Here is a 55,354-nt window from a genome sequence, read left to right as displayed (position 1 = left end):
GTGGCGCAGCAGCCGCGTGCGCACGCGCACGGCCGCCAGCATCAGCAGGCCCAGCGCCAGCACCCCCACGGCCCGGAACCACCAGGTCTGGTGCCAGGCCGGCAGCACGCGGATGGGCAGGGCCAGCTCGCGCTCGCCCCATTGGCCGTCGCGGTTGGACGCACGCAGCCGCAGCCGGTAGTCGCCCGGCGGCAGGTTGGCATAGCCCGCGAGCCGGCGCGTCGCGTCCGTCGCCACCCAGTCGGCGTCATAGCCGTCCAGCTTGAAGGCATAGCGGTTGCGCTCCGGCGCCGAGAAGTCCGTCGACGAGAACTCGACGCTCAGGCTGTTGGCGTCCGGCGCCACGCTCAGCGCCCGGCCGTCGGCGCCGACGTGAACCGGCTGCCCGCCCAGCTTCACGTCGGTGACGAGCACCGCCGGCCGGTAGCTCCAGACCTGCAGCCTTTCCGGCTGCACGACCGTCATGCCACCGGCGCCGCCGAACAGCAGTTCGCCGCGGCCGGTGCGGGCGGCCGAGCCGGTCCAGTAGGTCGGGAAGACGACACCCTCGGCGCGCCGCAACGCCAGCACCTGCAGCGTCTGCGCGTCGATGCGGGCCAGGCCGTTGTCGGTGCTGGCCCAGACGCGGCCCTGCAAGTCCTGCAGCAGCGCGTTGACCGTGCTGTCGGGCAGGCCCTGGGGCGTGCCCACACGCCGCGGCGCCCCACGGCCCCGGGCCGGCAGCACGTCGATGCCGCCGCCATAGCTGCCGACCCAGAGCCGGCCGGCTTCATCGGTCAGCAGTGCCGTGATGAACCCGGCCGCCAGGTGCCCTGCCCGCACCGGCCCCGGCAACCATTGCGTGACGGTGCGGCCGGCCAGGTCGACGCGGTTCAACCCATGGCGGGTGCCGACCCACAGCACGCCGCGCTGATGCGCGTCGCGCGCCATCACGGTGACGCGCTCGTCGCTGAGGCCGGGCGCGGCCGGCTTGACCGCCTCGGCCTGGCCGCTGCGCAGGTCCAGCCGCCACAGCCCATCCGTCTGGCCACCCACCCACAAATCATCGCCGTCGGCCAGCAGGGCCCAGACCGATGCCGCCGGGTCCCGGCCGCTCAGCAGCACGCGGCTGACGCGCCGGCCGGCCGCGTCTGCCCGGTACAGGCCGCGCTTGGTGCCGATGAAAAGGCCGCCGTCCGGCGCGGGCGCCATCGCCAGCACGATGTCCGCCGGCAGCGCCGTGTCGGGCCGGTTGGCGTCGGGCCGCAGCGCTGCGATGCGGGCGCCGTTGGCGTCGACGATGTCGATGCCGTTCTTGTGCGTGCCCATCCAGATGCGGCCCTCGGGCATGGGCTGTATCCAGCTGATCTCGGTGCTGACGATGCGGGCGTCCATCGCATCCACGCCGTCGGGCACCACGCCGAAGCGGGTCAGCACGGCCGTCTGGCGCGGGTCGTAGCGGCTCAGGCCGCGGTTGGTTGCAACCCAGACCAGGCCGGCCCGGTCGCGGTACAGCGCGCGCAGCGCGTTGTCCGCCAGGCTCATGGGCCAGGCCGCCACGTGGCGGATGCGGCGCGTGTCGCCCTGGGCGACATCCAGCGCGACGAGGCCCTGGCTCAGCGTCGCGACCCACATCTCGCCGGGCTGCACCTCGGTCAGGCCGGCGATCTGGCTGTCCCTCAGCAGGTCCAGGCCATCGGGCATCGCGCGCTCACGCACCGCCGCAGCCGCCGCGCGGCCGTCGTCGGCCAGCATGAAGACGCCATGCTGCAGGCTGCCCACCCAGATGCGCCCGGCGCTGTCCTGCGTGAGCACCTCGGGTTGCACGGTGGCACCGGCGCGCAGCGGCACAGACTCCAGCGTCTGCGCACCGGGCTCGCGGCGGAACAGGCCGGCCGCGCTGCCCAGCCACAGCGCGCCGCGGCGGTCGCGCAGCAGCACACGCACCTGGGCGCCCGCGGCCGCGGCCCAGCCCCGGCTGGCATGCTCGATGCGGCCGCTGGCCGGGTCGAGCCGGTCCAGGCCACCATCGGTGACGATCCACAGGCCGCCGTCGCCGTCGTCCCGCACCTGGCGCACGCTGACATGGCTGAGGCCGGTCTCGCCGCCCACGGGGTAGCGGATGAAGCGGTCCGTCGCCGGGTCGTGGCGCAGCAGGCCGGCCGAGGTCGTGCCCACCCACAAGCGGCCGCGCGCGTCGCCGTGCAAGGCCTGCACGTAGTTGTCGGGCAGCCCGCCATCGCGCTGCGGGTCGGCCTGGTAGACGCGGAAGCGATAGCCGTCCCAGCGCGACAGGCCACCGGGGCTGCCTATCCACAGGAAGCCCTGGCCGTCCTCGGCCAGGGCCGTCGCGATCGCATTGGGCAGGCCCTGGTCCTGGCCGATGTGCTGGAAGGCGATGTCGGCCAGGCGTTGCTGGCGCGGCTCGGCCGCGGCCTGCGAGGCACCGAAGCACACGGCCAGCAGCAGGCCCAGCGCCAGGCGCCAGGCATAGCAAAGCGGCAATCGGAACTCGCGCAGGAGCACAGCAGGCCGTCGGGAGGAGTGGGCCACCAGGGCCCGTAGCCCGGCATTCTCATCCACGCCGGCCGCCGTTTTGCCGTGACGCCGCGGCGCGGAACGGCATATTTCTACGCTGCGGCCCCGCCGCACCGGCTACTTCACGAGCCGGTTCATCTCCGCGGCATCAAAGGCCTCGTCGCGCTGGGCATCGTCCGGCACGCAGTCGCCCACCGGCCGGCCAGCCTGGGTCGACAGCTTGCACACGGCACTCCACAGCAGCGCGATCTGGTGCTCATGGCCCGAGGCGCTGTCGATGAGCCCGCGCATGGCCATCGCGACCGGGTCGTCGCCCTGCGTCACGCCGTAGGCCGAGAAGCCCATCTTGGCCGCCGCTTCCTCGCGCGCCTGCTCGCTGGCGGCCTCGATGATGCGGGCGGGGTTGCCGACCGCGGTCGCGCCCGCGGGCACCGGCTTGGTGACGACCGCACCCGAACCGATGCGCGCACCGGCGCCGACCGTGAAGCCGCCCAGCACGCTGGCGTTGGCCCCGACGATGACGCCCGGGCCGAGCGTCGGATGCCGCTTGGCGCCCTTGACCAGCGACGTGCCGCCCAGGGTCACGCCTTGATAGATGGTGCAGCCCTCGCCGATCTCGGCCATCTCGCCGATGACGATGCCCATGCCGTGGTCGATGAAGACCTTGCGACCGATCTTGGCGCCCGGGTGGATCTCGATGCCGGTCAGGAAGCGGCTCCAGTGCGACAACCAGCGGGCCGCCCACTTGAAGCCATGGCGCCACAACCAGTTCGCGCGGCGATGGAACATCAGCGCGTGCAGCCCCGGGTAACAGGTCAGCACCTCCCACGTCGACCGGGCGGCCGGGTCGCGCTCGAGGATCAGGGCGATGTCTTCGCGCAGGCGCTGGAACATGGGGACACCAGGGGTGAAGGCGCGCCAGTGTAGGAGGCCTACTTTGGGCCTGCTGGGTCTGCGGTCTTGCTGATCTGGCGCGCGATGCCGCGCAGGATGTGGACTTCCTCGTTGGTCAGCCCGGCGCGGTTGAACAACTGGTTCAGACGCGGCATCAGTTTCCTGGGTGCGGCGGGGTCGAGGTACCCGATGTCGGTCAGCGCCATCTGCAGGTGCTCGAGCAGCCCCTGGACCGCGCGCGCGTCGGCCAGTTCGGCGTCAGCAGTCCGCGCCTGCACGCCGAAGCCGCCGACGGCCTGGCGCAGGTCGTAGGCCAGCAGCTGCACGGCCTGGGCCAGGTTCAGCGAGCCATAGTCCGGGTGCGTCGGGATGCTGAGCACGGCGTGGCAGCGGTAGACGTCCTCGTTGCTCATGCCGTAGCGCTCGGAGCCGAACACCAGCGCCAGGCGCGGCGCGGCCTCGCGGGCGGCCAGTTCGGCGAACAGCGCGCGGGGTTCGCGCGTGGGCGGGCCGAAGTCGCGCGGCGTCATCGCGGTCGCGCAGGCGTAGTCCACGCCGTCCAGCGCCTCGGTCAGCGTGGCGACGACGCGGGCCCGCGCCAGGATGTCGGCCGCGCCACTGGCCATGGCCACGGCCTCCTCGTGGCACAACACGTCGGCAAAGCGCGGCGCCACCAGCACCAAGTCACGGAAACCCATCACCTTCATCGCCCGCGCGGTCGCGCCGACGTTGCCCGCATGGCTGGTGTTGATGAGGATGAAGCGTGTGGATTCCACGGGTTTCTACTGGGGCTGCGGCTAGAATCGCGCGATTATCCGGGCCAGCCCTCAGCCGTCCCGCCGCTCTTTCCTCCTGTCAGCCCCTTCTTCTCAGCGAGTGCCACGCATGCTGCAAACGTCTCACCATCCCATGCTCAATGTCGCCATCAAGGCGGCGCGTACGGCTGGCGCCATCATCAACCGCGCCTCGCTGGATCTCGAAGCTCTGCGCATCAACACCAAGAGCCCGAACGACTTCGTCACCGAGGTCGACCACGCCGCAGAAGGGGTGATCATCGAGACGCTGCTGGGCGCCTACCCGGACCACGGCATCCTTGCCGAAGAGTCGGGCCGCACTCACGGCGCCAAGCATTCCGAGTACGTCTGGATCATCGATCCGCTGGACGGCACCACCAACTTCATCCACGGCCTGCCGGTGTACTGCGTGTCCATCGCGCTGGCCCACCGCGGCGTCGTGCAGCAGGCCGTCGTCTACGACCCGACCCGCAACGACCTCTTCTACGCCACCAAGGGCCGCGGCGCCTTCCTGAACGACCGCCGCCTGCGCGTGTCCAAGCGCACCCGCATGAGCGACTCGCTGATCGGCACCGGCTTCCCGTTCCGCCGCGGCGACAACTTCAAGCGCTATGTGAAGATGTTCGAGGACGTCATGCAGGTCTGCGCCGGCCTGCGCCGCCCGGGCGCCGCCGCGCTGGATCTCTGCTACGTCGCCGCCGGCCATTACGACGCCTTCTTCGAGACCGGGCTGCAGCCCTGGGACGTCGCCGCCGGCTCGCTGATCATCACCGAGGCGGGTGGCCTGATCGGCAACTTCACCGGCGAGAGCGACTTCCTGCACCAGCGCGAAGTGGTCGCCGGCAACCCCAAGATCTACGGCCAGCTCGTGACGATCCTGGCGCCCTACACGCGGGTGATCAAGGAAGAGGACAGCGCACCGGCGACGGCGCCCGCCGCCGCAGAGGCCGCACCGCCCCCCGTGGCCAAGAAGCGCGCGGCCGTGCGCATCAAGAAGAACGACGGCGACGAAGCGCCGGTCTGACCCGACAACGCAGCGTTCGACGAAGCCCTCCTCGCGAGGGCTTCGTCGCTTTTGGCCGTGAAGGAGTTGGCAACGTCTTCACCCACGGGTGAACCCGCCCCTGCAGGCGTGACTTGTGCACGGCCAAACCCCTTAACCGTGGGGGATGGACTGGCCAGAATGCGAAGCAACGCGGCTCGATGCCGCAGCCCTTTCACGCAACCTGCCCAAGGAAAGATCCAGATGTTCGTTCGCTCCGCCCTCGCCCTCGCTCTCGTCGCCGCTGCAACCCTGGCTCATGCTGACGCCAAGGTGCTGAAGAAGGTGGCCCCCGAGTACCCCGGTGAAGCCGCCCGCAAGAACATCAACTCCGGCAGCGTCCGCGCCAAGATGACCATCGCCGGTGACGGCAAGGTCTCGGGCGTCGACATCGTCGAAGCCGAACCCAAGCGCGTGTTCGACCGCGCCGCCATCGACGCGCTGAGCCAGTGGAAGTTCGAAGGCACCGGCGCCGCTCAGACGCACGAAGTCAAGCTGGTGTTCAAGTCGGAAGACTGAGGCGGGACCGAGGACAGCCCCTGCGGACTGTCCGACGCCTGCCGAAAGACAGCCGGCATGCATGCCGGCTGGCATGAGCAAGAAACAAGGCCCGCGTTGCGGGCCTTGTTTGTTTATGGCTTCCCACGCGTCGGTACGCGGGTGTCCAGCGGTTTGGGACGGTAGGTCGGCTCGACGCGACAGGTCGAACCCAACGTGGCTTTGGCCTGCTCGCAGCCGGCGGCAATGCCCTCCGGCGTGGGCTTCCGGCCCTGGGTCGCCCACGCCGACAAAGCCTCCATCAGCGCCGCATAGGTCGGGTCACTGAGATAGCTGTGGTCGCGGTCGCCGGTGTAGGTCTGCACCAGTGCCTCACCACGGCCTGCGGCCGCCATCGTGCGGCCAAAACTGTCCTGCAGCTCGACCATGGCCGTGCCGTCGTGGATGGCGTGCACCGTCAGCACGGGCACCGGGATGCGGCCGCCCAGATCGGCATCGGCCGCCAGCGTGGCCACCGCCTTCGCATCGGCTGTGTAGCGCGCCACGCCGGCATTCAGCGCCGCATCGTCCGCCGAGCCCGCATACGCGACGCCGTTGTTGCCGAAGGGGCTGGCGCCGCCGGTGCGCTTGAAGGCGATGTCCTGGAAGTGCCAGGTGGCCCAGTTCAGATGCGCGCCAATGCTGCGCTCCGGGATGTGGATCACGTCGACGATGGTCTTGACCCTGGTCGCCTGCTCCGGCGTGCGCTGCGCCGCCGGCTTGTCCAGGCCCAGGCAGTCGTCCACCCGCCGCGCCAGCTCGGCTTGCGTCAGCTTCGCGTCCAGCGGCAGGCCGATGTTCAGCGGGTACTGCGGCTCCTCCGGCAGCGGATGGTTGTGGCACAGGTGCTGGTAGACGACGCGCAGGTCGAGCCGGAAGTCGTAGCTGCGCGTGGCGCCGCCCAGCACGCCGGCCGTCAGCAGCACCGCGTCGTAGGGTTTGCCGTCGGCAAAGAGCTCGGCGCCCTTGGCCGCCACGCTCGCGCCCCAGGACTGACCGTGCAGATAGACATGCCGGGGCTGGGCCACCTTGGCGATGAACAGGCGGCGCAGCCGCTCGCTGTCCTGCGCCGCGGCCGTGACGGCCACGCCGCCCTGCCGGTAGCTGGACGCCGCCCAGGCATAGCCCAGCCGCGGCATGACGGACCAGCGCTCCAGGTCCTCCGCCACGCGCTTGGCCGTCGGTGCGCCCAGGAAGGGGCCGCCATGCGCATGAACGACGAGATCGCCGTTCCACGCCTTGGGCATGGCGATCAGGTAGAAGGCGCCGGCGCTGTCCCGCCCGGCCAGGCAGGTCGTGCCCTCGCCGACGCCGGCCGGACATGCGGTCGGCGCCGGCGCGGCCTCGGCCGCCATGTCGAACGTCGCTGCGTCCGGCGTCTTCGCACTGGCGGCCGACAGGCCGGCCAGCCACAACGCCACCGAGGCAGCGCTCCGTTTCATCATCGTCATCCTCATGTGCGGCCCGTTCCTGGTCAGAAAGTGTGGCGGATGCCGAGCTCAGCACCGCCGCTGTCGCCGCCCGGCACCGTGGGCGCCAGGCCCACGTTGAAGCGCACGCCGGGAGGCTTGTTGTCGATGCGCGCCACGTTGCCGTAGAGGGCCGTGCGCTTGGACAGCTCGTGCACATAGCCCAGCGCGATATGGGTCGCGTCGCTGGCCACGTTGGTCGCGCTCAGCCGCGTGTAGGCGAAACGGATCTCGCCCTGCGGCCCCACCTGCCATTGCGTGCCGACCATGCGCGCCACCGTCTTCGTGATGCCGACCTTGTTCTGCCCCCACAGGCCCATCAGCCGCGCCGGGCCCCACTGGTAGGACACGCCGACATTGCTCTGTGTGTAGTTGCCGGTCGCGTAGCGGGTGCGCGAGATCGCCGCCGAGCCGTTGAAGGCCTCGTTGCGCCAGCCCAGGCGGATGCCCTGCAATTGACCGTCCTTGTGCGTCGGCCCATCGCCCTGCTCGCCCAGCGCCAGCATCAGGTGACCGTAGAGGCCGCCAAGGTCCGAGGGCAGGAAATAGCCGACGGAGTTGGACGCCCGCACATTGGTGCGCGCCGTCGTGCCGCCGGCCGGCACCGGATAGAACATCAGGCCCGAGCTGCCGACGCCATTGGTGCCGAAGGGATGCATGGACGTTGTCAGGTTGCCGAACGACGGCACGTAGTCGCGGCCCAGCCGCAGCTCCCCCCAGGGGCCGGCCAGCTGCAGCGTCGCACGCCGCCCCCAGGTCAGGCCGCCGCTGACCGAGTCCTTGTTGTTGGTGCTGGTCGCGCCGCTGGTGCCGTCGTCCACGGCCACGGCCGACTCCAGCCAGAAGCCGGCCTTCAGCCCGCCACCCAGGTCCTCCGTGCCGCGCACGCCGAAACGGCTGGACGTGTTGCCGTCGCTGTTGAGCAGGAAGCGCCGGTCCGTGCCGCTGGACTTCAGCATCTGCACGCCCACGTCCAGCAGGCCGAACAGCTGAACGCTGCCGGTCTGCGCCTGCACACCCGCCGTGGCGGCGGCCAGCGCCAGGAAGGTCACCCTCGAAATTCTGGTCTTCATCGTTTGTCTCCGTCGTTGTTGTGTTGCCTCGCCAGCACCGCTCGTGCTGCTTGGCTGTGAATCCGGGGCGGACCTTAGTGACCGGACTCCATAGCGTCAAATACACTCGATGGCAGATCACAAGACGTTTTAGATATGGAGACAAACAGCCATGGACTTGCGGCAGCTGCGCTATTTCGTGACGGTCGCCGAGACCGGCCACATGACCCGCGCCGCGGCGCTGCTGGGCATGCAGCAGCCGCCGCTGAGCCAGCAGATCAAGGCGCTGGAGCAGGAGCTGGGCCTCGCGCTGCTGCACCGCCATCCCAAGGGCGTGAGCCTCACCGACGGTGGCCGGCAGTTCCTGGATGAGTCCAGGCGGCTGCTGCGCGACTTCACCGACATGCGCGATCGCATGGAGCGCCTGGCCGGCGGCCAGTACGGCCTGCTGACCATCGGCTTCACCAGCAGCGCCGCCGCACATGCCTTCACGCCGGCGGTGCTGCGTGCCTGCCGCAGCGAGCAGCCGGGCATCGCGCTGACGATGACCGAGGACAACGCCGCCGGCCTCATCGAGGCGATTGCCAAGGGCAAGCTGCACTGCGGCTTCCTGCGCGTGCCGGTGGCGCAGCCCGAGGGCTTGAGCTTCGAGACGCTGCTGACCGAGCCCGCGCTGCTGGCCCTGCCGCTGGACCACCGTCTGGCGGCCGTGCCGCGCGCGGCGACCACGCCGGTGCCGCTGGCCGAGCTGCAGGACGAAGACCTCATCCTCGTGCGCCGCCCCGGCGCGCCGGGGCTGTACGCCAACTTCCTGGCGCTGTGCGAGCGCGACGGCGTCAAGCCGCGCAGCTTCATCGAGGTCGACCGCATGATGACCAACCTCAACCTGGTCGCGGCCGGCGCCGGCATCTCCGTCGTGCCCGCCTCCATGCGCGGCATGCATTCGCACTCCATCGTGTTCCGGCCCCTGCAGAAGCACGCGCCACTGGAGGCACCGCTGACGCTGGCCTACCGCACCCATGACCAGGAAGGCCCGACGGCCACCTTCCTGGCGCTGGCCCGCCGCATCGCCAGCACCTACCGAGATGCATAGACGCACGCTGCTGGCGTTCGGCGCGGTCTCCGGCGCGGCGTTCTCGCAACCCGAGCCCTGGCCCACGCGGCCCATCCACCTGATCGTGGCCTACCCGCCGGGTGGCGTCAGCGACGACATGGCGCGCGTGCTCGGGCACTTCCTCAGCGCGCGGCTGAAGGTGCCCGTCCTGGTCGAGAACCGCGCCGGCGCGGGCGGCCTGCTGGCGCTGGAGGCGCTCGCCCACGCTGCGCCCGATGGCCACACGCTGGCCTATTGCGCGATCTCGCCGCTGGTCTTCGCGCCGGCGGCGTCGGCCTCGGCGCCTTCGGGCCGGGTGAACGAGTTCCCGCTGCGCGACGTCGTGCCGGTGGTCAGCCTGATGGACACGCCCGTGCTGGTGCTGGCCCATCCGTCGTTCAAGCCGGCGAACTTCGCCGCCATGCTCGCGGCCGCGCGCGCCGCGCCGGGGCGGCTGCGCTGGGCCACATCCGGCCGGGCGACCGTGGGGCACGTGGTGCTGGCGCAGATCCGCGCCGGGGCGGGTGTGGACATCATCCACATCCCCTACAAGGGCGGCGGCCAGCAGTTGACCGACGCGCTGGGCGGGCAGTTCGAACTGCTGTCGTCCAACGTGGCCGCGCAGCAGCTGCAATTCGTGCGCCAGGGCCAGCTCAAGGCGCTGGCCATCGGCTCACCCGTGCGTCTGCCCGTGCTGCCCGACGTGCCGACGCTGGCGGAGCTGGGGTTCCCGGAGGCCAACCTCGTCTCGACCTTCGGCCTGTTCGCACCGCGCGGCGTGCCGCAGGAGCGGCTGCGGCTGATCAACAGCGTCGTCAACGAGGCGCTGCGCCAACCCGAGATCCGCGCCAGGATCCTGGACGTCAGCAACCTGCCCACCGGCGGCAGCGCGGCCGATTTCGCGGTGCGCATCGCCAGGGAGCGCGAACGGGCGCTGCGGGTGCCGGCGGACTAGCGCCGTTCGTCGGCCGCTACAGCGCTCCGCAACCCCGCGGGCTGCAGCCGGAACTGGTATGACGCCACGCCGTCGCCCGGCCGACCCGGCGGCTTGAACAGCGCGACCAGCACGGCATCGCCCTCGCGCCAGCCCACGCCCGCGCGGCCCACGACAGCCAGCCACCAGCGGCCGTCGACGAACACCGGCAGGCGGCGCGGGTCGCCGTTGGAGAAGACCGTCAGCATCGGATCCAGCCGCTTTTCGTCGGCACCGAACAGCGGGAACGGCGGGTTCATGTCGCCAATCGCCCCCGGCGTGGCCAGCGGCGGGTTCAGCGCGGCCACCACGGCGGCGTCGGGTGCGCGGCCGTCGGTGAAGGCCTTGTCGTCGAGTGGCGTCTTGGCGGCGCGGTCTGCCTCGTAGGCCCGGGCGAGCCTTTCCGCCAGTGGCTCGCCGGCGGCGCAGACCTTGTCCCCGGGCGCGCAGAAGCGCTGCGCCAGCGTCATGGCCGTGCTGCGCCGCAGCTTCACGCTGCAAGCCCGCCCCCAGCCCTGCCCTGTCCAGGCCGCAATGCGGTAGTTCAGGTCCGGGCTGACCATGGACGGCGCGCCACCCGCGATGAAGGCCGGCTGGTCGAGCACCTTGGCGAAGCGGGCCGACTGGGTCATGCACAGGCCCATGCGTTGCAGGTCGAACGGCGGCTTCAGCTGCCGCGCGGGCTTGCCAGGGGTTGCCTCGACCAGCACCAGCGATTGGCAATGGGCCGTACCCGCGAAGTCTTCGACGAGGTAGACCGGCGCGCCGTCCAGATGTTGCACGCCCATGGGCTGCGCTTCGGACGCGGCGAGCAGGTCGCGCCAGCGCGCGTCGTTTGCCAACGCGGTCACGGTGGGCGACGGCGCCGCATCCCCTGCCGGCTTCACCCAGGCCGCCAGCGGATCGGGCGCCGCCCAGGTCGCGGCAGGCGCCCGCCTGGCCTCATCGGCCAGCCGCGTGCACAACGAGGGTTCGGCGGCATGGGCTGCCACGCCATTGAAAGCCGTCAGCGCGAGGCCGATCAGCAAAGCCTTGTTCATCCGCGTCTCCCTGGGTCGGCACCGGCCGCCGCGTAAACTGCCGCCCATTCTGAAGCCCTCCGCCGGGGGGCTTTGCTATTTGCCCCGACGCCGATGACCCAGCCCGCTGACTTCAGCGCCCACACGCCCATGATGGCCCAGTACCTGGGCCTGAAAGCCGACTTCCCGGACACGCTGCTGCTGTACCGGATGGGCGACTTCTACGAGGTCTTCTACGACGACGCGCGCAAGTGCAATGCGCTGCTGGACATCACGCTGACGCAGCGCGGCCAGAGCGCCGGCCAGCCCGTCGTCATGGCCGGCGTGCCGGTGCATGCGCTGGAGAGTTATCTCGCCAAGCTCATCAAGCTGGGCGAGGCGGTCGCGATTGCCGAGCAGGTGGGCGAGGTCGGCGCCAGCAAGGGGCCGGTGGAGCGCAAGGTGGTGCGCGTCGTCACACCGGGCACCATCACCGACACCGAGCTGCTGGCCGACAAGCAGGACGCCGTGCTGCTGGCCGTGTCCGGCCACGGCCGCCGGCATGGCCTCGCGTGGCTGTCGCTGACGCAAGGCGAGATCGGCCTGGCCGAATGCAGCGACGTGGAATTGCCGGCCTGGCTGGCGCGGCTGTCGCCGGCGGAGATCCTGGTCAACCGCGAGCAGCAGCCAGCCGGCGTCATGAAGGCGCGTTTTCCGGTCACCAACCGGCCGAGCTGGCAGTTCGACGGCGCCCTGGGCAACCGCAAGCTGTGCGAGCAGTTGGCCGTGGCCAGCCTGCAAGGCTTCAACGCCCACGAGCTGACGCTGGCCCACGCCGCCGGCAGCGCACTGCTGGCATTCGCCGAGCACACGCAGGGCCGCGCGCTGGCCCACGTGCGGTCCTTGCGCGTGCAGCGCGCCAGCGACCTGCTGGACCTGCCGCCTGCCACGCAGCGCAACCTGGAGCTGGTGCAGACGCTGCGCGGTGAAACCAGCCCCACCCTGTTCTCGCTGCTGGACACCTGCAAGAGCGGCATGGGCAGCCGCACGCTGCGCCAGTGGCTGCTGCATCCCAAGCGCGAGCGCGCCGAAGCTGTCTCGCGCCACAACGCGATTGCCGCGCTGCACGCGGAAGGCTTCGAGCCGCTGCGGGAGGCGCTGAAGTCGGTCAGCGACGTGGAACGCATCTCGGCCCGCATCGCGCTGCGCCAGGTGCGGCCGCGCGAGCTGACCGGCATCCGCGCGACGCTGCAGGCGCTGCCGCAACTGCGTGCGGCCACGCCTGCGGCCCTGCGCGACGCGGCGATGAATCCGCCCGGCGACATCCTCGAACTGCTGGAGCGCGCCATCGCGCTGGAGCCGGCTATCCTGACGCGCGACGGTGGCGTCATCGCCGATGGATTCGACGCCGAGCTGGACGAGTTGCGCGGCATTCAACAGAACTGCGACGGCTTCCTGCTGGACCTGGAAACCCGCGAGCGCGCCCGCACCGGCATCGCCAACCTGCGCGTGCAGTTCAACCGCGTGCATGGCTTCTACATCGAAGTCACGCAAGGCCAGGTCGACAAGGTGCCGATGGACTACCAGCGCCGCCAGACGCTGAAGAACGCCGAGCGCTACATCACGCCGGAGCTGAAGGCCTTCGAGGACAAGGCGCTGTCCGCCAACGAGCGGGCGCTGGCGCGCGAGAAGCTGCTGTACGAGCAGGTCATCGACGCGCTGATCAGCCGCCTGGAGCCGCTGACCGCGCTGGGCCGCACGCTTGCGGGCCTGGATGCGCTGGCCGCGCTCGCCGAACGCGCCATCACGCTGAACTGGTGTCGCCCCGAGTTCGTGTCCCAGCCCTGCCTGGAGATCGAGGCGGGCCGCCACCCGGTCGTGCAGGCCCGCCTGTATGAGACGGGCGGCGCGGAGTTCATGCCCAATGACTGCAGGCTGGATGCGCGCACCCGGCTGCTGGTCATCACCGGCCCGAACATGGGCGGCAAGAGCACCTTCATGCGCCAGGTGGCGCTGATCGCGCTGCTGGCCGCCATCGGCAGCTACGTGCCCGCCACGAGCTGCCGGCTTGGGCCGATGGACGCCATCCACACCCGCATCGGCGCGGCCGACGACCTGGCCAACGCGCAGTCCACCTTCATGCTCGAGATGACCGAGGGCGCGGCCATCCTGCACTCAGCGACCGACCAGTCGCTGGTGCTGATGGACGAGATCGGGCGGGGCACGTCCACCTTCGACGGCCTGGCGCTGGCCTCGGCCATCGCCAGCCATCTGCACGACAAGACGCGCGCCTTCACGCTGTTTGCCACGCACTACTTCGAGCTGACCGAGTTCCCGGCCAAGCATCCGCTGGCGCAGAACTGGCACGTGTCGGCAGTGGAGAGCGGCGAGGACATCGTCTTCCTGCACGAGCTGCAGGCCGGCCCGGCCAGCCGCAGCTATGGCGTGCAGGTCGCGCGCCTGGCAGGCATGCCGGCCAGCCTCGTGCGGCAGGCACGCGCGACGCTGGAAGCGCTGGAGGCGCGGCAGAACGCGGCCGACGACCAGTTCGACCTCTTCGCCGCCCCGCCGGCGCCGCCGCCCCTGCCGGAGCCGAGCGAGCTGCTGCAGGCGCTGGCCAAGGTCGACCCGGACGCCTTGTCGCCGCGTGAGGCGCTGGAAGCGCTGTATCAACTCAAGCGGCTGGCGAACGGCTGACGCCATGACCCGGCGCCGCGCCGCATTGGCCTTGCTGTCCACCGTGGCCTTACCCTCGGCGCGGGCCGCGGAGCCGCTGCGCGTCACCGTGCCGCGCCTGTCGCCCAGTTCGCAGGAGCACGCGAGCTATTTCCCGCAGCTGCTGCGCCTGGCGCTGGAGAAGACGCGCACCAGCGACGGGGCCTTCGAGATCCAGACCTACGAAGAGCCGATGAGCGGCGCGCGCCAGCTGGCCGAGCTGAAGAACAACGGCGCCATCAACGTGATCTGGGATGGCAGCGACGCCAGGCGCGAGGCCGAGCTGCTGCCCGTGCGCTTTTCGCTGCTGCGGGAGCTGAACGACTACCGCGTCTTCCTGATCCGCAAGGGCGACCAGGCGCGCTTTCGCGCCGTGCGCACACTGGCCGACCTGGGCCGCTTCACGGCCGGTGCCGGCTCGGGCTGGCCATCGACCGCCGTGCTGCGTGCCAATGGCCTGCCGGTGGTCATGTCCATCGGCTACGAACAGCTGTTCGCCATGCTGACCGCCAAGCGCTTCGACTACATGCCGCGCGGCGTCTACGAGGCCTGGTACGAACAGCGCCAGCACAGCGGCCTGGCGATCGAGGAGAGCCTGTTCCTGCACTACGGCGTGCCCTTCTACTTCTTCACCAGCCGCGACAACCCGGCTCTGGCGGACCGCATCGAGCGCGGCCTGCGGGCAGCCCTGGCGGATGGCAGCTTCGACCACCTGTTCCGCAGCATTCCCAGCTTCAAGCGCAGCCTCGACGAGATTCACGCCGGCAAGCGTCGCGTGCTGCAACTGCAACTGCCGTCCGATTGACGGCGGCGCCTGGAAGCGCCACGCCAGAACCGGCGCCGAACCCGGCACCGTGCGCAGGCAAACTGCGAGGCCATGACGACAACGCCCACTCTCGTTTTCTCCCACGCCAACAGCTACCCCGCCGGCTGCTATCGCGTCCTCTTCGAACGCTGGCGCGCCGCCGGCTGGCGCGTCGAGGCGCTGGACCGCTTCGGCCACGACCCGCGCTTCCCGGTCACCGGCGACTGGCGCCGCCTGCGCGACCAGCTGATCCACTTCATCGAGGATGACGTCAAGCCCGACGGCCCCGTCGCGCTGGTCGGCCATTCGCTGGGCGGCATGCTGAGCCTGATGGCCACCTGCCGCCGGCCGGACCTGGTGAGCCGGCTGGTGATGCTGGACTCGCCCGTCGTCGCCGGCATGAAGGCAGCCGCGGTGGCGATGGCCAAGACGACGGGGCTGATCCACCGCTACGGCCCGTCCAAGATCGCCCGCGAGCGCCGTCACAGCTGGCCCAGCCGCGAGGCCGTGCACGCGCACTTCTCGGCCAAGAAGCTGTTCTCCCGCTGGGACCCGCGCGTGCTGGCCGACTATGTCGTCGCCGGCTTCGAGGAGGCCGGCGGCCAGGTTCAGCTGCGCTTTCGCCGCGAGGTCGAGGCGCATGTCTACCGCACGCTGCCCCACCACCTGCCGCTGCTGCTGCGCCTGCGCCCGCCGCAATGCCCGGTCGCTTTCGTCGGCGGCACGCGCTCGGCGGAACTGCGCCAGGCGGGTGCTGCGGCATCCATGAAGCTGGCCGGTGAGAACTGGCGCTGGATGGAGGGCTCGCACCTCTTTCCATTCGAGAAACCGGACGAGACGGCCGACCTTGTGCTGGAGTTGCTGAAGCCGTCCTGAGGTGTCTCGTACAATCGCAATTTCCACCTCAGCATGCTGTTCTGCGTGCTGCAAGACATGACCAAATACGTCTTCGTCACCGGCGGTGTGGTGTCCTCCTTGGGCAAGGGCATCGCGTCGGCCTCCCTGGCTGCCATCCTCGAATCGCGCGGCCTCAAAGTCACCCTGATCAAGCTGGACCCGTACATCAACGTCGACCCCGGCACGATGTCGCCGTTCCAGCACGGTGAGGTCTTCGTCACCGACGACGGCGCCGAAACCGACCTGGACCTGGGCCACTACGAACGCTTCATCACGACCCGGATGAAGCGCACCAACAACTTCACCACCGGCCAGATCTACAAGTCCGTGCTGGAGAAGGAACGCCGCGGCGACTACCTCGGCAAGACGGTGCAGGTGATTCCGCACATCACCAACGAGATCCAGGAATACATCAAGCGCGGCGCCGAAGGCGTCGACGTGGCCATCGTCGAGATCGGCGGCACGGTGGGCGACATCGAGTCCCTGCCCTTCCTGGAAGCCGTGCGCCAGATGAGCCTGCGCGCCGGCCCGACCAACACGGCCTTCGTGCACCTGACCTACGTGCCCTTCATCGCCGCCGCCGGTGAGCTCAAGACCAAGCCCACCCAGCACACGGTGCAGAAGCTGCGCGAGATCGGCATTCAGCCCGACGCGCTGCTGTGCCGCGCCGACCGCCGCATCCCCGACGACGAGCGCGAGAAGATCTCGCTGTTCACCAACGTCGCGGAGTACGGCGTCATCTCGATGTGGGACGTGAACACCATCTACAAGGTGCCGCGCGTGCTGCACGAGCAGGGGCTGGACCAGCTGATCTGCACCAAGCTGCAGCTCAACACCAAGAGCGCCGACCTGAAGCGCTGGGACACGCTGGTCTACGAGGTGGAGAACCCCAAGACCGAGGTCAAGATCGCCATGTGCGGCAAGTACACCGACCTGTCGGACTCGTACAAGTCGCTCAACGAAGCGCTTCGCCACGCCGGCATCCACAACCACGCCGGCGTGAAGATCGAATACGTCGACAGCGAGACGCTGACGCCCGAGACGGTCGGCACGCTGAGCGCCTACGACGCCATCCTGGTGCCCGGCGGCTTCGGCAAGCGCGGTGTGGAAGGCAAGATCCTGGCAGCGCAGTACGCCCGCGAGCACAAGCTGCCCTACCTGGGCATCTGCCTGGGCATGCAGGTCGCGACCATCGAGTACGCCCGCCACATGGCCGGCCTGGACAACGCCAACTCCACCGAGTTCGACCCCGAGACGCCCCACCCCGTCATCGCGCTGATCGACGAGTGGCAGGACGCCGACGGCAGCATCCAGAAGCGCGATGAGAAGAGCGACCTCGGCGGCACGATGCGCCTGGGCGCGCAAAGCTCGGACGTGAAGGTCGGCACGCTGGCCGCGGACATCTACGGCAAGGTCGTCACCGAGCGCCACCGCCACCGCTACGAAGCCAACGAGCATTACCTGGACCGTCTGCAGAAGGCCGGCCTCGTCATCTCGGCCATCACGCAACGCGAAAAGCTGACCGAGATGGTCGAGCTGCCGCGCGAGGTGCACCCCTGGTTCGTCGGCGTGCAGTTCCACCCCGAGTTCAAGTCGACGCCCTGGGGCGGCCATCCCCTGTTCACGGCCTTCATCAAGGCCGCGCTGGAACACCATCAGAAGGCCTGATCATGAAGCTCTGCGGATTCGACGTCGGCATCGACAAGCCCTTCTTCCTGATCGCCGGGACCTGCTCCATCGAGGGGCTGCAGATGTCGCTCGACGTGGCCGGCCTGTTGAAGGAAGCCTGCACGACGCTGGGCATTCCGCTGATCTACAAGGGTTCGTTCGACAAGGCCAACCGCTCGTCCGGCACCACCAAGCGCGGTGTCGGCATGGAAGCCGGCCTGAAGATCCTTGACGAAGTGCGCCGCCAGACCGGCCTGCCGGTGCTGACCGACGTGCACGATGCCACCCAGGTGGCCGAGGTCGCCAGCGTCGTGGACGTGCTGCAGACCCCGGCCTTCCTGTGCCGCCAGACGGACTTCATCCGTGCGGTCGCGCAAAGCGGCAAGCCCGTCAACATCAAGAAGGGCCAGTTCCTCGCGCCCTGGGACATGAAGAACGTCATCGACAAGGCCCGCGCCGCCGCGCGCGAAGTGGGCCTGTCCGAAGACCTGTTCCTCGCCTGCGAGCGCGGCGTCAGCTTCGGCTACAACAACCTGGTCGCCGACATGACCAGCCTGGCCGAGATGCGCAACACCGGCGCGCCGGTGGTGTTCGACGTCACCCACTCGGTGCAGAAGCCCGGCGGCCTGGGTGGCTCGAGCGGCGGTGCGCGCGAGATGGTGCCCGTGCTGGCGCGGGCCGGCGTGGGCGTGGGTGTGGCAGGCCTCTTCATGGAGACGCACCCGAACCCGGCCGAGGCCTTCAGCGACGGCCCCAATGCCGTGCCGCTCAAGCACATGAAGACGCTGCTGGCGCAGTTGGTGGCGCTGGATCGCGTCGTCAAGCAGCAGCCTCTGCTTGAGAATGATTTCTCCTGCTGAGAAGCCCATGGCCGCCTACATCCTCGCCAACGTCAAGGTCACCAACCCCGAGCAATACGAGGACTACCGCCGCCTGTCGACGCTAGCGATGAAGGAGCATGGCGCCGAGGTGTTGGTGCGCGGCGGCAAGACGACGGTGCTGGAAGGCGACTGGACGCCCGAGCGCGTCGTGCTGTTGAAGTTCCCGTCGCCGCAGGCCGCGCAGGCCTTCTACGACTCGCCCGAATACGGCGCCGCACGGCAGGCCCGCGAAGGCATCGCCGTCATGCGCATGGTTTTGATCGAAGGCGTCTGACGCCCGCAGATGTTGTGACGCGGTAACGCCCGCTTGGCACACTTGCGCCCGCCCGAATTTTTCACTTCCTGGAGACACACGAATGAGCGCCATTGTTGACATCGTCGGCCGAGAGATCCTCGACAGCCGCGGCAACCCCACCGTCGAATGCGACGTGCTGCTGGAGTCCGGCGTCATGGGCCGTGCGGCCGTGCCGTCGGGCGCGTCCACCGGGTCGCGCGAAGCCATCGAGCTGCGCGACGGCGACAAGAGCCGCTACCTGGGCAAGGGCGTGCTGAAGGCCGTCGAGCACATCAACACCGAGATCTCCGAGGCTGTGCTGGGCCTGGACGCCTCGGAGCAGGCCTTCCTGGACAAGACGCTGATCGACCTGGACGGCACCGACAACAAGAGCCGCCTGGGCGCCAACGCGATGCTGGCCGTGTCCATGGCCGTGGCCCGCGCCGCGGCTGAAGAGTCCGGCCTGCCGCTGTACCGCTACTTCGGCGGCATGAACGGCAACCAGCTGCCCGTGCCGATGATGAACGTCATCAACGGCGGCGCACACGCGAACAACTCGCTGGACCTGCAGGAGCTGATGATCATCCCCGTGGGCGCGCCGAGCTTCCGCGAAGCGCTGCGCTGGGGTGCCGAGGTCTTCCACGCGCTGAAGAAGATCCTGCACGACAAGCACATCTCCACCGCCGTCGGCGACGAAGGTGGCTTCGCTCCAAGCGTCGAGAACCATGAGGCCGCCATCCAGCTGATCCTGGACGCCATCGACAAGGCCGGCTACACGGCCGGCGAGCAGATCGCGCTGGGCCTGGACTGCGCCGCCAGCGAGTTCTACAAGGACGGCAAGTACGTGCTCGAAGGCGAAGGCGGCATCCAGCTGACGTCGCAGGAATGGACCGACATGCTGGCCACCTGGGTCGACAAGTACCCCATCATCAGCATCGAAGACGGCATGGCCGAAGGCGACTGGGACGGCTGGAAGATCCTGACCGACCGCCTGGGCAAGAATGTGCAGATCGTCGGCGACGACCTGTTCGTCACCAACACCAAGATCCTGCAGGAAGGCATCGAGAAGGGCATCGCCAACTCCATCCTGATCAAGATCAACCAGATCGGCACGCTGACCGAGACCTTCGCCGCCATCGAGATGGCCAAGCGCGCCGGCTACACGGCCGTCATCTCGCACCGCTCGGGCGAGACCGAGGACAGCACCATCTCCGACATCGCCGTGGGCCTGAATGCCGGCCAGATCAAGACCGGCTCGCTGTCGCGCTCCGACCGCATGGCCAAGTACAACCAGCTGCTGCGCATCGAAGAAGACCTGGGCGACGTGGCGGTCTACCCCGGCCGTGCTGCCTTCTACAACCTGAAGTGACGACGCCGGCAGTTCACCAACTGCGGGCCGAGCGCCGGGCCGCTCCCAAGCCGGCCCGCGCTGGCGATGTGCTGGCGGCTCAATGCCGCAAGCATCGCCGTCCCCTCGGGGGGCCGGCCAAACTCGCCCGCGTCCAGCGGGGCGAGGATGGGCGAGGGGCGCTTTGAAGGCGCTCGCCTTGGTCCTGGCCATCTTCCTGGTGGCCATCCAAGCCCAGCTCTGGGTGGGCCGGGGCAGCATTCCGCACGTGGCCCAGCTCCGGGAGGAACTGGCCCAGGCCGAGGCCGACAACGACCAGGCCCGCGCCCGCAATGCGCAGCTGCAGGCCGAGCTGCGCGACCTGCGCGAAGGCCTGGAGATGGTCGAGGAGAAGGCCCGCGTCGAGCTGGGCATGATCAAGTCCGACGAGGTCTTCGTGCCCTTGGCGCCTGCCGCGGCTTCCGCCGTCCGGCGCTGATGCTGGCCGCTGCCTGGGCGGCGCTGCTGGCGCCCGCCTTCTCTGCTTTCGGCAGCCCCATCTCCTGGCTGGAGCTGGTCGCCTTCGCGCTGGCCGTGTGGATGGTCATCTGCAACATGCGGGTGAACCTGCTGGCCTGGCCGCTGGCCTTCATCAGCTCGCTGATGTATTTCGCCCTCTTCCTGGACGGCAAGCTGTATGGCGAGGCCGGGCTGCAGCTGGTGTTCGCGGCGCTGGCGCTGTGGGGCTGGTGGCAATGGCGCTTCGGTCGCACGCGCGAGGGCGACGTGCTGAAAGTGCGTCGCCTGGGCCTGCAAGGCCTGGCCAGGCCGGTGCTGCTGACGCTGGCAGCGTGGCCGCTGCTGGGCCTGTTCCTGGCCAGGCAGACCGACAGCCCTCTGCCCTACTGGGACGCCTTCCCGACGGTGGCCAGCCTGCTGGGCCAGTGGCTGCTGGCGCGCAAGTATGAGGAGAACTGGCCCACCTGGATCGTCGTCAACGTCGTCAGCGTCGTGTTGTTCGGCCTCAAGGGCTATTGGCTGACGGTCATCCTGTATGCCGGCTTCATCCCGATGAGCGTGATCGGCTGGCGCGCCTGGAGACGGGTTTGAGCGGCCGCCTCGTTGCGCTGCTGGGTGCCGAATGCACCGGCAAGTCCACGCTGGCCGAGGCGCTGGCGGCGCATTTCAACGCCGGCCTCGTCACCGAATACCTGCGCGAATGGTGCGACACCCACGGTCGCACGCCGCAACAACATGAGCAGGCCCACATCGCCGCCCAGCAGGCCGCGCGCATCGAGGCCGCCGCGCAGCAGCATGCGCTGGTCATATGCGACACGACGCCGCTGATCACCGCGCTGTGCAGCCAGCATTACTTCAACGACGACTCGCTGCTGGCTTCAGGCCTCGCCTTCCAGCGCCGCTGCGACCTGACGCTGCTGTGCGCGCCGGACCTGCCCTGGCAGCCGGACGGCATCCAGCGCGACGGCCCCGAGGTGCGGGCGCGCTTCGACACCCGGCTGCGCGACGCGCTGGCCAGCACCGGCCTGCGCTGGGTCGACATCCAGGGTGACGCGGCACCACGGCTGGCGCAGGCGCTCCAGGCCCTGCAGCCGCTGCGCCGCTAGCGGCCCAACAGCAGATAGTCGAACAGCTGCGTGCCGCCGGCGCCGCCCAGCGGCACCAGCATGGCCTTGAGCAGCGGCTGGTCGAAGAAAGGCGCGAACGCGCCGCGCTGGTTGCTCTCGACCTGCACGATCAGCCGCTTGAAGGGCTCGACCAGATCGGACAGCGGCTTGCCGCTGCCGGCCAGCCAGCGCAGGTCGGCCTGCATGGACTCCAGCGCGCGCCGGCGCGTGTGCTCGGCGGACTGCTTGAGCAGCACGGTCAGCCCGATCAGCGCCACCACGTAGAAACTCACGCCCACGGCGATGGCCGGCGTCAGTGCCCAGTTGTCGAACAGCCGGCTGCGCGCGACAACCAGCAGCGCCAGCACGACGAAGGGGCCGATGACCAGCCGCGCCACCGGCGCACTGCGCCGCGCCACCACCTGCACGTCGATCCAGTCGTCCAGCAGCGTGTGCATCGCGAAGCCGCCGCCGTCCTTGCTGCGTTCCTCAGGCTTGGCATTGAAGCGCTGCGCCCACAGCGCCTGCTGCTCCTCGCCCAGGCCCTTGGCGAACATCTCGATGGTCGCGTCCGGGTAGAAGCAGCGGCCGGCGTTCAGGTGGCGCACGAAGCGCACCAGCAGCACCGTGGCATCGGCCACGGCCACGATCAGCAGCGGCAGCAGCAGCAGGATCACGTAGAGCGTGGCCTTGACGATCTGGCGGTGCTCGTCGCCGCGCACCGGCACCTCGGGAATCTGGCCCTCGGACAAGCCCAGGAACATCAGCCCCACCAAGCCGATGGTGAGCACGAACCACACCAGCGTGCGCGCCGCGCGCGGCCGCGCCTCGCCGCGCTGGCCGTACTCCTGCCAGAGCTGGGCGAAGTCGCAGCTGTAGCCCACGCCGGGCTGCCAGAACAGCACGCTGACCTGCTCGAACCAGGCGCGCACCATCTCACGCAGGTTGCTGCGCACGACCGGCAAGGCCGCCGGCCGCGGCAGCCTCAGCCAGTCGGAGTCTTCGCGCAGCAGCTGCAGCGTGCAGGCCCAGGCCCAGTCCAGCGTCCACAGGATGGCGAACAGCGCCAGCAGGTGGATGAGGTGCGACGGCCAAGCACTGACGCCTTCCAGCCAGGCCACGGGCTCGCAGGTGCTGCAGGCCCCCGTGCCGCGCCAGCCGCTGGCCGGCCAGGCCAGCCACAGCCACACGCCGGCCACCATCAGCAGCACGACCAGATGCAGGCGGTCCACGCCGGCCGTCTGGTCCGGTGGCGACGGCTGCTCGCGCCGGGCCGCCAGCAGCGCCGGCAGCACGGCCAGCAGCGCGCCGAACGCGGCCAGGCTGGCCAGCAGCAGCGCATGGATGAAGTCCAGCCGGCTGGGCAGCACGAACTCGATGAGACTGGCCAGCACGTACGAGAAGAGGCCGGCATGCAAGGCCACCAACACGATGGCCGTCATGTCCATCTGCGGCTGGTTGTTCATCGTCGGCTCGCGCAGGAACACGCGCCGGGCCTGCCGCACGGCCGGCGTCGAAGGCCAGACCAGCAGCGCCGTGCCCATGGCCACCACCATCAGCACGGCCACGAAGACGCGCCCCGCCCCGCTGGTGGCCGGCCGTGCGTCCAACGCGTAGCCGGCCAGCGGCACGCTGTTGCTGCGCCCGACCTCGTACAGCGAGGTGTTCTGCAGCGCCTGGTCCAGCGCACTGCGCTCGCGCTGTTTGCAACCTTCGTCGCGGCAGCCTGCGCGGCGCGCGGCGGCATAGGTGCTGGTCTGATAGATGTCGCGCAGCGGCGGCGTGCCGGCCTGCAGGTTGACGGCGCCGTCGCCCTTGTCCGGCGACGGTGGCGGCGGATAGAAGGCCAGCGGCAGGCTGCTGGCGACGACCAGGTTGCGCGTGAAGGCCTGGGTGCGCGGGTGCAGGTAGCGCGCGTCCATGTCCGTCGTGAAGAACATCTTGTCGGAGAAGTCTTCGTGCAGCGCCTGCAGCACGAGCAGTTTGTCGTGCACGTCGTTGGCGAAGATGCCGATGGCGCCGATGGGCGGCAGGTCGCGGTGCGTCTCGCTGCGCTTGAGGTCGGCGCCCAGGCGGCGCAGGTAGTCGAGCTGGTCGCGGCTCTCGGGCCACTCCAGCGTCGCCGCGGCCTTGTTGGGCGGCGGTGCGGTGGCGCTCTCGCGTGCGGTCACGCCGTCGATGCCGCGAAAGAAATACACCACCTCCAGGCTCAGATGGTTGCCCTCGCCCTGCCCCAGCCGGTGCTTGAGTTCGGCCACCAGCGACTGGGCGTACAGCGAGTCTCGCTCCGCGACGACCACGACGCGGCGTGTGGCGTCCCGGGGCAGGCGCAGGCGGATCTCCGAATCCAGCTTGCGGATCAGGTCGCCATCGTTGCCCACCGTGCGTTGCAGGGTCACCTGCCGGCTATCGCCGGTGATGCGGTTGAACTGGTCGGTGACGAAGGCGTCCAGGTCCTGGCGGTTCAGCTCCGCCAGCATGCGGTTGGGCGCGGTGGACGCCGAGTTGTAGAACTCGGCCTTGGACAGCAGCCGGTAGCCTTCCAGCACATCGGCGTCCAGGCCGCGGTCGATGGCGCCGCCCGGGCTGGCGCAACGCACGGCCGCCGCGCTGGCGGCGCTGCTGGCGCCGCCGAGTGCCGCGTTGCTGCGGTCGGCCGCGCAGCGCAGGTCGGCCAGCGCCATGCGCAGCGCGTCGGTGGACGACGGGCCGATGACGGCGAGCCTGGGCCGGTCGTCGTCGTCCTTGCCGCCGACATTGAAGCTGGCGTCACCGCCGACGACTTGCTGCGTCAGCCTGGCCAGCGCGTCGAGCTTGCGGTTGGGCAGCGAGTTCTCGTCCACCCACAGCACGGCCACCTGTGCATAACGCGCACCGCCGCCGGAGCGGCCGGGCTTGTCGCGGTGACCGGTGCGCAGCGACAGCAGCTCGTAGGGCACGACGAAGGGCGCCTTGGCCTTGGGCTGGCTGGCCGCGCTGGCCGGTGCCGCGGCAGCCTTTGCCGCGCTGGCAGGCACAGCAGCCACGTTGACAGCGCTCGCGGCCAGCGCCGGCGGCTCTTGCAGATTGAACTCCAGCAGGCTCAGCCGTTCGGCGTTGTCGGGCACGTAGTCCATCGCCAGCAGGCCGGCCAGCGCGGCGTAGCGCACTCGCCGGCGCGCCTCCTCGGCGCCGACGAAATCCGCGCCGGGCAGCAGGCCCAGCACGACCAGCGTGTCGTCCAGGCGCTGGTCGTGGTCGCGGTCCAGCTTGGCCAGCATGTTGCGCGGGTCCCGCACGGCTGCCACGCCATCGCGGCAGTCCACGTCCATCTCCTTGGATGCCTGCTTGCGGAAGCGCTCGCAGCGCTCCGCGCGCTCGGTCTCATAACGACGCAGCGCGGAGAATGGGTCTTCCCAGAGCCTGGCGTTGACCTCCAGCTCCGGGTCCAGCGGCGCCTGCGCGCGCGCCTTCTCAGCGGGCCGCAGCGGCTCGAAGGCATGCGGCACCAGCTGCGTGCTGGCCACGAAAGCCACCAGCACCGCGGCGCTTGCCCACGGGAAACTGCCGAAACCGCCCTTGGCGTCCGCCATCGCCCACTCCCGGCCCAGCAATAGCCGGGCCAGGCGCGAAAGTCTCAGCTTGGCGGGATGGCGTCAATCACTAATGACTGGCTCATCCTCAGAAGGCATGAGAGCCGTTGCGCGATGGCTACTGAAGCGTGCCGCCCGCGCCCTCGGGCTGGCTGGCGGCCGGCGTGAACAGCGCGCCGACATCCACGGCATCGAAGCGGTAGTGTTGGCCGCAGAAGTCGCAGCCGATCTCGACGTCGCCGCGCTCGGCCAGCACGCTGTCGACCTCCTCGCGGCCCAGGCCGCGCAGCATCTGCATGACCCGTTCGCGCGAGCAGGTGCAGGCGAAACGCGGCGCCTGCGGCTCGAAGCGCGTCACCGTCTCCTCCCAGAACAGTCGGCGCAGGATGGTGTCGGCATCCAGCGTCAGCAGCTCTTCGGACGTCAGCGTGGCGGCCAGGATGCTGATGCGGTTGAAGGCATCGGACAGGCCGATGTCGTCTTCATTCCGGCGGCCCGCCAGGTTGCCCTCGCCCTCGACGGGCAGGCGCTGGATCAACAGTCCGGCGGCCATGTCGCCGTTGGCGGCCAGCACGAGCTTGGTGTCCAACTGCTCGGACTGCAGCATGTAGTGCTCCAGCACCTCGCTCATCTTCTGCAGCGGCTCGCGGTGGTCGCCGTACAGCGGCACCACGCCCTGGTAGGGCTGTTGGCCGGGCAGTTTGTCCTTGGGGTCCAGCGTGATCGCGCAGCGGCCCTGGCCGTGCACGTTGAGCATGGCCTCCAGCCGCGCGCCGGCCGGCACCTCGCCCACGCACTTCGCCGTGGCACGAAAGCTCAGGTCCGGCTGCGCCTCGGCCACGGCCAGCTTGACGGGCCCGTCGCCAAAGACCTGCAGCACCAGTGCGCCATTGAACTTGATGTTGGCCTGCATCAGCACGGCCGCGGCGCTCATCTCGCCGAGCAGGTCGCGCAGCTCGGGCGGGTATTCCTGCCCGGGCTCGCGGCGGCTCAGCACCTCGCGCCAGGCGTCGGTCAGCCGCACCAGCATGCCGCGCACCGGCAGGCCATCGAACAGGAACTTGTGCAATTCACTCATCGGATTCTTTTCAGGCCGGCCGCATACCGGCGGCCGTTGTTGACGTAATGGGCCGCGCTGGCCTTCAGGCCGGCGATCTGCGCCTCACTGAGCTGGCGCACGACCTTGGCCGGCGCGCCGACGATCAGGCTGCCGTCCGGAAATTCCTTGCCCTCGGTCACCAGCGCGCCGGCGCCGACGATGCAATTGCGGCCGATGCGGGCACCATTCAAGACCACGGCCCCAATGCCGATGAGGCTTTCGTCACCGACCGTGCAGCCGTGCAGCATGACCTGGTGGCCCACCGTCACGTTCTGGCCGAGGACCAGCGGGAAACCGTGGTCGGCGTGCAGCACCGAGCCGTCCTGGATGTTGCTGCCAGCGCCTATCGTCAGCGTGTCGCTGTCGCCGCGCAGCACGGCGTTGAACCAGATGCTGACGCCCTCGCGCAGCGTCACGCGGCCGATGACCTCGGCGCTGTCGGCCACAAAAGCCGAGTCCGCCACGTCGGGGATGTGCTCGTCGAGCTGATAGACGGCCATCGCGGTCTCCGCAAAAGGACGGGATTCTAAAATCCCGTGCAATGTCCGACCTCCGCCTGGCGACGCTAGCCCCCCTCCTGATCGCCGATGCGCCCGTCAAGGCCGCCGCCACGCTCACCCTCGACGCGGGCCTGGCCGTCGACACCCACGCCGTCATCGCCGAGCCCCAGGGCATCCCAGGACGCCCGGCGCGCCCGCGCCTCGTCGAGCACATCAAGCTCAAGCCGCCGTCGATGCGCACGCCCGCCGGCATCGCCGCGCTGGTGCACGCCATCGCCCACATCGAGCTGAACGCCATCGACCTGGCGCTGGACATCTGCTGGCGCTTCCCCGGCATGCCCGAGGGCTTCTACCGCGACTGGGTCCGCATCGCGCAGGAGGAGGCCAAGCACTTCACGCTGCTGCGCGAGCACCTGCTGACGCTGGGCTTCGACTACGGCGACTTCGACGCGCACAACGCGCTGTGGGACATGGCCGAGCGGACGAAACACGATCTGCTCGCCCGCATTGCGCTCGTGCCGCGCACACTGGAGGCGCGCGGGCTGGACGCGTCGCCGGCCGTGCGCGCCAAGCTGGTCGGCGCCGGCGACAGGAAGGCCGGCGAGATCCTGGACATCATCCTGCACGACGAGATCGGCCATGTGCTGGCCGGCAACCGCTGGTACCGCTTCCTGTGCGAGCAGCGCGGCCTGGACCCGATCGCAACCTACGCCGAGTTGGCCCAGCGCCACCAGGCGCCCAAGCTGCGCGCGCCCTTCAACCTGGAAGCCCGCCGCGCGGCCGGCTTCGACGAGGCGGAACTGGCCGCACTGACCCATCCATGACCCGCCTGCAGGCCAATCTCCTCCTCACCGTCGTCGCGCTGATCTGGGGCTCCGCCTTTGTCGCGCAGAACCGCGGCATGGCCGACGTCGGCCCGCTGCTGTTCACCGGCGTGCGCTTCCTGATCGGCTCGCTGGTCGTGCTGCCGCTGGCCGTGCTGGAGTGGCGGCGCCTGGGCCGCGCCGGCCGGCCGCTGACGCGCCTGGATGGCGGCCACATCGCCGGCCTGGGCCTGCTGATGACACTGGGCGCCGTCATGCAGCAGGTCGGCATCCAGTTCACCAGCGTGACCAACGCCGGCTTCCTGACCGCCGTCTACGTGCCGCTGGTGCCCGTGCTGGCCTGGCTGCTGCTGCGCCAGGTGGCGCACTGGTCGGTCTGGCCGGCCGCGGCCGGCTGCCTGGTCGGCGCCTTTTTGCTGTCGGGCGCGCACGAGCTGAACATCGGCGTCGGCGACCTGTGGGTGGCCGGCTCGGCCATCCCCTGGGCCGTGCACGTGCTGATGGTGGGCCGCTGGGCCGACCGCATGGGCGCGCCCTTTCTCGTCGCCAGCGGCCAGTTCGCCGTCTGCGGCGTGCTGTCGCTCATCGCGGCCTTCGTCATGGAGCCGGTGCGCTGGGCCGGCATAGCAGCCGCCGCCTGGCCCATCGTCTACACGGGCGTGCTGTCGGTGGGCGTCGCCTTCACGGCCCAGGTCGTCGCGCAGCGCTACGCACATGCGGCGGACGCGGCCATCATCCTGTCGTCCGAGACGCTGTTCGCCGCGGCCTTCGGCTACGCGCTGCTCGGCGAGCGCCTGAACACCGCCGGGCTGATCGGCTGCGGCCTGATGCTCGCCTGCATCCTGCTCGTGCAGCTGATGCCGCTGTTCGGCAGCTTGCGGCGCCGCCAGATTCTGACCAACCCGTCAAATTAGCTAGACTCTGCCGACCTCCGAGGAGCCCCGCATGAGCGCAGACGTTTCCCCTCTCGACGCCTACTGGATGCCGTTCACGGCCAACCGGCAGTTCAAGCAGGCGCCGCGTCTGCTGACCCAGGCGGACGGCATGTTCTTCCGCGACGACAAGGGCCGCGAGGTGCTGGACGGCATCGCCGGCCTGTGGTGCGTCAACGCCGGCCACAACCGGCCCAAGATCGTCAAGGCCATCCAGGAGCAGGCCGCGGAGCTGGATTTCGCGCCGCCCTTCCAGATGGCCCATCCCAAGGCCTTCGAGCTGGCCGACCGCCTCGCCAGGATCGCGCCCGCGGGCATGAACCGCGTGTTCTTCACCAATTCGGGCTCCGAGTCGGTGGACACGGCGCTGAAGATGGCCATCGCCTACCACCGCGTGCGCGGCGAAGGCGCGCGCACCCGGCTCATCGGCCGCGAGCGCGGCTACCACGGCGTCAACTTCGGCGGCATCTCGGTGGGCGGCATGGTGGCCAACCGCAAGATGTTCGGCAGCCTGCTGGCCGGCGTGGACCACATTCGCCACACGCACGACCCGGCGCGCAACGCCTTCTCGGTGGGCATCCCTGAGCACGGCGCCGACTTCGCCGACGACCTGGAGCGCCTGGTCGCGCTGCACGACGCGTCCACCATCGCCGCCGTCATCGTCGAGCCCGTCGCTGGATCGACGGGCGTGCTGATCCCGCCGCGGGACTACCTGCAGCGCCTGCGCGACATCTGCGACAAGCACGGCATCCTGCTGATCTTCGACGAGGTCATCACCGGCTTCGGCCGCACCGGCAACCCGTTCGGCGCGCAGACCTTCGGCGTCACGCCGGACCTGATGACGGTGGCCAAGGGCATCACCAACGGCTGCGTGCCCATGGGTGCGGTGTTCGCGCAGCAGAAGATCCACGACGCCTTCATGACCGGGCCCGAGCACCTGATCGAGTTCTTCCACGGCTACACCTACTCGGCCCACCCGCTGGCCTGCGCGGCGGGCCTGGCCACGCTGGACACCTACGCCGACGGCGACCTGCTGACGCGCGCGGCGCGCATGCAGGACGAGTTCGCCACCGCGCTGCACTCGCTGCAGGGCGAGCCCAACGTCATCGACGTGCGCAACATCGGCCTGGTCGGCGGCATCGAGTTGAAGCCGCTGCCCGGCGAGCCGGCCAAGCGTGCCTTCAACGTCTTCCTGGACTGCTGGGACAAGGGCCTGCTGATCCGCACGACCGGCGACACCGTCGCGCTGTCGCCGCCGCTGATCATCGAGAGCAGCCACATCGAACGCATCATCGACACGCTCAGGGCCGCCCTGCGCCGCGCCGCATAATCCGCGCCCCGTGGCGGCAGTACCGGCGCCGCGGCCCCGCCCTGGAGTTCCCCGAACATGAAATGGCTACTCGCCCTGCTGCTGGCAGGGTCCGCCCACGCGCAAACGCTCAACTACGTAGGCCAGCAGATCGTGCCCAGCGGCGCGAGCTTTCGCGGTCTGCCGTTGGGAGGGCTGTCGAGCATCGACTACGTGCCCGCGACCGGCCGCTACCTCGCGATCTGCGATGACCGCAGCGACCGCGGGCCCGCGCGCTTCTACGAGCTGACGCTGGACCTGAGCAAGTTCCGCCGCAATGCCGACCCGGGCGACACCGGCGTCGGCTGGGTCAACATGACCACCATCCTGGACACGGACGGCCAGCCCTTCGGGCGCAACCAGGTCGACCCTGAGAGCCTGCGCCTGGATGCCAAGCGCAACCTCATCTACTGGAGCAACGAGGGCCAGCGCGTTTCCAGCTCGACGCAGAACCCGACGATGCGCCGCATGCAGCCCGACGGCAAGCCCGCCGGCGAGTTCGCCGTGCCCAGCTACTACAACCCCAGCGGCAGCGCCGGCGGCCTGGCGGCGGGCGACATGGGAGTCTACAACAACCTGGCCTTCGAGAGCGTGGCCATCACGCCCGACGGCAAGACGCTGTGGACCATGTCCGAGAACGGCCTGGCCCAGGACAGTCTGCCCACGGCGGTTGGCCGTGGCAGCCGCGCGCGCATGCTGTCGTTCGACCTCGACAGCGGCAAGGCCGGCGCCGAATACGTCTACGACGTCGGCCCCGTGCCATTCGCGCCGGCACGCCAGGGCGACTTCGCCACCAATGGCGTGCCCGACATGCTGGCCTTGTCGGCCACCGAGTTCATCGTCATCGAGCGCGCCTTCGCCGTCGGCGCCGCGACGCCCGGCGTGGCCGCGCACACCAAGCAGCCCACCAGCAACACCATCAAGCTCTACCGCATCGACACCCGCGGCGCGACGGATGTGTCCGGCTGGCCCAGCATCAAGGGCCGCGAGGTGGTGCCCGTCAAGCGCACGATGCTGCTGGACCTGTCCTCGCTGAAGAACGACGACGGCAGCGTGCTGGCGCTGGACAACATCGAGGGCATCAGCTTCGGCCCGACGCTGGACGGCAAGCGCACGCTGATCCTGGTGTCCGACAACAACTTCAACCCCGCCCAGTTCACGCAGTTCATCGCGTTCACGCTCGACTGAACGCCCTCATGCATCCCGTCCCCTGGCGTGCGTACGCCTTGCTGGCCGCCAGCACCAGCCTGGTCGGCAGCTACGTCGGCCTATCCAAGCTGTTGGTCGCGGCCTTTCCCATCGTCCTGCTGGCCGGTCTGCGCTTCGGTTTCGCGGCCGTGCTGATGCTGGGCTGGCTCAGGAAGCCCGCGCACGAGGGGCCACTGGACGCGCGTTCAAAGGGCTTGCTGTTCCTTGAGTCCTTCCTCGGCAACTTCCTGTTCTCGATCTGCATGCTGTTCGGGCTCAAGCAGAGCTCGGCGGTCGTCGCCGGCGTCATCCTGGCTGGCATCCCGGCCGCGGTGGCGCTGCTCAGCCGGGTCTTCCTGAAGGAGCGCCTGAGCCGCCGCGTGCTGGCCGGCATCGCCTGCGCGGTGGGCGGCATCGCGCTGGTGGCCAGCGGCAAGCAGGGCGGCGCCGAGACGACGCTGGCCGGTGCGCTGCTGCTGATCGCGGCCGTGTTCTGCGAGGGCTGCTACGTCGTCATCGGCAAGCGGCTGACGGCTGACCTCGGCCCCAAGCGCATCAGCGCGCTGATCAACCTGTGGGGCCTGGTGCTGGTGTCGCCGCTGGCGATCTGGCAGGCGATGAGCTTCGACTTCGGCGCACCGCGCGTGCTGGACTGGGCGTTGCTGGGCTACTACTCGGCCGTGGCCAGCATCGTCACGGTCTGGCTGTGGATGGCCGGGCTGGAGCGGCTGCCGGCCGCCAAGGCGGGGGTCTTCATGGTCTTCCTGCCCATCAGCACCGCGCTGATCGGCCTGCTGCTCGGCGAGCAGCTGTCCGCCGTGCAGGCGCTGGCCTATGGCCTGGCCTTATTGGGTGTGCTGCTGGCGACATGGCCAACCCAGGCAAGCTCTAGCTAGGATGGCGGGATGTCCCTGGATGCCGATCTCGCGCGCTGGCGCGAGCACCTCTCCCGCTTCGCCGCCCTGCTGGGCAACCCGGCAGACCGCCAGGCCGCGCCCGGCCGCGAGGCCAGCCCCGGCCATTGCCTGATCTTCGCGCCCCACCCCGACGATGAATGCATCGTCGGCGCGCTGCCGCTGCGGCTGCAGCAGGAGGCCGGCTGGCGCGTCAGCAACATCGCCGTGACGCTGGGCAGCAATCCCGAACGCCGCGAATCACGCTGGGCCGAACTGCAGGACGCCTGCGGCGTGCTGGGCTTCGACTGCATACGCGTCGGCGCCGAAGGCCTGTCCGACGTGCGCGCCGACACGGCCGAGCGCCAGCCGCGCGTGTGGCAGGCCCATGTGGCCGCCATGGCCGCGCTGCTGGCCAAGCACCGCCCCACGCTCGTGCTGGCGCCACATGCGCTGGACGACAACCCCAGCCACCGCGGCGTCTACCGCCTCGTCACCGAGGCCCTGGCCGAGGCGCGGCTGGACACGGCGCTGGCGCACACGGAGTTCTGGTCCACGCAGGCGACCCCGAATGCCCTCGTGCAGACAAGCATCGCCGACACGGCCCGCCTCATCGCCGCGCTGGAGCGCCATACCGGCGAGATCGAGCGCAACCCATATCACCTGCGCCTGCCGGCCTTCCTGGCCGACGCCGTGCGCCGCGGCGGCGAGCTGGTGCTGGGCGCCGGCGAGGAGCCGCCCGACTTCGCCTTCGCCACGCTGTACCGCTTGGTCGCCTACCGCGCCGGTCAGCCCGTAGCGGAGCTGCCGCGCCGCGTCTTCCCTGCCGACCAGGCCCTGTCCTCTGCCCTGCTCAAGCCATGAATCAACCGACCCACATCCGCGTCCACCAGTTCGCCGGCCTGCAGCCCGGCCCGCGTTTTCTCGTCACGGGTGCGGTGCATGGCAACGAAGTCCACGGCACCAAGGCCATGGCCGAGATCATTCGCCAGCTGGACGCCGGCGAGCTGACGCTCAAGCGCGGCACGCTGACCTTCGTGCCCATCGTCAACCCGCTGGCGCACCAGCTGAACCGCCGCGAGGGCGACCGCAACCTGAACCGCAACCTGCGCCCGCCCGTCATCGCCCACGACTTCGAGGACCGCGTCGCGCGCCAGCTGTGCGCACTGATTGCGCAGCACGACGGCATCCTCGATCTGCACAGCTTCCAGGGCAACGGCCCGGCCTTCGCGATGATCGGGCCGCGCAACAACAGCGATGAGCTGGAGCCGTTCTCGCAGGAGGCCACCGAATCGGCGCTCGCCGCCCGCCTGGGCTTGGGCCGCATCGTCGAGGGCTGGCTGTCCACCTACGCGCTGGGGCTGCAGCGCCGCCAGCAGCGCGAGCACGACGGTTCGCGCCGCGCGTCGCTGATCTCCGACCCGCACTACGGCGTCGGCACGACCGAGTACATGCGCTCCACCGGCGGCTGGGCCATCACGCTGGAATGCGGCCAGCACCTGGACCCGAACGGCCCCGAGGTCGCACGCCTGGCCATCCTGCGCGCGCTGGTGTTCCTGGGCATGCTGGACGACAGCGCCGTCCCGGCGCACCAGCCCGCGCAGCCGCCCGAGCTGCTGCAGCTCTACGACGTCATCGACCGGGAAGACATGGGCGATTCGTTCGAGCGCGAATGGGCCAGCTTCGACGCCATCGAGAACGGCCAGCGCATCGGCACCCGCGCCAGCGGCGAGGCCGTGCTGGCGCCCAGCGAGGGGCGCATCGTGTTCCCGAATGTCAAGTCGCTGCCGGGGACGGAGTGGTTCTATCTGGCGCGGCCGAGCGATCGGAAGCTCGGTTGAGCCTGCTGGACGAGCCTCGCCACCGAAACCGTCTGCTGTACGCCGCGCTGGTGCTGGCGGTGATCGCCACCGGCCTGGCGTCGCGCCGCCATCCCGGCCTGCTGCCCACGCAACTCGGCAAATACCCCGGGGACGCGCTCTGGGCGCTCATGGTGATGCTGCTTTACGGCATGGCGCGGCCAGGCTGGCCCGTCGCACGCACGGCGCTGGCCGCGCTGGTGACCTCCTTCGCTGTCGAGTGCAGCCAGCTCTACCAGGCAGACTGGATCAACGCGGTACGCCACACCGCGCTCGGGCACCTTTTGCTGGGCTCGTACTTTCATGCGCTGGATCTGCTGGCCTACGCGGTGGGCGTGGCCGTGGGAGCGGCCGCCGAACTGCTGATGCTGCGTCGCTGCCCACCGACCACCTAGGGTCGTCCGTCAACCCATCGTTCCACGCGCCTGCATCGCCTCGCGCCAGCGGCACAGATGGGGGTGCTCGTCGCCGGGCTTGACCTTCACGACGCGCGCGAAGTCCACCGCCACGACGGCCGTGATGTCGGCGATGCTGAACTGCCCGGCGGCGATGAAGTCGCGGTCGGCCAGGTGGGCGTTCAACGCGGCGAAGAAGCCCCGCACCCGCACCAGGCCGCGCTTCGCCAGCTCGGGGATCTGCGCGTGGTCCACCGGCCCGGTCAGCGCGCGGTTGGCCATCGCCGGGCTGCTGTTGCGAAAGGCCTCGGCAATCGCCAGCAGCCCCTCGAACTCGATGCGCCACTGCCAGCCGGCCACCTCGGCTTTTTCGATCGGTGTGCGCCCCAGCAGCGGCGGCTCCGGAAAGCGCGCTTCCAGGTAGGCCGCGATGGCCGCGTTGTCCGTCAGCACCGGGCCCTCCTCGGTTCGCAGCGCCGGCACCGTGCATTGCGGGTTGATCAGGCGATAGGCCTCGCCCATCTGCTCGCCGGCACGCAGGTCGATCTGCACCGCTTCGTAGGGCACGCCCTTCTCGGCGAGCAAGATGCGCGCACGGCGCGGGCTGGGGGCGGTGGCGCAGTCGTAGAGCGTGATCATGGCGCGGGGGCCAGCTTGTCCTGCGTCTTCGTGTCGAAGTCGCTGGCCTCGTGGCGCTCATGCAGCTGGCTGCTCGGCTCGCCCCAGGTGCGGTTGACCTTGCGGCCGCGCTGCACGGCCGGGCGCTGGGCGATCTGGTCGGCCCAGCGGATCACATGGCGGTACTCGTGAACGGCCAGGAACTCGCCAGCCGTGCCATAGAGCTGCGCCTTGGCCAGCGCGCCATACCAGGGCCAGGTGGCCATGTCGGCAATCGTGTACTGCTCGCCGGCCAGGTAGGGCCGTTCGGCCAGCAGCCGGTCCAGCACGTCCAGCTGGCGCTTGACCTCCATCGCGTAGCGGTCGATGGGGTACTCCTGCTTGGTCGGCGCGTAGGCGTAGAAATGACCGAAGCCACCACCCAGGAAGGGCGTGCTGCCCATCTGCCAGAACAGCCAGCTCAGGGCTTCGGCGCGCTCGGTGCCGCCGGCCGGCAGGAAGGCGCCACCGAACTTCTCGGCCAGGTAGATGAGGATGGCGCCCGACTCGAACACGCGCACGGGCTCGGGCCCGCTGTGGTCCACCAGCGCCGGGATCTTGGAGTTGGGGTTGGCCGCGACGAAGCCGCTGCCGAACTGCTCGCCCTCGTTGATGCGGATCAGCCAGGCGTCGTACTCCGCGCCCGCATGGCCCAGCGCCAGCAGTTCCTCCAGCATGACGGTGACCTTGACGCCGTTGGGCGTGCCCAGCGAGTACAGCTGCAATGGCTGCCGCCCCACCGGCAGCGCCTTGTCGTGCGTGGCGCCGGCCATGGGCCGGTTGATGCTGGCGAACTGCCCGCCATTGGCCTTGTTCCAGGCCCAGACCTTGGGCGGGATGTAGTCGGTCGGCTCGGTCATGCGCGGGGGCTCCGGCGGGTGGCGAAGCCGCCACGGTAACCACGCCGGCATGCACCTCGCCGCCGTACGGCCTTGGCGCGATGTGCCAGGTCAGCCCGGCACGGCCAGCGCGAAGGCCTGTTTGCCGTTGCGCTTGACGTGGTACAGCGCCTCGTCGGCGGCGCGCGTCAGCCGCTGTGGCTCGCTGCCATGGATGGGCAGGCAGGCCACGCCGATGCTGACGCCCACACTGACTGCCTCGCCCGTGGTCAGCACGATGGGCTGGGACAGGCCTTCGAGCAGGTCCTGCATGGCCTGGGCCAGCACGGCGTCGCCGGCGCCCACATCGCGCAGCGCGATGATGAATTCATCGCCGCCCAGCCGCGCGACCAGGTCGGACGAGCGCCGCACTGCCGCGCGCATGCGCTCGGCGCAGGCCACCAGCACCTCGTCGCCTGCCTGGTGGCCGTGGCTGTCGTTGATGTGCTTGAAGCCGTCCAGGTCGATGCAGGCCACGGCCAGCGACGCGCCGCGCGACTGCGCCTCGCTGGCAAAGCGTTCCAGCGTCGCCTGGCCGGCGGCGCGGTTCTTCAGCTGGGTCAGCGCGTCGTGTTCGGCGCGGTGGCGCACTTCGTTCTCGTCACTCTTGCGCTCGGTGATGTCGTAGATGACGCCCTCGACCGTCTGCCCGTCGACATGCTGGACGGAGATCAGGCAGTGCACCCAGCGCCGCTCATCGCCCTGCTGCACCAGCTCCAGGTCGGCAGACACCGTCTCGCCACGGCGCGTCGCGTCGTCGATCATCTGGCGCACCTGCTCGGGCCGGTGGAAGACGCGGGCGATGAAGTCATCCTCGCTGAGCTCGCGCAGCTCACCCATGGACAGGCCGACGACGCGCGACACCGTCGGGTTGCCGTTGATCAGGCGGCCGCCCTCGTTGAGCACGAAGATGCCGGCGCTGCTGGAGTCGAAGATCTGGCGGTACTGGGCCTCCATCGCCTCGACCTCGGCACGCAGGCTGCGCTCGGTCTGCAATGCACGCGCGTTGGAATCGAGCAGCGCGTTCGCGCCGGCGATCAGCACGCCGATCTCGTCGGCCGCGTGGTTCGCGGGCGTCTCCAGCCGCTCGCCGGAGCCCGGCGTCATGCGCCGCAGCGCGCTGGCCAGCCGCACGATGGGTCGCGACACCATGCGCGCGGCCAGCAGGTACAGGATCAGCGCCAGCAGCGCGGCCTGCCCGGCCATCGCCGCCGCCAACGTGTAGGCCTCGCGGTCGGCGTCGGCCTGCACCTTGGCGTCGTTCAGGCGGATGCGCAGCTGGCCCAGGTGTTCTTTGGCATCGAAGGGCGACACGACCGGGCGCGTCAGCAGCGTCGCATCGAGCCGCTCGGTGGCACCGGACCGCAACACCTTGGCCAGCGCCCGGCCGTCGGCGGCCACCACCTCGACGACGTCGATCAACTCGTTGCGCGCCAGGCCACCCGCCACCTCCTGCAGCAGCACGGTGTCGTTGGCGAACGCGCCGATGGACAGCGTCTTCTCGACGGCCAGCGCCAGCGCCTCGACGCCGCTGCGGCTGCTGGCCAGCGCGCGCGCCTGTCCCAGCTGGTAGGCGATGGTGGCCGCGGCGACGGCCAGCAGCGCCGCGCTGGCGAACACCAGCAACATGAAGCGCAACTGCAGGCTGTTCGCGCCACGTACCCGCGGCGTGGGCGCCCTCATTTGGCCGGCTCTTTGATGACCAGCACCGTGCGCAGGCCGGCCTCGGTCGGCTCCTTGCTGAGCCAGCCCAGCGCGCTCGGGTTGCGGCGCAGGATGCCGGCCATGGCAGTCTCGTCCGGCAAGGCCTGCGGCGGCACGCTCTGGCCCGAGAACATCAGCCGCGACCAGTAGCTGTTGACCTGGGCCACGCCCATGCCGGTCAGCGCCTGGTAGAAGGCCGCGCGGCGCGGGTGGTCGCGCGGCAGGTCGAAGATCAGCGCGAAGTCGCCGTTCGCGAACGCGCGGCTGCGGCCCATGAAGAGGTCCACGGCGTCCTTCTGCGTCAACGCGCGCTGCGGGTTGCTGGCGTGCACGACGATGTAGAAATCGGCCCGCGCCGGCAGCGCGCAGGCCAGCAGTGCGAGGACGAAGGTGATGCGGGCCAGCATGGTCTTCAGAAGATGAAGTCCACGACGGCGGTCGCAACGGTGGCGCGCGCCGCACTACCGTCGGCGCCCGTCCACAGCGACGAGCCGCCGGTCGGCACACGCACGCGGTCCCATTGCAGCTTCAGCGCCGCCTGGGGATGGAAGTCCCAACGCACGCCGATGGACCAGCTGGACTGTTCCAGGCGTGCGCCGTTCAGCACGCCGGTGGCGGCGTTGCCCAGCAGCTGCGCCTGTGCCGCGCCGGCCGGGCCGATCACCGGCGTCAGCGCCTCCTGCCACACGGGCGGGCTCAGCACGGGCACGGCATTGCGCGCCACGCCGTAGCCCACGTAGGGCGTCCAGTCGCCCAGCCGGTGGCCGAGCGTGGCATAGGCCGTGTTTTCGGTCGTGAGCGGCGCGGCCGAGACGCGCACGAACTCGGCGCTCCATTGCCAGTCGGCCAGCTCGTACCGCACGCCCAACTCCGAGAAGATGGCCCGGATGCCGTTGGCGCTCAGGCGCTCGCGCAACGTGCGCGCCTGGGTGGCGATGGCCGGCAGGGGCAGCGCGCCGAGCTGGCCCAGGAATGCCAGCCCGGGCTGCAGATCCGTCTGGTCGAAGTGGATGCGCGCGCGCGCAATGCTGGCGCGCACCAGCAGGCCGCCTTCCTCGCGCGACACCATGCCGGCGACCACCGAGTTCAGCCGGCCGGCCTTGGAAAAGTTGCTGTCGCCGATGTCCGTCGAGCCGGTCATGAGCTTGACCCGCCACTGCGCCTCGCCCTGGAACCAGCTGCGCGCCACGTCGCCGCCATCCAGCGTGGTCGGCAACCGGGCGTACAACTCCACGGGGGGCCGTGCGGTCGTGAAGCCGTAGCCGACATTGCGGTAGTCGGCCATCAGGAAGGCGTCCACATTCACGCGACCCACGCGCAGCGCCCACTCGGCGTTGGGGCGGTAGCTGATATGCGCCCATTCCAGCGCGTCGCTGTCGGCGGCAAAGGCGCCGCGCTTCTTCGCGATGGCCTGAGCGACCAGTTCGAGCTGGCTGCCCAGCGCGTAGTTCAGTTGCACGCCCAGCCGCGTGTCGACGTCGCCGCGCCAGGTGGCGTCCGTGCCGGACTGCGTCAGCTCGCGCCGGAAGCCCCAGCCGGCCGGGGCGTCAACATGGCTGAGCCCCAGGCTGCCGAAGCCGCTCAAGCGCAGGCCGCCAACGCTGGTCGGCTTGTCCGCTTCCTCGGCCTGGGCGGCGCCCACCATGGCCACTGCGGCCAGGGCCGCAAGCAGGCCGTGCTGCCAACAACGTCGTCGGGATGTCTGGTCTGGCATGGGTGAAACGCACACTGTGCAGCGATTATTAGGCCCTGGCCTGCCGCCGCGGCAAGCCCGACGGCGACGAATTGCAACCCCATCACGCTCGCCCCAACCTTGCACGCACCAGGGTCGGCACCGCCCCGTGAAAATGCCACGCATGCGTATCGACTTCATCTCCGACATCGTCTGCCCCTGGTGCGCCATCGGCCTGTATTCGCTGGAAGCCGCCGCGGCGCGCATCCCCGGACTGGAGCTGGACCTGCACTTCCACCCCTTCGAACTCAACCCGAAGATGGGCCCCGCCGGCCAGGACATCGAGGAGCATCTGGCCGAAAAATACGGCGCGAGCCCGGCCGCGCTGGCCGGCACCCGCCAGGCCATCCGCGAGCGCGGCGCGGCGCTGGGCTTCGACTTCCGCATGGAGGCGCGCAGCCGCATCTACAACACGCGCGACGCCCACCGCCTGCTGCACTGGGCCGACGAGGCCTTCGGTGGCAGCGTGCAGCGCACACTCAAGGTGGCGATGTTGAAGGCCTATTTCAGCGAAGGCCGGGATGTGTCCGATCACGTCGTGCTGCTGGACCTGGCCACCGCTGCCGGCCTGCCGGAGGTCGAGGCCCGCGAGCTGCTCGCTGGCACGCGCTACGCCGATGACGTCATCGCCGCCGAGGCCGAGGTGCATGCCCAGGGCATCCATGCGGTACCGGCCATCGTCGTCAACCAGCGCCACCTGATCCAGGGCGGGCAGTCGGTCGAGGTCTTCGAGCAGTTGCTGCGCCAGGTCATGACGACGCCGGCCTAGGACGAACCCGCCTGTCCCCACTTGTGAGGATGGGCGCGGCCGGCCCCCGCGCTACGCTCACCTGGCACTGCCAGGAGACGCTGATGAAGACCTTGCTTGCCGCCGCGATGGCGCTTTCGGCCACCGCCAGCGCCACGGCCGCCACGCCGACCGGCGTGAGCCTGTTTGACCTTCGGGTCAACAACAGTGCCAACAGCGGCAACCGCGCGACCGGGGACATCATCGTCTGGGGCGTCAACGGCGTCGCCCCGCCCGTCGACAACCCCGGCGCCTATGTCTACGGCTTCTCGGGCACCTGCCCGGTGGGCAAGACCTGCGACTCCTTCACGACAGACCCGGACTGGATCAAGCAGCGCCTCTTCGAGCGCGACATGACCGCGCTGCCGCACCAGTACTACGCCTCGCGCCCCTATGACCCGACGCTGACCGGCTCCTGGCGCATCTACCTGTCCACCAACGCGAGCTTCAACCCCAACACCGTCTATCAGACACCTGGGCTTGGCAACGTGGGCGCCATGCCCTTCGTCAGCTCGATGACCGTGAGCGGCTCGGGCCTGACCCCCAGCGTGAGCTGGACGCTGCCAGGCGGCACGCCCACCAGCATTGACCAGATGCGCGTGCGCGTGTTCGACAACAGCCACCCCGCCACCGTGGAATCTCGCTACGGCGACCCGTACAGCTTCCTGCAGTCGGACCAGCTCTTCCAGAGCGCGGCGCTCGGCAGCACCAGCTTCACGGTGCCGGCCGGCCTGCTGAGCTATGGCACGCACTACTCGATCGCCATCGACCTCAACCACCTGCGCGCCGACGGCAGTCCGGTGTCGCGCTCCACGTCGTATTTCGACTTCACGCCCATCAACCCCGCCACACTGCCCGCCGGTGTCAGCAACATCGAGCTGCCAACATTGACACCGGTGCCGACGACATCGGGCCTGCTGGCCGGCCCGGTCTATGGCTTCAACGTCGCCGACGTCGGCGCCGACCACATCACCTTCATCGACCCGGTCGTTGCCACCGGCTTCAGCTACGCGACCGGTGCGGGTGACCCCAACTTCAAGACCGTGCAGGTCGCCAGCAACGTCGGCGATGGGCTTTACGAGGTCTGGACCTGGACGGGCAGCGCCTGGCAGAAGAGCGCCGATGCCATCGCCGCGGGCGCCAGCTTCGACTTCACGGCCCACGGTTTCACGACCGGCGTGGACCGCTTCCAGATCCGCGGCATCGAGCCGTCGGCCGGTGTCAACGCCTTCGACGTGACCGGTTTCGTCACCGGGCTGTCGTTTGTCGCCAATGGCAGTTTCACCGGCACGATGCAGGCGCTGACCGCCGAAGCCATCCCCGAACCGGCGACCTGGGCGCTGTGGCTGGCGGGTGTTGCCGCGCTGCTGACATGGCGCCGCCGCCAAGCCTGAGACAATCCGGCCCAGAAGTTAAGAAAGCCCGCCACTGGCGGGCTTCGCGTTTGTCTGGAGCCCTGTTTTCCCGTGTTCAAGAATCTCATCACCTACCGCATTGGCGAAGGCTGGACGGCCGACGCCAAACAGCTCGCCGAACAGCTCGCCAAGGAAACCTTCCTGCCTTGCGCACCGACGCAGCCCCTGGCCGTCGGCTGGACACCGCCGCGCGGCATCGAGCACGCGCCCCTCGTCGAGGTCGTGGACGGCCACTGGCTCGTCAAGCTCAAGCGCGAACAGCGCCTGCTGCCCTCCTCCGTCGTGCAGGAACGCGTGGACGAGCTGGCCGAGCACATCGAGGCCACGACCGGTCGCAAGCCCGGCAAGAAGGCCAAGAAGGAGCTGAAGGAGCAAGCCGAGCACGAGCTGCTGCCGCGCGCCTTCACCAAGACCTCCGCCACGCAGGTTTGGATTGCGCCCCAGCAGCACCTGCTGTTCGTCGATGCCGGCTCCAGCAGCCGTGCAGACGAGGTCATCACGCTGCTGATCCAGGCCAGCCCCGGCCTCTCGCTGCAGCTGGTGCAGACGGCCGAAAGCCCCGCCGCCGTGATGGCCGCGTGGCTGATGGACGGCGTGACGCCCGAAGGCTTCCAGATCGAGCGCGAGTGCGAGCTCAAGGGCAGCGACGAGCAGAAGCCCGTCGTGCGCTACGCCCGCCACCCGCTGGACATCGACGAGGTCCGCGCCCACCTGACCAGCGGCAAGATGCCCACGCGCCTGGCGCTGAGCTGGAACGAGCGCGTCGCCTTCACGCTGACCGAGGGCTTCGCGGTCAAGAAGATCAGCTTCCTGGACCTGGCCTTCGAAGGTCGGCCCGAGGCCAGCGGCGACGAGGCCTTCGACGCCGACCTGGCGCTGGCCACCGGCGAGCTGGGCCGGCTGATCCCGGCGCTGATCGAGGGCCTGGGCGGCGAGCACGACTTCGCGGCCGCCGGCACCCCGCCGGCGCCGGCCGCCCTGCCCGCTCCCACGGCCGAGGAAGCCGTCAGCGAAGCGCCGCCCTGGTGATCGCCGCGGCGGGCGCCGTCAGACGCTCGCCTTGCCCGTGGGGAAGCGCAGCGCGAAGCGGATCGTGCCGGCCGGCGTGCACGACGCGCGGGCCTCGCCGCCGTGCAGCGCCATGATGGCCTTGACGATGGCCAGGCCCAGCCCGCTGGACTCCGCCGGCCGGCCACGCGACGCATCGGCGCGGTAGAAGCGATCGAACAGCCGCGCCAGCTGCTCCACCGGGATGGGCTCGCCTTCGTTCTCCACCGCGATCGTCGCGCCGGCCTCGTCCTGCTGGCCGATCAGGTGGATCGTCGTGCCGGCCCGGCTGTAGCGCAGCGCGTTGACCACCAGGTTGTGGATGGCGCGCCGGCACAGCGGCGCGTTGACGAGTGCCGAGCCGCTTGCCTGCACCTCGAAACGCAGCCCGGCCTCGTCCGCGGGGCCGTCGAAGTACTCCGCGATGCGTTGCAGCTCGTCGGCCATGTCCAGCGACGCGCGCTCGATCTGCAGCGTGGCGTGGTCGGCCTGCGCGAGGAACAGGATGTTGTCGACGATCAGCCGCAGCCGGTTCAGCTCCTCCAGGTTGGACTCCAGCAGCTGCTGGTACTCGGCGGCTTCGCGCGGCCGGTTCAACGCCACCTGCGTCTGCCCGATCAGCGCGCCGACCGGTGTGCGGATCTCGTGCGCCAGGTCGGCCGAGAACTGCGACAGCCGCTCATAGCCGGTCGCGACGCGGTCCAGCATCGCGTTGAACACGGCCACCATGTCCTGCAGCTCCTGAGGCGCATCCTGTGCCGGCAGCCGGATGGCCAGGTTGATCGGGTTGATCAGCGCCGCCTGCTCGGCCACGCGGCGCAGCGGCCGCAACCCGTGGCGCAGCACCAGCCAGACCAGCAGCGTGCACGCCGCCATCGCCATGAGCGTGCTGGCCAGCGCCTGGTTGCGGGCCTTGACGATCATCTGCATCTCGCTGACCAGCGGGTGGCCCGCGACAACCTCGATCAGCGCGCCATCCTGCCCGGAGCGGGCCTGGGCCGACACCCAGTGCAGGCGCGGCTGGCCAGGCGCCTGGACATCACGCACGTCCTTTGGACCGATGGGCCGGCCAGCGGCGACCGGCGGGATGTCGGCCGGCACCGCCGCGTGGTCGGGGTTGACCTCCACCAGCGGCGCCTCGCCGGCGCGGCGCAGGATCAGCACGTCGCTGGCCGAACCCAGCAAGGCTTCGAACAGCAGGGAGCGGTCGCGCAGGTCGGCGATGGTCTGCGCATCGACGACGAGGCGGCGGAAGTGCTCGGCGCGGCCGATCAGCTGCTCGTCGGCATGCGCGGTGATGCCGGTGCGCGCGGCGAAGAAGAAGTACATGCCCAGCATGCCGGTGGTCCAGACGGCGATCAGCCCGCACAGCAGCGTCACGCGCACGGCCAGCGAGCGCGGCAGCCAGCGGGTGGCCCTCATTCAGCCGCCCCCTCGGCAGGCACGTCGCCAAACGCGTAGCCGATGCTGCGCACGGTGTGGATCAGCGGCGTCGCGAATGGCCGGTCGACCTTGGCGCGCAGCCGCTTGATGGCCACGTCGACGACGTTGGTGTCGCTGTCGAAGTTCATGTTCCACACCTCGGACGCGATCAGCGTGCGCGACAGCGCCTCGCCCTGGCGTTTGACCAGCAGGTGCAGCAGCAGGAACTCCTTGTTCGTCAGCGCGATCTCCAGGCCCTCGCGCGTGACCTTGCGGCGCAGCACGTCCAGCTTCAGGTCGGCCACCTCGTAGACATCGGCCTCGCGCACGGCGCCGCGCTTCAGCAGCGTGCGGATCCGCAGCACCAGCTCGGTGAACGAGAACGGCTTGACGAGGTAGTCGTCGGCGCCCAGCTCCAGGCCGCGGATGCGGTCGCTGAGCTGGTCGCGCGCGGTCAGGAACAGCACGCGCATGTCGCCCCTCCCGTTCCCCTTGCTGCGCAGCGCCGGCATGATCTGCCAGCCGTCGATGCCGGGCAGCGTCACGTCCAGCACCACCAGGTCGTAGACGTTGTTCAAGGCCATCTGCAGGCCGTCAGTGCCGGTGCGCGACAGGTCCACCGCGTAGCCGCTCTCGCGCAGCCCCTTCTTCAAGTAGTCGCCGGTCTTGGGGTCGTCTTCGATGACGAGGATCTTCATGGGGCCGGATTGTGCGCAGCCGCCTCGGCGGACGGGATGACGTTTTTGTCATCCACATGTCACCCCCGGGAGGCGCCCGAATTCCTAGAGTGACGTCCATCGTCAACACACCCGAAAGACAACCGCATGCGTCCCCCCTTGTCGACCCTGGGCATGGTCCACACCGCCATCAGCCTGTTGCCGCTCATCGCCGGCCTGTACGCCTTCGCCCGCCACCGGCGCATTGATCCCGGCACCCGCTCCGGCCGCGTCTACGTCGTCGGGCTGGTGCTGTCCGTGCTGACGGCCTTCGGGCTGTCGAGCACGGGCGGGTTCAACCCCGGCCATGCGCTGGGCATCCTCGCGCTGCTGGCCATGGCCGGCGCCCTGCTCGCGCCGCGGCTGGCCTTCCTGGGCCGTGCCCGGCCCTACCTGGCCACGTTCGGGCTGTCGTTCACCTTCTTCCTGCTGCTGGTGCCGGGCATCAACGAGACGCTGACCCGCCTGCCCGCCGGCCAGCCGCTGGCCAGCGGGCCGGAGTCGCCGCTGGTGAAGACGGCGCTGCTGGCCTGGCTGGTGGTCTTCCTCGCGGGCTCCTTGCTGCAGGCGCTGGCACGGCGGGCCAGCCGCAGGCGCGAGGTCAGAAACCCATCTTGAGGGTCACGCGCACCGTGCGCGGCTCGGCGGGGTGCACGTGCCGGTCAGCCACCGGCGCGGCCTCGCCGGGCAGTTGCGATTCGTAGAAATACTCGATGTCGTTGACCTTGCGGTCCATGACGTTGAAGACGTCGAGCGTCAGCTCGGCCTTTGCCCACAGCTTGCGGCTGACGCGCACGTTGGTCGTCAGCGACGACCGCGAGCGCACGCTGTTGTCCTCGATCAGCGCGCCCGAGCCCAGGTAGCGCCAGTTCACGCTGGCCGACCAGGGGCCGAGGTCGCGTGCCGTGACGGCAATCGAGGCGACCTTGTCGACAGCGTTCGGGATGCGGCTGCCGGCCGGGTCGGCATCGGCGAAGCGCGCGTGCGTCCAGGCCAGGTCGGCGTCGATCAGCAGCCAGGGCACGGGGACGTAGCGGTTGTTCCATTCGATGCCGTGACGCTTGCTGGGGCGGTTGGCTTCGGTGGCGCCAGCGTCTCCGACGTAGACCAGCTCGGAGTCGAAGTCCAGCTTCCACAGTGCGACCGAGCTCTGCAGGCCCGGCAGCCACTCCGTGCGTGCGCCCAGTTCCATGCCGCGCGCCGCGACCAGCCCGAGCACCTTGGCAACGGCGTCACCGGTCTTGGGGTCGACGGTGGCCGTCGTGCCGCGCGCGTCGTTGCTGTGAAAGCCGCGCCCGGCGTTGAAGAAGAACTCGGTCTTGGCCCACGGGCCGGCGATGAGCGCGAACTTCGGGCTCAGCAGGTGGGCCGATGCACTGCCCGAGTTGGCCGCCCCAACTGCTGAGTTCATCCGGCTGTCGACCTTGAAGCGCGCCCCGTCCGCGCGCAGGCCGACGACGCTGCGCAGCCAGGGCGTCAGCTCCACCGACGTCTGGCCGTAGACGCCGGCCAGTGTTTCGCGCACGTCGTCGTCACGCGTCGTCGCGATGGCGCGGCGCTCCACGGTGTCGAACAGGCCGACACGGATGCGGTCATGGCGCACCTGCAGGCCGACCTCGCTCCTGGCCGACAGGCCGCCGATGCGATGGTCAAACGCGTGGCTGGCGTTGGCGCCGTACACGCTGCGCTGGTCCTGCTGCGAGAACTGGTCGCCGTCGTCAGGGCGCTCCAGCGCGTAGGTGAAGTTGGAGAACAGCTTGAGCCGGTAGCTCATCGCATAGGCCGACACGTGCATGGTGCCCGCGTCGCTGCTGCGGTGCCATTCGCCGGACAGGCTGGTGCGGCGCGTCTCACCGCCGTCGCTCTTGTCGATGGCGTCGAAACGCCCGAAGGGCCGGCCGTTGAACGTGCCGGCGGCAATCAGCCGCTCGGGGACCTGGTCGGTCGACGTCCATGTGGCGCCATAGCCCATCACGCTGGCGCTCCAGCCCTCGGCGCGCGTGCCGCCGGACAGCGTCAGCACGCCGTTGCTCTTGCGCAGACGCTCCGGCAGTTTCCACGGGCCGTCGTTGTGCTGCACCTCGACGGCACCCAGCAGGTGCATGTTGCCCAGCGTCGCGGAGCCGGCGCCGACGAAGCGGCGGAACTGGCGCTGGCCCAGCGTCAACGCGGCGAAGTTCTCGTCCAGCGTCGTGCGGTAGTCGATGTCGGCCGCGCCGGCGGCGGCGAAGTCGCCGCTCTTGGCGAAGTACGGCCCCTTGCGGTATTCGATGCGCTCGACCAGCTCGGGGATGAGGAAGTTCATGTCCGAGTAGCCCTGACCGTGGCCATGCGTGGGCATGTTGACGGGCATGCCACTGATGGAGGTCGCGAAGTCGGTGCCGTGGTCCAGGTTGAAGCCGCGCAGGAAGTACTGGTTGGCTTTGCCGTCACCGGAGTGCTGCGTGACGATGACGCCGGGCACGAATTCCAGCACCTCGCCCGGGCGCTGCGCGGGGCGGCTCTTCAGCAGTTCGGCACGGATGCTGCCTTGCGAGGCCGCGTCGGTGCTGCCGATGGCGTTGTCGTAGTGACGACCGGTGATCTCCACGCGTTCCAGATGGCTGGCGGCCGCGACCGTGACCGCAGCGGCGACCGGCGCTTCGGTTTGAGCTTGTGCTGTTGTGACGGCCAGCAGGCAGGCGGTGGCCAGCAGCGTCGGCATGAAGCCGCGCAACGGTCGCGGCGGACGGGCTAGGGGCATTTGAGTTCTCGGCAAGGAGACCTGCGGGCGTGCGCAGGCGCCGCCTGTCGGGGCAACAGGCGGAAGGCAGGCAGGGCGTGGCGGTGGGCGCAAGGCGCGCCCGGGGCGATGTCAGCCGCGAGGCGGCGTCAGCGGTGGCGCGACGATGCGGTCACGCCAGTCGCCGTCAACGGCAGCGGGCCGGTTGCTACCCTCGGCGGCCGGCAACGCCAAGGCCACGGGCAGCCAGGCCAGGAAGGCCGTTGCACCGCCCTGCACCGACTCGTCGGCCGGGTCACCGACGTCCAGTGCGTCGGCGCTGTCGGCGTGCGAGTGCTCGTGAAAGACGCCGCCGTGCGCGTGCAGCCCGGCCGCGGGGCCGCTGCTGGGCACCCAGGCGAGCTTGGGGCCCTTGAGCCTCGGATCCTGCGCGGCGTGCAACTGGTCCAGCAACAGCCGCAGCGGCGACGGCGAGGCTGTGGCTGGCGCCGCGCCCGTGTGCAGGTGGCGATGCCCCTGGACGCCGGCCACCAGCTGCATCACGCTCTGCAACGGCAACACGACCAGCAGCAGCATCAGAAGGCCGGCGCGCGTTCGTTGCAGCAGTGATGACAGGGCGAGGGGCACGGGCGTGACGATCAGGAGGGCAAGCCAAGTGAAGCATCATCCTTGGCAGGCATTGCCTGCGTATGACATGCGCTTCATGGCTCCTACGCGGCCGGCTCGCCGGCGGATTCCGTGCCCCCCAAAGTTCAAGCCTGCAGGTTCAATCCGCCACCCAGCTCAGGAACGGATTCACCGCCAGGTTGGCGTTGACGTAGCGGGCGTCGCCCGTCACCTCGGCGCCCAGCCAGGCCGGGTGCGCAAAGGTCTGGCTCTCGGACTGCAGTTCGATCTCCGCCACGACGAGGCCGGCGTTGGCGCCCAGGAACTCGTCGACCTCCCAGGTCATGCCGTCGAACACGCACAGGTGGCGAATCTTCTCGACGACCGGGCCAGCGCACATGGCCAGCAGCTGCTGCGCATCGGCGAGCGGGATCTCGTACTCGAACTCGGCGCGCGTGGCGCCCTGGGTCGCGCCCTTGATCGTCAGGAAGGCGCGCTCGGCGGCGATGCGCACGCGCACCGTGCGCGCCGGGTCGCGGCTGAGGTAGCCCTGGCTGAAGCGGGTCTGCGCGGTGGCCGGCTGGCGCCAGCCCTCGCCCGTGACGAGGAACTTGCGTTCGATCTCTATGCCCATCGTTCAGCTCCCGTCGTCCGCGGCGCGCGCGGCGGCCTCGCGCAGCTTGTCTTTCTTGCTCTTGCGCGTGCTGCTCTTGATGCCCCCCACGGCCTGCGTTTGCGTCGCCACGGCCTCGGGCTCGAAGCCCGGCAGCTGCTCGCGCGGCACGCGCTGGCCCTGGCGCTTCTCGATGAGGCGGAAATGGCTCTCGGCGTTCTCGGCGCTGTCCGCGCAGATGAAGCTGATGGCCACGCCCTCGGCGCCCGCGCGGCCGGTGCGGCCGATGCGGTGGGTGTAGTCGGCGGCCGAGCGTGGCAGCTCGTAGTTGACGACGGCATCCAGCGCGTCCACGTGCAGGCCGCGCGCGGCCACGTCGGTGGCCACCAGCACGGCGACCTCGCCGGACTTCAACGCCGCCAGCACATCGCGCCGCGCGCCCTGGCTCAGCTCGCCATGCAGCACGCCGGCCTTGAAGCCATGGGCGAACAGCTTGTCCGACACCAGCTCGGCCGTGTAGCGGCTGGCAACGAAGACGAGCACGCGCGGCCAGGCCTGGTCCTTCAGGAGCTGGCGCAGCGCGGGCAGGCGCTGGGCGCGGTCCAGCTGGATGGCACGCTGGCTGATCTGCGGCGGCGCCTCGTCGATCTCGATGCGCACCGGTTCGCGCAGCAGTTGCGCAGCCAGCGCCTGCACGGCCGGCGGAAAGGTGGCAGAGAACAGCAGTGACTGGCGCTGCGCCGGCAGCTGGGCCAGCAGGCGCTGCAACTCGTCGGCAAAGCCCTGGCCCAGCAGGCGGTCGGCCTCGTCCAGCACCAAGCATTGCACGCCGGCCAGCGTCAGGCCGTTGTGGTCCAGCAGGTCCAGCAGCCGGCCGGGCGTGGCCACCATGACGTCACAGCCGCCGCGCAGCGCCATCAGCTGCGGGTTGATGGAGACGCCCCCGAACGCGAGCGCGATCTTGGGGCGGTGCAGCAGCGTGGCCGCCAGCTCGCGCAGCACCTGTGCCGTCTGCGCGGCCAGCTCACGCGTTGGCGCCATCACCAGCACGCGCGGACCGGGGCGCGGTGGCGCTTCGATCAGCCGCTGCAGCAGCGGCAGCGCGAAAGCAGCGGTCTTGCCGGAGCCGGTCTGCGCCAGGGCCAGCACATCGCGACCGGCCAGCACAGGGGGCAGCGCCGCGGCCTGAACGGCGGTGGGGGCGTGATAGCCCTGCTCGCGCACGGCGCGCAGCAGGGCGGGCGCGAGGCCCAGGGATGCAAAAGACATGCGCGATTGTCGCGGCCGCGCGGCCGCGGCGTCAGGACGCCGTCGTGAACGACCAGCTGAGGTGCAGCGGCGTGGCGCCCACGGTGGCATCCAGCTCGACGCGGTAGGTGCTGCCGGCGGCCAGCGGCGCATGGGGCACCAGCGCGGCCTCGCCCAGCGTCAGGAAGCCATGGCGGTCGTTGGCGCCGGTCACCACGGTGGCGGCGATGACGGCGCCATCGGCGGCGTTCGTCATCACGAAGCGGCTGACCTGCACGGGCGACACGGCATGCAGCGAGACCGGATAGCCCTCGGTGAAACTGGCATCCAGCGGCTTGAAATTGGACGCCCGCATCTGCACCGGCAGGTCGGTCGCGCCACTGCGCGGCCACACCACCCAGGCCGCGGCATCAGCCGGCACGCCGTCGGGCATCAGGGCCGTGTCGAACACCATGGCCCGCTGCTGGCTGGCTGGCTTGGCCGAGAAGCCCAGCCCCATCTGCTGGATGCGCGGGTCCAGCAGGAACATGCGGCCGTACAGGTTGTGCAGCGTGTCGTTGACAAGGTCCCAGGGCTGGGCCTCGGTGCCGGCCGGCGTCGCATAGGCGAACACGATTTCACTGCGCGCACGCGCACCGGGCTGGTCGGTGGTCACGAGGCCGGCGCCGGCCAGGCGCTGCGGCAAGTCAGCGCCGGTGAAGCAGGGCAGGCCCTGGGTCTCGTCCACGCCGGCACTGCCGTTGGCCACCATGTACTGGGCGTGGGCTTGTGCCGTGCTGTCGAAGGCCGGCAGGCGCGCGAACTGCGGCAGCCCCGTCGCCGAGCGCACCACATTCACCAGCGAGAACACGGCGGCGCGAACGAGGGGCGCGTCGCCCGGGGCGCAGGCCACGCCAGGCGCCGGGTCCGGCGGGGCCGGCACCGGATTGGTCACGGTGGACGCAGCGGGGGCGGCGGGGGTGGCCGCGGCACCTGACGAGCCACCACCACCACCACCACAGGCCGTCAACACTGACGCCAGCAGCAATGAGGTCACCACGGGCAGGCGGCGGATGTACGACATGGAGACTCCTGAATCGGCTGATGCGCCGTTGCGCTGTCACCGGTCCCAGCGCCGGTGATGCGATTGGAGGCTCGGGCCCTTGGGGCCACCATCGGCCGACGCCAAATCGGCAAGTAGGACGCCGCGAACGTCCTTGTCAGACAATCAAAAGAGCGGCTGCTGGTCGCCCGCCAGCTGCCCGGCCGCGCGGGCCTCGATGAGCAGCATGCGGCGCTTGGTCTCGACGCCGCCGGGCGCCGAGAAGCCCGTCGGCGCACCGCCCGCCCCCAGCACGCGATGGCAGGGCACGATGGGCGCGAAACGGTTGTGACCCTCGGCGCGGCCCACGGCGCGCGCCGCACCGGCGTCGCCCAGCGCGGCCGCGATCTCGCCATAGGTGCGCGTCTGGCCGACGGGGATCTGGCGCGTCAGCCACAGCGCCTGGCGGTCGAACTCGGGCACCGCGCGGTCGTCGAGCTTGACGGCCAGCAGTTCGCGGTGGTCGGCCGTCTCACCGGCCAGCAGGCGCTGGATGCGCGCAATGGCGTCGCGCACGGGTTCGGGCGGCTCGGCTTCGACGGCGCCGTCGAAGCGCTGCTGCATCAGCACGCGCAGCGCGGTCACATCCGCCGCCGGCAGCTGCGAGCCGATCAGGCCTTCGCTCGCATCCCCGCGCCACGCGATGCCGCAATGGCCCAGCGCGGTGGCGAAGACGGCGAACTGCGGCTTCATGCCATGCCCTGCCCCAGGCGTGCCGCTGTCGCACGCGCGGCGACCTCGCGCGGCGCAAGCATCTTCAGCCGGTGGTCGCTCCAGACCTGGCGCCAGCGCCGTGCGCCGGGCGTGCCGTTCCAAAGGCCCAGCGCATGGCGCATGGCATGCGACCAGGAGCGGCCGTTGGCGTGCACGCGGTCGAGGTAGTCCAGCCAGGCCTCCTCCACCTGCTCACGCGAGGCGGCCGGGTCAGGCTGGCCGAAGAAGCGTGAGTCCCACCGCGCCATGCTCCAGGGCTCGTGATAGGCCTCGCGGCCGATCATGACGCCGTCGACCTGCGTCAGCTGCTCGGCGATCTCCTCGGCATTCTTCAAACCGCCATTGATGGCGATGGTCAGCTGCGGGAACTCGCGTTTGAGTTCTGCCACGAGGCCGTAGCGCAGCGGCGGGATCTCGCGGTTTTCCTTGGGCGAGAGCCCTTGCAGCCAGGCATTGCGGGCATGCACGATGAAGACCTCGCAGCCCGCCTGGGCCACGGTGCCGACGAAGTCACGCACGAAGTCGTAGCTTTCGTTTCTGTCGATGCCGATGCGGTGCTTGACGGTGACCGGCAGCGTGGTCGCGTCACGCATGGCCTTCACGCAGTCGGCCACCAATTGCGGCTCGGCCATCAGGCAGGCGCCGAAAGCCCCCTTCTGAACACGCTCGCTGGGGCAGCCGCAGTTCAGGTTGACCTCGTCATAGCCCCAGCGCTCGGCCAGCTTGGCGCTGGCCGCCAGGTCGACGGGCTCACTGCCGCCGAGTTGCAGCGCGACCGGGTGTTCCTCGTCGTTGAAGTAGAGGTGGCGCGGCTGGTCACCGTGCAGCAGCGCGCCGGTCGTCACCATCTCGGTGTACAGCAGCGTGCGGCGGGTGATGAGGCGGTGGAGATAGCGGCAATGCCGGTCGGTCCAGTCCATCATGGGCGCGACGGACAAGCGCCAGGGACTGTGACGCGGGTCGGTCATTCCAGGTCTCTCAGCGGGTGCTGATCAGGCGTCCAGGGGCTGACGAAAAAGGCCTCCACCTCCGCCGCGTCGATGTCGGCCACCGTCGCCGGGTGCCAGCGCGGCGCATGGTCCTTGTCCACCGCCAGCGCGCGTACGCCCTCGACCGTCTCGCTGCGCGCGGCACCACGCAGGTGGAAGGCGTGGTGCACGAGGTCGCGCTCCAGGCGCAGGTCGTCGGCCAGGCTGAGCTTGCGGCCGCGGCGCACCAGCTCCAGCGTGACGGCCATCATCGTCGGGGAGCGCTTGCGCAAGGTCGCAAGCGTTTCGCGCGCCCAGTCGTCGTCGGCCTGAGCCAGCGAGTCAAGGATGGCGGCGACGCTGGGCTGGCCGAAGTGGCGGTCGATGCGGTCCATCGTGGCCTTGGGCGCCGAGATCGGTGCGAGGTCGGCCCGCTCCATGACCGTCGCGACAACGTGCTCGGCGTTGGGCTGGGCGCCGTGGCGCAGGTCTTCGATCAACGCGGGCCACTGCTCGGCGCGCACGAAAACATCGCCCAGGCCCCATTCGATGGCGTCACCGGCGGCAATCGCGTGGCCGGTCAGCGCCAGCCATTCGCCGACATGCCCTGGGCATTGCGCCAGGAAGTAGCCGCCCCCCACGTCCGGGAACAGGCCGATGCCGGTCTCGGGCATGGCGAGCTTGGAACGCTCCGACAGCACGCGCAGCTTGGCGCCCTGGCTGATGCCCATGCCGCCGCCCATGACGATGCCGTCCATCAGCGCGATGTAGGGCTTGGGGTAGCTGTGGATCAGGTGGTTGAGCCGGTATTCCTCGGTGAAGAAGTCCTCCAGCGCGGGATCGCCCGCGTGGGCGGCCTGGTGGAAGAAGCGGATGTCGCCACCCGCACAGAAGGCCGGAGGCTTGCCTTCGCGGCCGGCGCCCAGCACGGCCACGGCCTGGATCTCGGGGCGCGTGGCCCAGTGGTTCAGCAGTGCCGTGATGTCGCGGATCATCGCCAGCGACAGCGCGTTCAGCGCCTGCGGGCGGTTCAGCGTGACGAGGCCCAGGCAGCCATTGACCTCGGCCTGGATGTGGCCGTCTGCACCTAAGGTCGGAATCAGATCGTCGTTCATGCGTTCTTCAGGACGGTTTTGACGGAAGGAGGCGCCAGCGCCTCATTGGCGACCAGCGCGGCAAGCACAAGGCTACCGCCAATCAGCGCGGCGCTGCCCGGGTGTTCGCCCGCAAAAGCCCAGGCCCACAGCACGCCCAGCAGCGTTTCGGCCTGGCCCAGCAGTGCCAGTTCGTGGCTGGGCAGCTCACGCGCCAGGCGCACCGCGAGCAGGCAGGGTACGGCGAGCTGAAAGACCCCGAGGAAGGCCAGCAGACCCAGGTCGTGCGCGCCGGCCTGCATCGGCCAGGCCAGCGGCAGCGTGACAGCCATGGAGATCAGCGCGCCGATGAGCACGGCGGGCAGCATGTCGCCCTTCTGGCCGACCTTTTGCAGCAGACACCAGTTCGACGCGGCGGCGAGCGGCACACCCAAGGCCACGAACACACCCAGCAGCGGCCCGCCGAGCTGGCCACCGAACATCCAGGCGATGCCGGCACCAGCGACCGCGATGGCCCACCAGGTACGCGCCGGAATCGGCTGCCGCAAAAACACGCGCGCAAAGATCGCCGTGAACAGCGGCGACAGCGACATCGTCACCAGCACATTGGCCACCGTCGTCAGCGACAGTGCCACCATGAAGGCCGTGAACATGACGGCCCAGCAGACGCCCGACGCCCAGACCGCGCCGCCCCGCATGGCGGCCCACAGCGCCCTGCCCCGCATGACGCCCAGGATGAGCACCAGCGCCGCCGCATTGAACGCGCTGCGCCAGAACGTGATCTCGAAGCCCCGCGCCGCGTCGAGATGCCTCGTGACGACGCCCGCCGAACTCCACATCAGCGTGACCAGCAACATCAGCAGAACGGCCGAACGGTGCGTCATCAACGAAGAGCGCCCCGTGAAACGGGGCGCGGGCAATCAACTGGCTAGCCCCCTCCCGGAGGGGCTGGGGGGAGCTCAAGGCGCCGCGCCAGCGCAAGCGTGCTCAGCTGCGCTGGGCTCGCTTGCGCTCGTTCTCGGACAGGTGGCGTTTGCGCACACGCACGCTCTTGGGCGTGATCTCGACCAGCTCGTCGTCGTCGATGAAGTCGACGCCGTATTCCAGCGTGAGCTCGATGGGCGGCGTGATCTTGATCGCGTCTTCCTTGCCGGAGACGCGGAAGTTCGTCAGCTGCTTGGTGCGCGTCGCGTTGACGACCAGGTCATTGTCGCGGCTGTGGATGCCGACGATCATGCCTTCGTACACCGGGTCGTTGGGCTTCACGAACATGCGGCCGCGGTCGTCCAGCTTGCCCAGCGCGTAGGTGAAGATCTCGCCGTCGTCCATGGAGATCAGCACGCCGTTCTTGCGGCCGCCGATGTCGCCCTTGTGGGCTTCGTAGCCGTCGAAGATCGACGAGATCAGGCCCGAGCCACGGGTCAGGTTCATGAACTCGTTGCTGAAGCCGATCAGGCCACGGGCGGGGATGCGGTACTCCAGGCGCACGCGGCCATGGCCGTCCGGTTCCATGTTCAGCATCTCACCCTTGCGCAGGCCCAGCGCCTGCATGACGCCGCCCTGGTGGGTTTCTTCCACGTCGGCCGTCACCAGCTCCATCGGCTCCTGCTTCTCGCCGTCGACGTCCTTGAACATCACGCGCGGCTTGGAGACGGCCAGCTCGTAGCCTTCACGGCGCATGTTTTCCAGCAGGATGGTCAGGTGCAGTTCACCGCGGCCGCAGACCTCGAAGATGCCGTCTTCATCGGTTTCCTTCACGCGCAGCGCCACGTTGTGCTG

At 69.8% G+C, this 55,354-nt stretch carries 52 protein-coding genes (2 of these 52 only partly in view); 26 read left to right on the top strand and 26 right to left on the bottom strand.

All coding sequences use genetic code 11. The features are described from left to right. The 3 genes from AC1D29_RS05560 to AC1D29_RS05550 form a co-directional block, all read right to left on the bottom strand. Nucleotides 1-2,484 carry the 5' portion of a two-component regulator propeller domain-containing protein gene (locus AC1D29_RS05560; RefSeq protein WP_477894991.1) on the bottom strand. It extends 771 nt beyond the left edge of the window, so 2,484 of the gene's 3,255 nt are visible here — the first part of the coding sequence; its start codon is at nt 2,482-2,484; its stop codon lies off the left edge, out of view. Nucleotides 2,485-2,634: 150 nt separating this feature from the next. Next, the gene (cysE, locus tag AC1D29_RS05555) at nt 2,635-3,411 is read right to left on the bottom strand and encodes a serine O-acetyltransferase (RefSeq protein WP_477894989.1); all 777 of its coding nucleotides are present in this window, start codon (nt 3,409-3,411) and stop codon (nt 2,635-2,637) included. Between the two features lie 38 nt (nt 3,412-3,449). Further along, on the bottom strand, nt 3,450-4,187 hold the full coding sequence (locus AC1D29_RS05550; RefSeq protein WP_477894987.1) for an RNA methyltransferase: 738 nt from the start codon (nt 4,185-4,187) through the stop codon (nt 3,450-3,452). A gap of 109 nt (nt 4,188-4,296) precedes the next feature. On the opposite strand from AC1D29_RS05550, the gene AC1D29_RS05545 reads away from it, so the two are divergent. Together AC1D29_RS05545 and AC1D29_RS05540 are read left to right on the top strand one after the other, a co-directional pair. After that, nucleotides 4,297-5,229, top strand: coding sequence for an inositol monophosphatase family protein (locus AC1D29_RS05545; protein WP_477894985.1), 933 nt, complete (start codon nt 4,297-4,299; stop codon nt 5,227-5,229). A 222-nt stretch (nt 5,230-5,451) separates the two neighbouring features. Then, a complete protein-coding gene (locus tag AC1D29_RS05540) occupies nt 5,452-5,766 on the top strand; it encodes an energy transducer TonB (RefSeq protein ID WP_477894983.1) in 315 nt (104 codons plus the stop codon). Nucleotides 5,767-5,879: 113 nt separating this feature from the next. Here the strand turns inward: AC1D29_RS05540 and AC1D29_RS05535 are convergent, their stop codons facing one another. Together AC1D29_RS05535 and AC1D29_RS05530 are read right to left on the bottom strand one after the other, a co-directional pair. Then, nucleotides 5,880-7,235, bottom strand: a complete 1,356-nt coding sequence (locus AC1D29_RS05535; protein WP_477895167.1) for a hypothetical protein — start codon at nt 7,233-7,235, stop codon at nt 5,880-5,882. A gap of 23 nt (nt 7,236-7,258) precedes the next feature. Further along, on the bottom strand, nt 7,259-8,326 hold the full coding sequence (locus AC1D29_RS05530; protein ID WP_477894981.1) for a porin: 1,068 nt from the start codon (nt 8,324-8,326) through the stop codon (nt 7,259-7,261). A 151-nt stretch (nt 8,327-8,477) separates the two neighbouring features. On the opposite strand from AC1D29_RS05530, the gene AC1D29_RS05525 reads away from it, so the two are divergent. Both AC1D29_RS05525 and AC1D29_RS05520 read left to right on the top strand, forming a co-directional pair. After that, complete coding sequence (locus tag AC1D29_RS05525) at nt 8,478-9,398, top strand: LysR family transcriptional regulator (protein WP_477894979.1); 921 nt, start codon at nt 8,478-8,480, stop codon at nt 9,396-9,398. Then, on the top strand, nt 9,391-10,353 hold the full coding sequence (locus AC1D29_RS05520) for a Bug family tripartite tricarboxylate transporter substrate binding protein (RefSeq protein WP_477894977.1): 963 nt from the start codon (nt 9,391-9,393) through the stop codon (nt 10,351-10,353). Before AC1D29_RS05525 ends, AC1D29_RS05520 begins: the two co-directional genes overlap by 8 nt. Here AC1D29_RS05520 and AC1D29_RS05515 read toward each other — a convergent pair. After that, nucleotides 10,350-11,411, bottom strand: a complete 1,062-nt coding sequence (locus tag AC1D29_RS05515) for a hypothetical protein (protein ID WP_477894975.1) — start codon at nt 11,409-11,411, stop codon at nt 10,350-10,352. The two genes, AC1D29_RS05520 and AC1D29_RS05515, sit on opposite strands and share 4 nt — an antisense overlap. A 93-nt stretch (nt 11,412-11,504) precedes the next feature. Here AC1D29_RS05515 and mutS point away from each other — a divergent pair, with 93 nt between their 5' ends. From mutS to AC1D29_RS05465, 10 genes are all read left to right on the top strand, one after another. Beyond that, nucleotides 11,505-14,066 carry a DNA mismatch repair protein MutS gene (gene mutS / locus AC1D29_RS05510; protein ID WP_477894973.1) on the top strand — a complete coding sequence of 854 codons (2,562 nt, stop codon included), beginning with the start codon at nt 11,505-11,507 and terminating at the stop codon, nt 14,064-14,066. 4 nt (nt 14,067-14,070) lie between these two features. Continuing rightward, nucleotides 14,071-14,889 carry a substrate-binding periplasmic protein gene (locus AC1D29_RS05505; RefSeq protein ID WP_477894971.1) on the top strand — a complete coding sequence of 273 codons (819 nt, stop codon included), beginning with the start codon at nt 14,071-14,073 and terminating at the stop codon, nt 14,887-14,889. A 72-nt stretch (nt 14,890-14,961) separates the two neighbouring features. Next, a complete protein-coding gene (locus AC1D29_RS05500; protein ID WP_477894969.1) occupies nt 14,962-15,765 on the top strand; it encodes an alpha/beta fold hydrolase in 804 nt (267 codons plus the stop codon). Nucleotides 15,766-15,822: 57 nt separating this feature from the next. Then, complete coding sequence (locus AC1D29_RS05495) at nt 15,823-17,454, top strand: CTP synthase (protein WP_477894967.1); 1,632 nt, start codon at nt 15,823-15,825, stop codon at nt 17,452-17,454. Nucleotides 17,455-17,456: 2 nt separating this feature from the next. Beyond that, the gene (kdsA, locus tag AC1D29_RS05490; protein WP_477894965.1) at nt 17,457-18,314 is read left to right on the top strand and encodes a 3-deoxy-8-phosphooctulonate synthase; all 858 of its coding nucleotides are present in this window, start codon (nt 17,457-17,459) and stop codon (nt 18,312-18,314) included. 7 nt (nt 18,315-18,321) lie between these two features. Beyond that, nucleotides 18,322-18,609, top strand: coding sequence for a DUF1330 domain-containing protein (locus tag AC1D29_RS05485; protein WP_477894963.1), 288 nt, complete (start codon nt 18,322-18,324; stop codon nt 18,607-18,609). 82 nt (nt 18,610-18,691) lie between these two features. After that, the gene (gene eno / locus AC1D29_RS05480) at nt 18,692-19,978 is read left to right on the top strand and encodes a phosphopyruvate hydratase (RefSeq protein WP_477894961.1); all 1,287 of its coding nucleotides are present in this window, start codon (nt 18,692-18,694) and stop codon (nt 19,976-19,978) included. 178 nt (nt 19,979-20,156) lie between these two features. Next, complete coding sequence (locus tag AC1D29_RS05475; RefSeq protein WP_477894959.1) at nt 20,157-20,435, top strand: septum formation initiator family protein; 279 nt, start codon at nt 20,157-20,159, stop codon at nt 20,433-20,435. Further along, nucleotides 20,435-21,046, top strand: a complete 612-nt coding sequence (gene pnuC / locus AC1D29_RS05470; protein WP_477894957.1) for a nicotinamide riboside transporter PnuC — start codon at nt 20,435-20,437, stop codon at nt 21,044-21,046. The genes AC1D29_RS05475 and pnuC overlap by 1 nt, the downstream gene beginning before the upstream one ends. After that, nucleotides 21,043-21,561, top strand: coding sequence for an AAA family ATPase (locus AC1D29_RS05465; RefSeq protein ID WP_477894955.1), 519 nt, complete (start codon nt 21,043-21,045; stop codon nt 21,559-21,561). The genes pnuC and AC1D29_RS05465 overlap by 4 nt, the downstream gene beginning before the upstream one ends. On the opposite strand, the gene AC1D29_RS05460 is transcribed toward AC1D29_RS05465, so the two are convergent. The 3 genes from AC1D29_RS05460 to AC1D29_RS05450 form a co-directional block, all read right to left on the bottom strand. Further along, nucleotides 21,558-25,133, bottom strand: coding sequence for a hypothetical protein (locus tag AC1D29_RS05460; RefSeq protein WP_477894953.1), 3,576 nt, complete (start codon nt 25,131-25,133; stop codon nt 21,558-21,560). The two genes, AC1D29_RS05465 and AC1D29_RS05460, sit on opposite strands and share 4 nt — an antisense overlap. A gap of 118 nt (nt 25,134-25,251) precedes the next feature. Further along, a complete protein-coding gene (gene hslO / locus AC1D29_RS05455) occupies nt 25,252-26,211 on the bottom strand; it encodes an Hsp33 family molecular chaperone HslO (RefSeq protein WP_477894951.1) in 960 nt (319 codons plus the stop codon). After that, nucleotides 26,208-26,732, bottom strand: a complete 525-nt coding sequence (locus AC1D29_RS05450) for a gamma carbonic anhydrase family protein (RefSeq protein WP_477894949.1) — start codon at nt 26,730-26,732, stop codon at nt 26,208-26,210. Before AC1D29_RS05450 ends, hslO begins: the two co-directional genes overlap by 4 nt. A gap of 41 nt (nt 26,733-26,773) precedes the next feature. Here AC1D29_RS05450 and AC1D29_RS05445 point away from each other — a divergent pair, with 41 nt between their 5' ends. From AC1D29_RS05445 to AC1D29_RS05410, 8 genes are read left to right on the top strand one after another with little or no spacing between them, the layout of a single operon-like run. Beyond that, nucleotides 26,774-27,556, top strand: a complete 783-nt coding sequence (locus AC1D29_RS05445) for a ferritin-like domain-containing protein (RefSeq protein ID WP_477894947.1) — start codon at nt 26,774-26,776, stop codon at nt 27,554-27,556. Next, on the top strand, nt 27,553-28,470 hold the full coding sequence (locus AC1D29_RS05440) for a DMT family transporter (RefSeq protein ID WP_477894945.1): 918 nt from the start codon (nt 27,553-27,555) through the stop codon (nt 28,468-28,470). Before AC1D29_RS05445 ends, AC1D29_RS05440 begins: the two co-directional genes overlap by 4 nt. 31 nt (nt 28,471-28,501) lie before the next feature. Continuing rightward, on the top strand, nt 28,502-29,818 hold the full coding sequence (gene aptA, locus AC1D29_RS05435; RefSeq protein WP_477894943.1) for an omega-aminotransferase AptA: 1,317 nt from the start codon (nt 28,502-28,504) through the stop codon (nt 29,816-29,818). A gap of 57 nt (nt 29,819-29,875) precedes the next feature. Further along, on the top strand, nt 29,876-31,024 hold the full coding sequence (locus tag AC1D29_RS05430; protein ID WP_477894941.1) for an esterase-like activity of phytase family protein: 1,149 nt from the start codon (nt 29,876-29,878) through the stop codon (nt 31,022-31,024). 8 nt (nt 31,025-31,032) lie between these two features. Beyond that, nucleotides 31,033-31,920 (top strand): DMT family transporter, encoded by an 888-nt coding sequence (locus AC1D29_RS05425; RefSeq protein ID WP_477894939.1) that lies wholly within the window; start codon nt 31,033-31,035, stop codon nt 31,918-31,920. Between the two features lie 9 nt (nt 31,921-31,929). Next, entirely contained in the window at nt 31,930-32,781 is an 852-nt protein-coding gene (locus tag AC1D29_RS05420; protein ID WP_477894937.1) for a PIG-L deacetylase family protein, read from the top strand. Next, nucleotides 32,778-33,758: a succinylglutamate desuccinylase/aspartoacylase family protein gene (locus AC1D29_RS05415; RefSeq protein ID WP_477894935.1), complete on the top strand. Its 981-nt coding sequence runs from the start codon at nt 32,778-32,780 to the stop codon at nt 33,756-33,758. The genes AC1D29_RS05420 and AC1D29_RS05415 overlap by 4 nt, the downstream gene beginning before the upstream one ends. Continuing rightward, a complete protein-coding gene (locus AC1D29_RS05410; RefSeq protein ID WP_477894932.1) occupies nt 33,755-34,171 on the top strand; it encodes a ribosomal maturation YjgA family protein in 417 nt (138 codons plus the stop codon). The genes AC1D29_RS05415 and AC1D29_RS05410 overlap by 4 nt, the downstream gene beginning before the upstream one ends. 9 nt (nt 34,172-34,180) lie before the next feature. Here the strand turns inward: AC1D29_RS05410 and AC1D29_RS05405 are convergent, their stop codons facing one another. The 5 genes from AC1D29_RS05405 to AC1D29_RS05385 form a co-directional block, all read right to left on the bottom strand. Further along, nucleotides 34,181-34,810, bottom strand: a complete 630-nt coding sequence (locus AC1D29_RS05405; protein ID WP_477894930.1) for a glutathione S-transferase family protein — start codon at nt 34,808-34,810, stop codon at nt 34,181-34,183. Beyond that, entirely contained in the window at nt 34,807-35,688 is an 882-nt protein-coding gene (yghU, locus tag AC1D29_RS05400; RefSeq protein WP_477894928.1) for a glutathione-dependent disulfide-bond oxidoreductase, read from the bottom strand. Before yghU ends, AC1D29_RS05405 begins: the two co-directional genes overlap by 4 nt. A 90-nt stretch (nt 35,689-35,778) precedes the next feature. Then, a complete protein-coding gene (locus AC1D29_RS05395; protein WP_477894926.1) occupies nt 35,779-37,389 on the bottom strand; it encodes a diguanylate cyclase domain-containing protein in 1,611 nt (536 codons plus the stop codon). Further along, nucleotides 37,386-37,817: a hypothetical protein gene (locus tag AC1D29_RS05390; RefSeq protein WP_477894924.1), complete on the bottom strand. Its 432-nt coding sequence runs from the start codon at nt 37,815-37,817 to the stop codon at nt 37,386-37,388. The genes AC1D29_RS05395 and AC1D29_RS05390 overlap by 4 nt, the downstream gene beginning before the upstream one ends. 5 nt (nt 37,818-37,822) lie before the next feature. Continuing rightward, entirely contained in the window at nt 37,823-39,055 is a 1,233-nt protein-coding gene (locus tag AC1D29_RS05385) for a hypothetical protein (RefSeq protein ID WP_477894922.1), read from the bottom strand. Between the two features lie 202 nt (nt 39,056-39,257). Between AC1D29_RS05385 and AC1D29_RS05380 the strand changes: the two genes are divergently transcribed. The 3 genes from AC1D29_RS05380 to AC1D29_RS05370 all read left to right on the top strand — a co-directional run bounded on the left by AC1D29_RS05380 (nt 39,258) and on the right by AC1D29_RS05370 (nt 42,373). Further along, a complete protein-coding gene (locus AC1D29_RS05380) occupies nt 39,258-39,911 on the top strand; it encodes a DsbA family oxidoreductase (protein WP_477894920.1) in 654 nt (217 codons plus the stop codon). 83 nt (nt 39,912-39,994) lie between these two features. Next, complete coding sequence (locus AC1D29_RS05375; RefSeq protein WP_477894918.1) at nt 39,995-41,323, top strand: PEP-CTERM sorting domain-containing protein; 1,329 nt, start codon at nt 39,995-39,997, stop codon at nt 41,321-41,323. Between the two features lie 72 nt (nt 41,324-41,395). Next, nucleotides 41,396-42,373 carry a recombination-associated protein RdgC gene (locus AC1D29_RS05370; protein WP_477894917.1) on the top strand — a complete coding sequence of 326 codons (978 nt, stop codon included), beginning with the start codon at nt 41,396-41,398 and terminating at the stop codon, nt 42,371-42,373. 18 nt (nt 42,374-42,391) lie between these two features. On the opposite strand, the gene AC1D29_RS05365 is transcribed toward AC1D29_RS05370, so the two are convergent. Both AC1D29_RS05365 and AC1D29_RS05360 read right to left on the bottom strand, forming a co-directional pair. Then, nucleotides 42,392-43,813 (bottom strand): heavy metal sensor histidine kinase, encoded by a 1,422-nt coding sequence (locus tag AC1D29_RS05365; protein WP_477894915.1) that lies wholly within the window; start codon nt 43,811-43,813, stop codon nt 42,392-42,394. Beyond that, a complete protein-coding gene (locus AC1D29_RS05360; protein WP_477894913.1) occupies nt 43,810-44,511 on the bottom strand; it encodes a heavy metal response regulator transcription factor in 702 nt (233 codons plus the stop codon). Before AC1D29_RS05360 ends, AC1D29_RS05365 begins: the two co-directional genes overlap by 4 nt. 126 nt (nt 44,512-44,637) lie before the next feature. Here AC1D29_RS05360 and AC1D29_RS05355 point away from each other — a divergent pair, with 126 nt between their 5' ends. Next, entirely contained in the window at nt 44,638-45,147 is a 510-nt protein-coding gene (locus AC1D29_RS05355; RefSeq protein ID WP_477894911.1) for a hypothetical protein, read from the top strand. On the opposite strand, the gene AC1D29_RS05350 is transcribed toward AC1D29_RS05355, so the two are convergent. The 10 genes from AC1D29_RS05350 to typA form a co-directional block, all read right to left on the bottom strand. After that, the gene (locus AC1D29_RS05350; RefSeq protein ID WP_477894909.1) at nt 45,131-47,272 is read right to left on the bottom strand and encodes a TonB-dependent receptor; all 2,142 of its coding nucleotides are present in this window, start codon (nt 47,270-47,272) and stop codon (nt 45,131-45,133) included. The genes AC1D29_RS05355 and AC1D29_RS05350 overlap by 17 nt on opposite strands. A gap of 111 nt (nt 47,273-47,383) precedes the next feature. Then, nucleotides 47,384-47,878 (bottom strand): hypothetical protein, encoded by a 495-nt coding sequence (locus AC1D29_RS05345; protein WP_477894907.1) that lies wholly within the window; start codon nt 47,876-47,878, stop codon nt 47,384-47,386. Between the two features lie 139 nt (nt 47,879-48,017). Beyond that, on the bottom strand, nt 48,018-48,491 hold the full coding sequence (locus AC1D29_RS05340; protein WP_477894905.1) for a CYTH domain-containing protein: 474 nt from the start codon (nt 48,489-48,491) through the stop codon (nt 48,018-48,020). 3 nt (nt 48,492-48,494) lie between these two features. Continuing rightward, nucleotides 48,495-49,739: a DEAD/DEAH box helicase gene (locus AC1D29_RS05335; protein ID WP_477894903.1), complete on the bottom strand. Its 1,245-nt coding sequence runs from the start codon at nt 49,737-49,739 to the stop codon at nt 48,495-48,497. Between the two features lie 31 nt (nt 49,740-49,770). Continuing rightward, nucleotides 49,771-50,781: a hypothetical protein gene (locus tag AC1D29_RS05330; RefSeq protein ID WP_477894901.1), complete on the bottom strand. Its 1,011-nt coding sequence runs from the start codon at nt 50,779-50,781 to the stop codon at nt 49,771-49,773. Nucleotides 50,782-50,925: 144 nt separating this feature from the next. Next, nucleotides 50,926-51,492, bottom strand: a complete 567-nt coding sequence (locus AC1D29_RS05325) for a methylated-DNA--[protein]-cysteine S-methyltransferase (RefSeq protein ID WP_477894899.1) — start codon at nt 51,490-51,492, stop codon at nt 50,926-50,928. Next, nucleotides 51,489-52,481, bottom strand: coding sequence for a tRNA dihydrouridine(20/20a) synthase DusA (gene dusA, locus AC1D29_RS05320; RefSeq protein ID WP_477894897.1), 993 nt, complete (start codon nt 52,479-52,481; stop codon nt 51,489-51,491). Before dusA ends, AC1D29_RS05325 begins: the two co-directional genes overlap by 4 nt. Further along, a complete protein-coding gene (locus tag AC1D29_RS05315; RefSeq protein ID WP_477894895.1) occupies nt 52,478-53,596 on the bottom strand; it encodes an enoyl-CoA hydratase/isomerase family protein in 1,119 nt (372 codons plus the stop codon). The genes dusA and AC1D29_RS05315 overlap by 4 nt, the downstream gene beginning before the upstream one ends. After that, entirely contained in the window at nt 53,593-54,459 is an 867-nt protein-coding gene (locus AC1D29_RS05310) for a DMT family transporter (RefSeq protein ID WP_477894893.1), read from the bottom strand. The genes AC1D29_RS05315 and AC1D29_RS05310 overlap by 4 nt, the downstream gene beginning before the upstream one ends. Nucleotides 54,460-54,562: 103 nt before the next feature. After that, nucleotides 54,563-55,354: the 3' portion of a translational GTPase TypA gene (gene typA, locus AC1D29_RS05305; RefSeq protein ID WP_477894890.1), read on the bottom strand. It continues 1,032 nt past the right edge of the window; 792 of the gene's 1,824 nt are visible here — the last part of the coding sequence; the start codon falls outside the window, past its right edge; the stop codon is at nt 54,563-54,565.

This window comes from Roseateles sp. P1_C6, assembly GCF_056406315.1.
Note: the sequence above shows the minus strand (reverse complement) of the source record. Positions and strands in the feature narration are given on the sequence as shown.

What these genes read in the sequence shown, in the direction of transcription:
- AC1D29_RS05405 (WP_477894930.1), bottom strand. Translation starts at nt 34,810, where the DNA reads ATGATCACGCTCTACGACTGCGCCACCGCCCCCAGCCCGCGCCGTGCG.
- AC1D29_RS05315 (WP_477894895.1), bottom strand. Translation starts at nt 53,596, where the DNA reads ATGAACGACGATCTGATTCCGACCTTAGGTGCAGACGGCCACATCCAG.
- AC1D29_RS05330 (WP_477894901.1), bottom strand. Translation starts at nt 50,781, where the DNA reads ATGTCGTACATCCGCCGCCTGCCCGTGGTGACCTCATTGCTGCTGGCG.
- mutS (WP_477894973.1), top strand. Translation starts at nt 11,505, where the DNA reads ATGACCCAGCCCGCTGACTTCAGCGCCCACACGCCCATGATGGCCCAG.
- AC1D29_RS05360 (WP_477894913.1), bottom strand. Translation starts at nt 44,511, where the DNA reads ATGAAGATCCTCGTCATCGAAGACGACCCCAAGACCGGCGACTACTTG.
- AC1D29_RS05415 (WP_477894935.1), top strand. Translation starts at nt 32,778, where the DNA reads ATGAATCAACCGACCCACATCCGCGTCCACCAGTTCGCCGGCCTGCAG.
- AC1D29_RS05420 (WP_477894937.1), top strand. Translation starts at nt 31,930, where the DNA reads ATGTCCCTGGATGCCGATCTCGCGCGCTGGCGCGAGCACCTCTCCCGC.
- AC1D29_RS05355 (WP_477894911.1), top strand. Translation starts at nt 44,638, where the DNA reads ATGCGTCCCCCCTTGTCGACCCTGGGCATGGTCCACACCGCCATCAGC.
- AC1D29_RS05535 (WP_477895167.1), bottom strand. Translation starts at nt 7,235, where the DNA reads ATGACGATGATGAAACGGAGCGCTGCCTCGGTGGCGTTGTGGCTGGCC.
- AC1D29_RS05515 (WP_477894975.1), bottom strand. Translation starts at nt 11,411, where the DNA reads ATGAACAAGGCTTTGCTGATCGGCCTCGCGCTGACGGCTTTCAATGGC.
- pnuC (WP_477894957.1), top strand. Translation starts at nt 20,435, where the DNA reads ATGCTGGCCGCTGCCTGGGCGGCGCTGCTGGCGCCCGCCTTCTCTGCT.
- AC1D29_RS05425 (WP_477894939.1), top strand. Translation starts at nt 31,033, where the DNA reads ATGCATCCCGTCCCCTGGCGTGCGTACGCCTTGCTGGCCGCCAGCACC.
- eno (WP_477894961.1), top strand. Translation starts at nt 18,692, where the DNA reads ATGAGCGCCATTGTTGACATCGTCGGCCGAGAGATCCTCGACAGCCGC.
- AC1D29_RS05545 (WP_477894985.1), top strand. Translation starts at nt 4,297, where the DNA reads ATGCTGCAAACGTCTCACCATCCCATGCTCAATGTCGCCATCAAGGCG.
- AC1D29_RS05505 (WP_477894971.1), top strand. Translation starts at nt 14,071, where the DNA reads ATGACCCGGCGCCGCGCCGCATTGGCCTTGCTGTCCACCGTGGCCTTA.
- AC1D29_RS05520 (WP_477894977.1), top strand. Translation starts at nt 9,391, where the DNA reads ATGCATAGACGCACGCTGCTGGCGTTCGGCGCGGTCTCCGGCGCGGCG.
- AC1D29_RS05335 (WP_477894903.1), bottom strand. Translation starts at nt 49,739, where the DNA reads ATGTCTTTTGCATCCCTGGGCCTCGCGCCCGCCCTGCTGCGCGCCGTG.
- aptA (WP_477894943.1), top strand. Translation starts at nt 28,502, where the DNA reads ATGAGCGCAGACGTTTCCCCTCTCGACGCCTACTGGATGCCGTTCACG.
- AC1D29_RS05430 (WP_477894941.1), top strand. Translation starts at nt 29,876, where the DNA reads ATGAAATGGCTACTCGCCCTGCTGCTGGCAGGGTCCGCCCACGCGCAA.
- AC1D29_RS05540 (WP_477894983.1), top strand. Translation starts at nt 5,452, where the DNA reads ATGTTCGTTCGCTCCGCCCTCGCCCTCGCTCTCGTCGCCGCTGCAACC.
- AC1D29_RS05530 (WP_477894981.1), bottom strand. Translation starts at nt 8,326, where the DNA reads ATGAAGACCAGAATTTCGAGGGTGACCTTCCTGGCGCTGGCCGCCGCC.
- AC1D29_RS05340 (WP_477894905.1), bottom strand. Translation starts at nt 48,491, where the DNA reads ATGGGCATAGAGATCGAACGCAAGTTCCTCGTCACGGGCGAGGGCTGG.
- AC1D29_RS05495 (WP_477894967.1), top strand. Translation starts at nt 15,823, where the DNA reads ATGACCAAATACGTCTTCGTCACCGGCGGTGTGGTGTCCTCCTTGGGC.
- AC1D29_RS05450 (WP_477894949.1), bottom strand. Translation starts at nt 26,732, where the DNA reads ATGGCCGTCTATCAGCTCGACGAGCACATCCCCGACGTGGCGGACTCG.
- AC1D29_RS05385 (WP_477894922.1), bottom strand. Translation starts at nt 39,055, where the DNA reads ATGGTGGGCGCCGCCCAGGCCGAGGAAGCGGACAAGCCGACCAGCGTT.
- hslO (WP_477894951.1), bottom strand. Translation starts at nt 26,211, where the DNA reads ATGAGTGAATTGCACAAGTTCCTGTTCGATGGCCTGCCGGTGCGCGGC.
- kdsA (WP_477894965.1), top strand. Translation starts at nt 17,457, where the DNA reads ATGAAGCTCTGCGGATTCGACGTCGGCATCGACAAGCCCTTCTTCCTG.
- AC1D29_RS05460 (WP_477894953.1), bottom strand. Translation starts at nt 25,133, where the DNA reads ATGGCGGACGCCAAGGGCGGTTTCGGCAGTTTCCCGTGGGCAAGCGCC.
- AC1D29_RS05500 (WP_477894969.1), top strand. Translation starts at nt 14,962, where the DNA reads ATGACGACAACGCCCACTCTCGTTTTCTCCCACGCCAACAGCTACCCC.
- AC1D29_RS05375 (WP_477894918.1), top strand. Translation starts at nt 39,995, where the DNA reads ATGAAGACCTTGCTTGCCGCCGCGATGGCGCTTTCGGCCACCGCCAGC.
- AC1D29_RS05325 (WP_477894899.1), bottom strand. Translation starts at nt 51,492, where the DNA reads ATGAAGCCGCAGTTCGCCGTCTTCGCCACCGCGCTGGGCCATTGCGGC.
- AC1D29_RS05445 (WP_477894947.1), top strand. Translation starts at nt 26,774, where the DNA reads ATGTCCGACCTCCGCCTGGCGACGCTAGCCCCCCTCCTGATCGCCGAT.
- AC1D29_RS05485 (WP_477894963.1), top strand. Translation starts at nt 18,322, where the DNA reads ATGGCCGCCTACATCCTCGCCAACGTCAAGGTCACCAACCCCGAGCAA.
- cysE (WP_477894989.1), bottom strand. Translation starts at nt 3,411, where the DNA reads ATGTTCCAGCGCCTGCGCGAAGACATCGCCCTGATCCTCGAGCGCGAC.
- dusA (WP_477894897.1), bottom strand. Translation starts at nt 52,481, where the DNA reads ATGACCGACCCGCGTCACAGTCCCTGGCGCTTGTCCGTCGCGCCCATG.
- AC1D29_RS05350 (WP_477894909.1), bottom strand. Translation starts at nt 47,272, where the DNA reads ATGCCCCTAGCCCGTCCGCCGCGACCGTTGCGCGGCTTCATGCCGACG.
- yghU (WP_477894928.1), bottom strand. Translation starts at nt 35,688, where the DNA reads ATGACCGAGCCGACCGACTACATCCCGCCCAAGGTCTGGGCCTGGAAC.
- AC1D29_RS05310 (WP_477894893.1), bottom strand. Translation starts at nt 54,459, where the DNA reads ATGACGCACCGTTCGGCCGTTCTGCTGATGTTGCTGGTCACGCTGATG.
- AC1D29_RS05380 (WP_477894920.1), top strand. Translation starts at nt 39,258, where the DNA reads ATGCCACGCATGCGTATCGACTTCATCTCCGACATCGTCTGCCCCTGG.
- AC1D29_RS05440 (WP_477894945.1), top strand. Translation starts at nt 27,553, where the DNA reads ATGACCCGCCTGCAGGCCAATCTCCTCCTCACCGTCGTCGCGCTGATC.
- AC1D29_RS05525 (WP_477894979.1), top strand. Translation starts at nt 8,478, where the DNA reads ATGGACTTGCGGCAGCTGCGCTATTTCGTGACGGTCGCCGAGACCGGC.
- AC1D29_RS05390 (WP_477894924.1), bottom strand. Translation starts at nt 37,817, where the DNA reads ATGCTGGCCCGCATCACCTTCGTCCTCGCACTGCTGGCCTGCGCGCTG.
- AC1D29_RS05395 (WP_477894926.1), bottom strand. Translation starts at nt 37,389, where the DNA reads ATGAGGGCGCCCACGCCGCGGGTACGTGGCGCGAACAGCCTGCAGTTG.
- AC1D29_RS05365 (WP_477894915.1), bottom strand. Translation starts at nt 43,813, where the DNA reads ATGAGGGCCACCCGCTGGCTGCCGCGCTCGCTGGCCGTGCGCGTGACG.